At 66.3% G+C, this 54729-nt stretch carries 55 protein-coding genes and 1 pseudogene (2 of these 56 cut by a window edge); 24 read left to right on the forward strand and 32 right to left on the reverse strand.

Features of this window, described 5'->3' with window-relative positions; genetic code table 11:
- Positions 1–1018, forward strand: partial view of an ATP-dependent RNA helicase DbpA gene (gene dbpA, locus ACUVWL_RS08795; protein WP_032960452.1) — the 3' portion only. It extends 359 nt beyond the left edge of the window; the window shows 1018 of its 1377 coding nt (coding positions 360–1377); its start codon lies beyond the left edge, outside the window; its stop codon occupies positions 1016–1018.
- Between the two features lie 174 nt (positions 1019–1192).
- On the opposite strand, the gene ACUVWL_RS08800 is transcribed toward dbpA, so the two are convergent.
- The 4 genes from ACUVWL_RS08800 to ACUVWL_RS08815 form a co-directional block, all read right to left on the reverse strand.
- Positions 1193–1729 (reverse strand): adenine phosphoribosyltransferase, encoded by a 537-nt coding sequence (locus ACUVWL_RS08800; protein ID WP_049405272.1) that lies wholly within the window; start codon positions 1727–1729, stop codon positions 1193–1195.
- A 596-nt stretch (positions 1730–2325) separates the two neighbouring features.
- Complete coding sequence (locus ACUVWL_RS08805) at positions 2326–3891, reverse strand: protein adenylyltransferase SelO (RefSeq protein ID WP_126411966.1); 1566 nt, start codon at positions 3889–3891, stop codon at positions 2326–2328.
- Positions 3892–3923: 32 nt separating this feature from the next.
- Complete coding sequence (locus tag ACUVWL_RS08810; protein WP_111205980.1) at positions 3924–4613, reverse strand: glutathione S-transferase family protein; 690 nt, start codon at positions 4611–4613, stop codon at positions 3924–3926.
- Positions 4614–4801: 188 nt separating this feature from the next.
- Complete coding sequence (locus tag ACUVWL_RS08815) at positions 4802–5011, reverse strand: cold-shock protein (protein WP_005416210.1); 210 nt, start codon at positions 5009–5011, stop codon at positions 4802–4804.
- Positions 5012–5314: 303 nt separating this feature from the next.
- Between ACUVWL_RS08815 and ACUVWL_RS08820 the strand changes: the two genes are divergently transcribed.
- Positions 5315–5803: a YaiI/YqxD family protein gene (locus ACUVWL_RS08820; RefSeq protein ID WP_111205979.1), complete on the forward strand. Its 489-nt coding sequence runs from the start codon at positions 5315–5317 to the stop codon at positions 5801–5803.
- Between the two features lie 13 nt (positions 5804–5816).
- Here ACUVWL_RS08820 and ACUVWL_RS08825 read toward each other — a convergent pair whose 3' ends face one another.
- Positions 5817–6686, reverse strand: coding sequence for a pseudouridine synthase (locus tag ACUVWL_RS08825; protein WP_014646833.1), 870 nt, complete (start codon positions 6684–6686; stop codon positions 5817–5819).
- Between the two features lie 133 nt (positions 6687–6819).
- Between ACUVWL_RS08825 and ACUVWL_RS08830 the strand changes: the two genes are divergently transcribed.
- The 3 genes from ACUVWL_RS08830 to ACUVWL_RS08840 all read left to right on the forward strand — a co-directional run bounded on the left by ACUVWL_RS08830 (position 6820) and on the right by ACUVWL_RS08840 (position 10710).
- Entirely contained in the window at positions 6820–7368 is a 549-nt protein-coding gene (locus tag ACUVWL_RS08830; RefSeq protein WP_014646832.1) for a YaeQ family protein, read from the forward strand.
- A complete protein-coding gene (locus ACUVWL_RS08835) occupies positions 7365–8549 on the forward strand; it encodes an NAD(P)/FAD-dependent oxidoreductase (RefSeq protein ID WP_046430176.1) in 1185 nt (394 codons plus the stop codon). Before ACUVWL_RS08830 ends, ACUVWL_RS08835 begins: the two co-directional genes overlap by 4 nt.
- A gap of 91 nt (positions 8550–8640) precedes the next feature.
- The gene (locus tag ACUVWL_RS08840) at positions 8641–10710 is read left to right on the forward strand and encodes an EAL domain-containing response regulator (RefSeq protein WP_227864450.1); all 2070 of its coding nucleotides are present in this window, start codon (positions 8641–8643) and stop codon (positions 10708–10710) included.
- Between the two features lie 114 nt (positions 10711–10824).
- Here the strand turns inward: ACUVWL_RS08840 and fabV are convergent, their stop codons facing one another.
- From fabV to queA, 6 genes are all read right to left on the reverse strand, one after another.
- The gene (gene fabV / locus ACUVWL_RS08845) at positions 10825–12084 is read right to left on the reverse strand and encodes an enoyl-ACP reductase FabV (RefSeq protein WP_227864451.1); all 1260 of its coding nucleotides are present in this window, start codon (positions 12082–12084) and stop codon (positions 10825–10827) included.
- A 722-nt stretch (positions 12085–12806) separates the two neighbouring features.
- Positions 12807–13787, reverse strand: coding sequence for a protein translocase subunit SecF (secF, locus tag ACUVWL_RS08850; RefSeq protein ID WP_014646828.1), 981 nt, complete (start codon positions 13785–13787; stop codon positions 12807–12809).
- Between the two features lie 16 nt (positions 13788–13803).
- On the reverse strand, positions 13804–15660 hold the full coding sequence (secD, locus tag ACUVWL_RS08855; protein WP_046430175.1) for a protein translocase subunit SecD: 1857 nt from the start codon (positions 15658–15660) through the stop codon (positions 13804–13806).
- 61 nt (positions 15661–15721) lie between these two features.
- On the reverse strand, positions 15722–16066 hold the full coding sequence (yajC, locus tag ACUVWL_RS08860) for a preprotein translocase subunit YajC (RefSeq protein WP_014036867.1): 345 nt from the start codon (positions 16064–16066) through the stop codon (positions 15722–15724).
- Positions 16067–16199: 133 nt separating this feature from the next.
- A complete protein-coding gene (tgt, locus tag ACUVWL_RS08865; protein WP_014646826.1) occupies positions 16200–17330 on the reverse strand; it encodes a tRNA guanosine(34) transglycosylase Tgt in 1131 nt (376 codons plus the stop codon).
- Between the two features lie 98 nt (positions 17331–17428).
- Positions 17429–18496, reverse strand: a complete 1068-nt coding sequence (queA, locus tag ACUVWL_RS08870) for a tRNA preQ1(34) S-adenosylmethionine ribosyltransferase-isomerase QueA (RefSeq protein WP_069117160.1) — start codon at positions 18494–18496, stop codon at positions 17429–17431.
- Positions 18497–18705: 209 nt separating this feature from the next.
- Here queA and ACUVWL_RS08875 point away from each other — a divergent pair, with 209 nt between their 5' ends.
- Both ACUVWL_RS08875 and ACUVWL_RS08880 read left to right on the forward strand, forming a co-directional pair.
- Positions 18706–20202 (forward strand): aminotransferase class III-fold pyridoxal phosphate-dependent enzyme, encoded by a 1497-nt coding sequence (locus ACUVWL_RS08875; protein WP_445979096.1) that lies wholly within the window; start codon positions 18706–18708, stop codon positions 20200–20202.
- A gap of 193 nt (positions 20203–20395) precedes the next feature.
- Complete coding sequence (locus ACUVWL_RS08880) at positions 20396–20989, forward strand: LOG family protein (protein ID WP_014036864.1); 594 nt, start codon at positions 20396–20398, stop codon at positions 20987–20989.
- A gap of 19 nt (positions 20990–21008) precedes the next feature.
- On the opposite strand, the gene ACUVWL_RS08885 is transcribed toward ACUVWL_RS08880, so the two are convergent.
- On the reverse strand, positions 21009–23849 hold the full coding sequence (locus tag ACUVWL_RS08885) for a bifunctional diguanylate cyclase/phosphodiesterase (protein ID WP_445979097.1): 2841 nt from the start codon (positions 23847–23849) through the stop codon (positions 21009–21011).
- Between the two features lie 247 nt (positions 23850–24096).
- On the opposite strand from ACUVWL_RS08885, the gene ACUVWL_RS08890 reads away from it, so the two are divergent.
- The 5 genes from ACUVWL_RS08890 (at position 24097) to ACUVWL_RS08910 (ending at position 28277) form a co-directional block, all read left to right on the forward strand.
- Positions 24097–24615, forward strand: coding sequence for an RNA polymerase sigma factor (locus ACUVWL_RS08890; RefSeq protein ID WP_445392268.1), 519 nt, complete (start codon positions 24097–24099; stop codon positions 24613–24615).
- The gene (locus ACUVWL_RS08895) at positions 24612–25610 is read left to right on the forward strand and encodes a hypothetical protein (protein ID WP_445391564.1); all 999 of its coding nucleotides are present in this window, start codon (positions 24612–24614) and stop codon (positions 25608–25610) included. The genes ACUVWL_RS08890 and ACUVWL_RS08895 overlap by 4 nt, the downstream gene beginning before the upstream one ends.
- Positions 25611–25650: 40 nt before the next feature.
- Positions 25651–26247, forward strand: coding sequence for an IMPACT family protein (locus ACUVWL_RS08900; protein WP_142234596.1), 597 nt, complete (start codon positions 25651–25653; stop codon positions 26245–26247).
- The gene (locus ACUVWL_RS08905) at positions 26240–28012 is read left to right on the forward strand and encodes an ABC transporter transmembrane domain-containing protein (protein ID WP_032960563.1); all 1773 of its coding nucleotides are present in this window, start codon (positions 26240–26242) and stop codon (positions 28010–28012) included. Before ACUVWL_RS08900 ends, ACUVWL_RS08905 begins: the two co-directional genes overlap by 8 nt.
- Positions 28013–28082: 70 nt before the next feature.
- Entirely contained in the window at positions 28083–28277 is a 195-nt protein-coding gene (locus ACUVWL_RS08910; RefSeq protein WP_014646818.1) for a hypothetical protein, read from the forward strand.
- A 219-nt stretch (positions 28278–28496) separates the two neighbouring features.
- Here the strand turns inward: ACUVWL_RS08910 and ACUVWL_RS08915 are convergent, their stop codons facing one another.
- The 3 genes from ACUVWL_RS08915 to ACUVWL_RS08925 all read right to left on the reverse strand — a co-directional run bounded on the left by ACUVWL_RS08915 (position 28497) and on the right by ACUVWL_RS08925 (position 32339).
- Positions 28497–29621, reverse strand: coding sequence for a prephenate dehydrogenase (locus ACUVWL_RS08915; RefSeq protein ID WP_049441899.1), 1125 nt, complete (start codon positions 29619–29621; stop codon positions 28497–28499).
- Positions 29618–30526 carry a pyridoxal kinase gene (gene pdxY, locus ACUVWL_RS08920; RefSeq protein ID WP_049441901.1) on the reverse strand — a complete coding sequence of 303 codons (909 nt, stop codon included), beginning with the start codon at positions 30524–30526 and terminating at the stop codon, positions 29618–29620. Before pdxY ends, ACUVWL_RS08915 begins: the two co-directional genes overlap by 4 nt.
- 613 nt (positions 30527–31139) lie before the next feature.
- Positions 31140–32339, reverse strand: a complete 1200-nt coding sequence (locus ACUVWL_RS08925; RefSeq protein ID WP_041863321.1) for an MFS transporter — start codon at positions 32337–32339, stop codon at positions 31140–31142.
- Positions 32340–32411: 72 nt separating this feature from the next.
- Between ACUVWL_RS08925 and ACUVWL_RS08930 the strand changes: the two genes are divergently transcribed.
- Complete coding sequence (locus tag ACUVWL_RS08930) at positions 32412–33209, forward strand: AraC family transcriptional regulator (protein ID WP_014646814.1); 798 nt, start codon at positions 32412–32414, stop codon at positions 33207–33209.
- 60 nt (positions 33210–33269) lie between these two features.
- Here ACUVWL_RS08930 and dnaJ read toward each other — a convergent pair whose 3' ends face one another.
- From dnaJ to hrcA, 4 genes are all read right to left on the reverse strand, one after another.
- Complete coding sequence (gene dnaJ, locus ACUVWL_RS08935) at positions 33270–34394, reverse strand: molecular chaperone DnaJ (RefSeq protein ID WP_014036853.1); 1125 nt, start codon at positions 34392–34394, stop codon at positions 33270–33272.
- Between the two features lie 154 nt (positions 34395–34548).
- Complete coding sequence (gene dnaK / locus ACUVWL_RS08940; protein ID WP_014646813.1) at positions 34549–36471, reverse strand: molecular chaperone DnaK; 1923 nt, start codon at positions 36469–36471, stop codon at positions 34549–34551.
- A gap of 182 nt (positions 36472–36653) precedes the next feature.
- Positions 36654–37169: a nucleotide exchange factor GrpE gene (gene grpE / locus ACUVWL_RS08945; protein ID WP_014646812.1), complete on the reverse strand. Its 516-nt coding sequence runs from the start codon at positions 37167–37169 to the stop codon at positions 36654–36656.
- Positions 37170–37232: 63 nt separating this feature from the next.
- Complete coding sequence (gene hrcA, locus ACUVWL_RS08950; RefSeq protein WP_010484463.1) at positions 37233–38297, reverse strand: heat-inducible transcriptional repressor HrcA; 1065 nt, start codon at positions 38295–38297, stop codon at positions 37233–37235.
- Positions 38298–38412: 115 nt separating this feature from the next.
- Here hrcA and recN point away from each other — a divergent pair, with 115 nt between their 5' ends.
- Complete coding sequence (gene recN, locus ACUVWL_RS08955) at positions 38413–40074, forward strand: DNA repair protein RecN (RefSeq protein WP_049439215.1); 1662 nt, start codon at positions 38413–38415, stop codon at positions 40072–40074.
- Positions 40075–40184: 110 nt separating this feature from the next.
- Here the strand turns inward: recN and ACUVWL_RS08960 are convergent, their stop codons facing one another.
- On the reverse strand, positions 40185–41102 hold the full coding sequence (locus ACUVWL_RS08960) for a LysR family transcriptional regulator (protein ID WP_032959114.1): 918 nt from the start codon (positions 41100–41102) through the stop codon (positions 40185–40187).
- A gap of 97 nt (positions 41103–41199) precedes the next feature.
- On the opposite strand from ACUVWL_RS08960, the gene ACUVWL_RS08965 reads away from it, so the two are divergent.
- A complete protein-coding gene (locus ACUVWL_RS08965) occupies positions 41200–42507 on the forward strand; it encodes an SGNH/GDSL hydrolase family protein (RefSeq protein WP_445979098.1) in 1308 nt (435 codons plus the stop codon).
- Positions 42508–42570: 63 nt separating this feature from the next.
- Here ACUVWL_RS08965 and fur read toward each other — a convergent pair whose 3' ends face one another.
- On the reverse strand, positions 42571–42987 hold the full coding sequence (fur, locus tag ACUVWL_RS08970; protein WP_014646807.1) for a ferric iron uptake transcriptional regulator: 417 nt from the start codon (positions 42985–42987) through the stop codon (positions 42571–42573).
- A gap of 103 nt (positions 42988–43090) precedes the next feature.
- Here fur and ACUVWL_RS08975 point away from each other — a divergent pair, with 103 nt between their 5' ends.
- On the forward strand, positions 43091–43483 hold the full coding sequence (locus ACUVWL_RS08975) for an outer membrane protein assembly factor BamE (RefSeq protein ID WP_014036847.1): 393 nt from the start codon (positions 43091–43093) through the stop codon (positions 43481–43483).
- Between the two features lie 33 nt (positions 43484–43516).
- On the opposite strand, the gene ACUVWL_RS08980 is transcribed toward ACUVWL_RS08975, so the two are convergent.
- A complete protein-coding gene (locus ACUVWL_RS08980) occupies positions 43517–43774 on the reverse strand; it encodes an RnfH family protein (RefSeq protein ID WP_014646806.1) in 258 nt (85 codons plus the stop codon).
- A 3-nt stretch (positions 43775–43777) separates the two neighbouring features.
- On the reverse strand, positions 43778–44203 hold the full coding sequence (locus ACUVWL_RS08985; RefSeq protein WP_032959119.1) for a type II toxin-antitoxin system RatA family toxin: 426 nt from the start codon (positions 44201–44203) through the stop codon (positions 43778–43780).
- Positions 44204–44260: 57 nt separating this feature from the next.
- Here ACUVWL_RS08985 and smpB point away from each other — a divergent pair, with 57 nt between their 5' ends.
- Both smpB and ACUVWL_RS08995 read left to right on the forward strand, forming a co-directional pair.
- Entirely contained in the window at positions 44261–44764 is a 504-nt protein-coding gene (gene smpB, locus ACUVWL_RS08990; RefSeq protein ID WP_005409231.1) for an SsrA-binding protein SmpB, read from the forward strand.
- A complete protein-coding gene (locus tag ACUVWL_RS08995) occupies positions 44761–45192 on the forward strand; it encodes a GNAT family N-acetyltransferase (protein WP_014646804.1) in 432 nt (143 codons plus the stop codon). Before smpB ends, ACUVWL_RS08995 begins: the two co-directional genes overlap by 4 nt.
- 26 nt (positions 45193–45218) lie before the next feature.
- Here the strand turns inward: ACUVWL_RS08995 and ACUVWL_RS09000 are convergent, their stop codons facing one another.
- The 8 genes from ACUVWL_RS09000 to ACUVWL_RS09035 form a co-directional block, all read right to left on the reverse strand.
- Positions 45219–45791: a hypothetical protein gene (locus ACUVWL_RS09000; protein ID WP_014646803.1), complete on the reverse strand. Its 573-nt coding sequence runs from the start codon at positions 45789–45791 to the stop codon at positions 45219–45221.
- 405 nt (positions 45792–46196) lie between these two features.
- The gene (locus tag ACUVWL_RS09005) at positions 46197–46820 is read right to left on the reverse strand and encodes a hypothetical protein (RefSeq protein WP_445979099.1); all 624 of its coding nucleotides are present in this window, start codon (positions 46818–46820) and stop codon (positions 46197–46199) included.
- Positions 46821–46889: 69 nt separating this feature from the next.
- Positions 46890–47522: a hypothetical protein gene (locus ACUVWL_RS09010; RefSeq protein WP_445979100.1), complete on the reverse strand. Its 633-nt coding sequence runs from the start codon at positions 47520–47522 to the stop codon at positions 46890–46892.
- Positions 47523–47559: 37 nt separating this feature from the next.
- Complete coding sequence (locus ACUVWL_RS09015; RefSeq protein ID WP_445979101.1) at positions 47560–47901, reverse strand: hypothetical protein; 342 nt, start codon at positions 47899–47901, stop codon at positions 47560–47562.
- 77 nt (positions 47902–47978) lie between these two features.
- Positions 47979–48863 (reverse strand): SOS response-associated peptidase family protein, encoded by an 885-nt coding sequence (locus ACUVWL_RS09020; protein WP_445979102.1) that lies wholly within the window; start codon positions 48861–48863, stop codon positions 47979–47981.
- A gap of 308 nt (positions 48864–49171) precedes the next feature.
- Positions 49172–49912 carry a hypothetical protein gene (locus ACUVWL_RS09025; RefSeq protein ID WP_445979103.1) on the reverse strand — a complete coding sequence of 247 codons (741 nt, stop codon included), beginning with the start codon at positions 49910–49912 and terminating at the stop codon, positions 49172–49174.
- Positions 49913–50021: 109 nt separating this feature from the next.
- Positions 50022–50210: a hypothetical protein gene (locus ACUVWL_RS09030; RefSeq protein WP_445979104.1), complete on the reverse strand. Its 189-nt coding sequence runs from the start codon at positions 50208–50210 to the stop codon at positions 50022–50024.
- 263 nt (positions 50211–50473) lie between these two features.
- Complete coding sequence (locus ACUVWL_RS09035; protein WP_445979105.1) at positions 50474–51283, reverse strand: PLxRFG domain-containing protein; 810 nt, start codon at positions 51281–51283, stop codon at positions 50474–50476.
- A gap of 71 nt (positions 51284–51354) precedes the next feature.
- Here ACUVWL_RS09035 and ACUVWL_RS09040 point away from each other — a divergent pair, with 71 nt between their 5' ends.
- From ACUVWL_RS09040 to ACUVWL_RS09050, 3 genes are read left to right on the forward strand one after another with little or no spacing between them, the layout of a single operon-like run.
- Entirely contained in the window at positions 51355–52020 is a 666-nt protein-coding gene (locus ACUVWL_RS09040; RefSeq protein ID WP_445979106.1) for an HNH endonuclease, read from the forward strand.
- Complete coding sequence (locus tag ACUVWL_RS09045; RefSeq protein WP_445979107.1) at positions 52001–52258, forward strand: hypothetical protein; 258 nt, start codon at positions 52001–52003, stop codon at positions 52256–52258. The genes ACUVWL_RS09040 and ACUVWL_RS09045 overlap by 20 nt, the downstream gene beginning before the upstream one ends.
- Positions 52259–52260: 2 nt before the next feature.
- On the forward strand, positions 52261–52572 hold the full coding sequence (locus ACUVWL_RS09050) for a hypothetical protein (RefSeq protein WP_445979108.1): 312 nt from the start codon (positions 52261–52263) through the stop codon (positions 52570–52572).
- A gap of 123 nt (positions 52573–52695) precedes the next feature.
- On the opposite strand, the gene ACUVWL_RS09055 is transcribed toward ACUVWL_RS09050, so the two are convergent.
- Positions 52696–53493 carry a hypothetical protein gene (locus ACUVWL_RS09055; RefSeq protein ID WP_445979109.1) on the reverse strand — a complete coding sequence of 266 codons (798 nt, stop codon included), beginning with the start codon at positions 53491–53493 and terminating at the stop codon, positions 52696–52698.
- A 98-nt stretch (positions 53494–53591) separates the two neighbouring features.
- Here ACUVWL_RS09055 and ACUVWL_RS09060 point away from each other — a divergent pair, with 98 nt between their 5' ends.
- From ACUVWL_RS09060 to ACUVWL_RS09070, 3 genes and pseudogenes are all read left to right on the forward strand, one after another.
- Positions 53592–53870, forward strand: coding sequence for an excisionase (locus tag ACUVWL_RS09060; RefSeq protein WP_445979110.1), 279 nt, complete (start codon positions 53592–53594; stop codon positions 53868–53870).
- Positions 53813–53962, forward strand: a pseudogene (locus ACUVWL_RS09065) (Arm DNA-binding domain-containing protein); the annotation flags it as partial. The gene ACUVWL_RS09060 and the pseudogene ACUVWL_RS09065, both read left to right, overlap by 58 nt.
- A gap of 93 nt (positions 53963–54055) precedes the next feature.
- A protein-coding gene (locus ACUVWL_RS09070) for a site-specific integrase (RefSeq protein ID WP_445979165.1) crosses the window boundary here: on the forward strand, positions 54056–54729 show its 5' portion. The gene runs 112 nt beyond the window's last position; 674 of the gene's 786 nt are visible here — the first part of the coding sequence; the start codon lies at positions 54056–54058; the stop codon falls past the right edge of the window.

The raw sequence follows: 54729 nt of genomic DNA on the forward strand, positions 1-54729 counted from the left end.
CCACGATCCGCATGTGGTGGTCGGCACGCCCGGCCGCGTGCAGGAGCTGGCACGCAAGCGCGCGCTGAACCTGGGCGCGGTGCGCACGCTGGTGCTGGACGAGGCCGACCGCATGCTCGACATGGGCTTCGAGGAGCCGATCCGCGAGATCGCCGGCCGCACCCATAGGGACCGCCAGAGCCTGCTGTTCTCCGCCACCTTCCCCGACAGCATCCGCGCCATGGCGCGTGACCTGCTGCGCGACGCGGTGGAAGTGACCGTGGAAGGCGCCGACCAGGCACCGGCCATCCGCCACCTGTTCTGCGAGGTGGAACCGGCGCATCGCCAGAAGGCGCTGGCCGGCCTGCTGCTGAAGTACACGCCGGAATCGGCGGTCGTGTTCTGCAACACCCGCAAGGACGTGGACGAAGTGGCCAACTCGCTGCAGCAGTTCGGCTTCTCCGCACTGGCCCTGCACGGCGACATGGAGCAGCGCGACCGCGAGGAAGTGCTGTTGCTGCTGGCCAACCGCAGCTGCAACGTGCTGGTCGCCAGCGACGTCGCCGCGCGCGGCCTGGACGTGGAAGAGCTGGCGGCGGTGATCAACTACGAACTGCCGACCGACGTGGAGAGCTACCAGCACCGCGTGGGCCGTACCGGGCGCGCCGGTGCCAGCGGCCTGGCGATCAGCCTGGTGGCCGGCCGCGAGAAGACCCGCGCCGACGCCATCGAAGCGCAGATGGGGCAGCCGCTGGACTGGCAGAAGACGCCGCTGGCAACCTCGCGCCCGGCCGAACTGCCGCAGGCCGCGATGCGCACGCTGCGCATCGACGGTGGCAAGACCGACAAGCTGCGCCCGGGCGACATCCTCGGTGCGCTGACCGGTGATGCCGGCCTGTCGAGCAAGTTCATCGGCAAGATCGCGATCTTCCCGACCCGCTCCTATGTGGCGATCGCGCGTGAGCAGGCCAACAAGGCCGTGGCCAAGCTGGAAGCCGGCAAGATCAAGGGCCGTCGTTTCCGCGTGCGGATGATGTGATTGAAGCAGCGTTGCCAACTACGGTTGGTAACGATCTGGCCTGGTAGCGGCCAACCTTGGTTGGCCCGTCCATGGCACCCGTCGCGAAAAGTGCTGCCAACCAAGGTTGGCAACGACCGGCTCCCGGCCATTCGCGCTGGCAGGTGCCAACCCTGGTTGGCACCCACCCTTCGGTCAGAACACCAGTTCGGTGTGCAGCGGCAGGTCCGATTCCCAGCGGGCGCGACCTCCGAGGCCGTCCAGTTCGACCAGTACACCGGCGCCGACCACTTCAACGCCCAGGCGGCGCACCAGCGACAGCGCAGCGACCAGCGTGCCGCCGGTGGCCAGCACGTCGTCGATGATCACCACGCGGGCGCCGGCCGGCAGCGCATCGGCATGCACTTCGATGCAGTCGCTGCGGTATTCCAGCGTGTATTCCTCGCGCAGGACCTGGCCCGGCAGCTTGCCCGGCTTGCGCACCGGCACGAAGCCGACGCCCAGCTCCAGCGCCATCGCGGCACCGAGGATGAACCCACGCGATTCGATGCCGACCACTGCGTCCAGCTTCTGGTCGCGCCAACGGTCGGCCATCGCGGTGATCGCGCCGCGGAAATCCTCGCCATGGGCGAGCAGCGGCATGATGTCCTTGAACAGGATGCCGGGCTTGGGGAAGTCGGCGATGTCGCGCAGGCGGGAGGCCCACTGCGGAGCGACGATGGCGTCGGTCATGTCACATTGGCTATCTGATGGCGGCATAGGGTACCTGTTCCGGGCGCCGCCTGCCTGCTGGTGGTGTCCGGCCGGGCTGCGCCCGGCACCTGCGGTAGTGCCGGCCGCTGGCCGGCAACCTCAACAGCAACGGCAACAGCAACAGCCTGCATTCCGGGGGATGGCGGGGCGGGTCCGGTTGCGGGGGACGCCGTAAATACGTCCGTGTAGGCTCGGTCGCGCCATCCATGGCGCTCACGCCCCCGCAACCGGACCCACCCCGCCTTCGACAGTTTCCTGCGATCTGTCGGAATTGCTCATGGGGTCAGATCCGTTTTACGAAGGAAAACGGATCTGACCCCCGGAATTTCATTCGATATCTGACAGATGTGTCGACCAAGGTCGACACCTACCCACAGCCGCGGGAATCTGTCGGAGGTGGGGCGGTGTCGGAGTGCGGGGTGTCAGCCGCATGGATGCGGCTGCCAAGCTTACAGGGACGTACTTGCAGCGTCCCCGCACTCCGACACCGCCCCGCCAAACCACGGAATCCGCTTTTGCTCTGGCTGTTGATCTGGCCTCCGCAGGTGCAGGGCGCAGCCCTGCCGACCCCCCCCTCAGGAACTGCAGGACAGCATCGAGCAACCGGCGCGATTGTCGGCCCACGCCGGGCGCTTGCCAGCGAAGTGTTCCAGGCCGGCACGCTCGGTGTACGGGTCGCGCAGCACGTCCTGCAGTGCATGGACGCCGCCGAGATCCCCCTGCTCTGCGCGGTCGATCGCTTCCTGGGCCAGCCAGTTGCGCAGCACGTACAGCGGGTTGGCCGCTGCCATCTTCGCCTGGCGTTCGCTGGCCGCCAGCGGATCGCGGCGCAGGCGCGCTGCGTAGTCCTGCAGCCAGTGCCGCAGCGGTGCCTGCACTGCCTGTCGCCGCGCCTCGTCGTAGTACACCGCGTCCAGAACCGTCGCATCTGCTGCCGCCGGGTCGATGCGCATCAGTGCGCGCCAAGCCAGGGTCATGTCCATTGCGCCCTCCTGCATCAGCTGTTGCCAGCGCTGGTAGAGCTGCAGGTCATCATCGTCGGCAGCAGCCAGCCCCAGCTTCGCTGCAGCATCGCGACGCGTGCAGGCCACGAACGTGGACTGGTAAGCCGCCAGGCCTGCCTGCAGCGGTGCGACATCGGCGAACAGCGGCGACAGCGCCTGCGCCAATCGGCTCAGGTTCCAGTACGCCACCTGCGGCTGGGTGCCGAAGCGGTAGCGGCGCCCCTGGGCGTCGGTGGTGTTCGGCGTCCAGTCCGGATCGAAGTCCTCGACCCAGCCATAGGGGCCGTAATCCAGCGTCACACCGAGCACGGACAGGTTGTCGGTGTTCATCACGCCGTGCACGAAGCCGACACGCATCCAGTGCGCGATCATCTCGGCCGTGCGCACCGCGATCTGCGCGAACCAGTCGCCGTACAGCGCCTCGCCCTGCCCCTGCAGTTCGGGGAAGTCGCGGGCGATGCAGGCATCCACCAGCTGCTGCAGCAGGGCGGTTTCACCGCGCGAGGCCGGCAGTTCGAACGAACCGAAGCGCAGGAACGACGGCGAGACCCGGCATACGATGGCGCCTGGCTCGGCACGCGGATGGCCGTCATAGAACATGTCGCGCACCACGTCCTCACCGGTGCCGACCAGTGACAACGCGCGCGTAGTCGGCACGCCAAGGTGATGCATCGCCTCGCTGCACAGGAATTCGCGGATCGATGAGCGCAGCACTGCCCGTCCATCGGCCCCCCGCGAGTACGGCGTTGGGCCGGCCCCCTTCAACTGCAGCTCCCAGTGCTGGCCATCCGGCGCAACCAGCTCACCCAGCGAAATCGCACGCCCGTCGCCGAGCTGGCCGGCCCAGTGGCCAAACTGATGGCCACCGTAGTTGGCTGCCCACGGTTGCATGCCGGCGTACAGCGCATTGCCGCCGAATACCTGCGCGAAACCTTCGCTTTCGACTTCAGCGGTATCGAAGCCAAGCATTTCGGCGACGTCCGGCGCCCAGGCCAACAGCGTGGGCGCCGTCACCGGGGTCGGCATCACGGGCGACCAGGCGGCGCCCAGCACTTCGCGCCTGCGCGGGCCGGATTCGGGGTCGCCCGGCAGGGTGTGCAGCAGGCGGTTGTCGAAACGGGGAGTGTCGGTATCCATGGTGCTGGAGATGAGGGCGACGGCCGCCCTCCTCAATTGCCGCCGAGCGCCTGCAGGTGGCCGCCGTGGGCCTCGGCACGCTGGTAGGCCGGGCGTTCACCGATACGCTTGAGGAAGCCACGCAGTGCCGGTTTGTCGTCCAGGCCACCACCGCGCGCGGCAGCGGCCTGGATCGGGAAGCTCATCTGGATGTCGGCCGCACTGAAACGCTCGCCGGCAAACCACGGGCTTTCGGCCAGACGGCGCTCCATCCAGTCCAGGTGCAGGCGCCGCTGCGGGCCGATGAAGCCGCGCTCGGCCTTGTCGGCAATGCTGCGTGCGATCGGGCGCGCGAAGAACGGCATCGGCGCGTTGCGTATGCGGCCCATCACCAGGGTCAGCAGCAACGGTGGCATCGCCGAGCCTTCGGCGTAGTGCAGCCAGTAGCGGTAAGCGATGCGTTCGGCCCCGTCTGCCGGCATTGGTGACGGCGACAGCTGGCGTTGCGTGTCGTAACGGTCAGCGAGGTAGTCGAGGATCGCGCCGGACTCGGCCAGTACCAGCTCACCATCCTGCAGTACCGGAGACTTGCCGAGCGGATGCACGCTGCGCAGTTCCGGCGGCGCCAGCAGCGTCTTCGGATCGCGCGGATAGCGGCGCAGTTCGTAGTCCAACCCCAGCTCCTCCAGCATCCACAGCACGCGCAGAGAACGGGAGTTTTCCAGGTGGTGGACGATGCGCATGGGGGTGATCCCTTGGGGAGACGCGCATCGTACCGCGCCGGCTGCATGTCCTTTGTAGAGTCGAGCCATGCTCGACTGTCTTTGGGCGCAGTCCAGCATGGCTCGACTCTACAAAAAAACGGCGGGCAATAAAAAACGCCGGAAGCTTTCGCTTCCGGCGTTCTGGCTACCCAACGGTAGCAGACGGATTAGACCGCCTGCACCTGGTCAGCCTGCATGCCCTTCTGACCCTGGACGGCGATGAAGGTAACCTTCTGGCCTTCCTGCAGGGTCTTGAAGCCGGTGCCCTGGATCGCGCGGAAGTGCACGAACAGGTCCGGGCCGCTTTCCGGGGTGATGAAGCCGAAGCCCTTGGCGTCGTTGAACCACTTGACGGTACCGGTCTGACGTTCAGACATTTTTACTAACTCCTGAAACACATGTTGAAAAAAATCGCAGCCACCGGGTATCGGGGCCGAGACTGAGTTGCAGGCGTTGGTAAAGCGGATCGATGAGCGGATCGTGAGATCAACTGCACCAGGCCACGATTCACGGTGACCCTAGCAAACACAGTGGGTCGCACGATACGCGTGTTTTCTGCAAAAAGCGATAGCCCCGACGTTCATGGGAATACGTCACCCGCTAGGCGTGACAAGGGTTGGCAGCCTCTCGCGGCTAACTCCGAGTCCCCATTCAGGTTTTTCCTACCCTACACTGGGTAAATGACTGAAGCTGAAACCCCCGCTGAACACGCCTCTCCCCGCATCTGGGTGGATGCGGACGCCTGTCCCACCGTCATCCGCGACATCCTGTTCCGTGCGGCTGAACGGGTCGGGATCGAACTGACCCTGGTCGCCAACCAGTGGATCCGCACCCCGCCCTCGCGCTGGCTGCGCTCGATCCAGGTGCCGCAGGGGCTGGACGTGGCCGACAGCGCCATCGTCGAGCGGGTCGCCGCGGGGGACCTGGTGGTCACCCAGGACATCCCGCTGGCCGCGCTGGTGCTGGAGAAGCAGGCCGTCGCGCTGAACCCGCGCGGCCAGTTGTACACACCGAACAACATGGCCGAGCGACTGTCGATGCGCAATTTCATGGAGGAACTGCGCGGCGCCGGGGTCCAGACCGGCGGACCGCCGCCCCTGGCCCCCCGCGACCGGCAGCTGTTCGCCGCCGAGCTGGACCGCTGGCTGGCGCGACGCCCGGCCCGCTGAGCGCCTGGCCGCCCTAAGCCGGAAGGCTCAGGCTGCGGCCGCTGCTGAACATCCGTCGTGCACCACTCAACGGGTCATCGAAAGCCAGGGCCCGCGCCAGCAGCTGCAGCGGCGCCTCGGCTACGTCCGGTGCCCGTTGCCGAAGCTGCGGGTACAGGTCGTCACCCATGATCGGCGCCCCCAGCATGGCCATGTGCACGCGCAGCTGATGCTTGCGGCCGGTTTCCGGCAGCAGCCGGTAGCGCCAGATCGGCCCTTCGGCCTCGATCAGCTCGATCCGGCTGCGCGCATTGGCTTCGCCGGGCACTTCGGCCATGCGGAAGAACGGCTCGCCCGGCACCAGGCGGCTGTACCGCTGCAGCGGAAACTCCCGCCCCGGCAGCGCCGGTGCCAAGGCCTCATAGGTCTTTTCGATGCGCCGCTCACGGAACAGGCGCTGGTAAGCATCGCGCGACGCACGCTGGGTCGAGAACAGCACCAACCCGGCCGTCAACCGATCCAGCCGGTGCAGCGGCACCAGATCGGCATTGCCGGTGCGGGCGACCAGCCGCGCCAGCAGCGTCTCGCGTACATGCCCGCCCGCCGGTGTCACCGGCAGGAAATGCGGCTTGTCGGCCACCAGCAGGTGCGCATCCAGATGGACGATGGTTTCGGTGAAGGGGATCACCGGTTCGTCGGCCACCTCGCGGAAGTACTGGATGTCCAGCCCGACCTGCCAGGGCATGTCCGCAGTGAGCGCCCTGCCCTGTGCGTCCAGCACGCGGCCGCGCGCGAAGCGATCCTGCCATTGCGCGCGCGCGATGCGCGGAAAACGTGCACACAGGCCATCCAGCAGGGTGGCCCAGGGGCCGGGCGGCAGCTGCAACCGGCTGGGCAAGCTCATCAAGCTCATGGCGTCCACTCCGGCCACGGGAAAGAGCGCAAGAGTGCCACCGTTGACGGTGCGCAGACAGTCCGGCCACGGACACCCCCGGAGCAAACCTCTATCATTGTCCTCTTTAGTCCACGGATCCCCCATGGCTCTTACCGCCACCATCCGCAAGGCCGAACTGCAGATCAGCGACATGGATCGCGGCTACTACGCGACCCACAACCTGACCCTGGCCCAGCATCCGTCCGAGACCGACGAGCGCCTGATGGTGCGCCTGCTCGCCTTCGCGCTGAACGCCGGCGATCGCCTGGAGTTCGGCCGCGGCCTGAGTACCGATGACGAGCCCGATCTGTGGGAACACGACTACACCGGCGACATCCTGCAGTGGATCGACCTGGGCCATCCGGACGAATCGCGCATCCGCAAGGCCAGCAATCGCAGCCGCCAGGTGCAGGTGGTCAACTACGGCGGCAACGCCTCGGAGATCTGGTGGAGCAAGCAGGGCAAGGGCCTGGCGCGCTTCGACAATCTTTCGGTGGTCGCTCTGGACGGCGAATTCGTCGAGCGCTGGGGCCAGCAGATCCAGCGTGCCATGCGTTGGAGCGTGCTGATCCAGGACGGCGAAGTGCAGCTGCTCAACGACCAGATCCAGCTCGACGTGATCCCGGACTGGCGCAAGCGCGCCAAGGCATGAGCACCATCCGTTGCGATGTGGTGGTCATCGGTGCCGGCGCAGCCGGGCTGATGACCGCGATCACTGCCGGCCAGCGCGGCCGCCAGGTGCAGGTGATCGACCATGCCAACAAGGTCGGCAAGAAGATCCTGATGTCCGGCGGTGGCCGCTGCAACTTCACCAACACCGGCACCACCCCGGCCAACTTCCTGTCGGCCAACCCGCACTTCTGCAAGTCGGCGCTGGCCCGCTACACGCCCTGGCATTTCATCGAGCTGGTGCACAAGCACGGCATCGCCTATCACGAAAAGGAACTGGGGCAGCTGTTCTGCGATATCTCGTCCAAGCAGATCGTGAAGATGCTGGTGGACGAGTGCCAGGCGGCCGGCGTACAGATCCGTACCGACTGCAGCGTGCAGCGCATCGAGCACGGCAGCGATGGTTTCCGCGTGCACACCACCCAGGGCCTGTTCCATTGCGCCTCGCTGGTGGTTGCCACCGGTGGCCTGTCGATTCCCAGCATGGGGGCCAGCGGTTTTGGCTATGAGGTGGCCCGCCAGTTCGGCCACCAGGTACTGCCGACCCGCGCCGGGCTGGTGCCGTTGACCCTCAGCGGCAAGCACCAGGAGCGGCTGGCCGACCTCAGCGGCGTCGCACTGCCGATCGAGGCGCGCTGCAACGGAAAGAGTTTCCAGAACTTCATGCTGCTGACCCACCGTGGCGTAAGCGGCCCGGCCATCCTGCAGATTTCGTCGTTCTGGCAGCCCGGCGATGCGCTGGAGCTGGACCTGTTGCCGGGCCAGGATGCCGGCGAGTGGTTGCGCCAGATGAAGCGCGACCGCCCGGCCGCCGAGCTGCGCACGGTGCTGGGCGAGGTACTGCCGAAGCGGCTGGCGCAACGCCTGTGCGAGCACTGGCTGCCCGACCGGCCCGTGCGCCAGCTGGACGAGCCGGTGCTGCGCCAGGCCGCGCAGCTGCTGGGCGCATTCCCGCTGGTGGCCAGCGGCACCGAAGGCTACCGCACCGCCGAGGTCACCCTGGGCGGCGTGGACACCGCCGAAGTGTCATCCTCGACGATGGAATCCAAGCGCGTGCCCGGCCTGCACTTCGTTGGCGAGGTGCTGGACGTGACCGGCTGGCTGGGCGGCTACAACTTCCAATGGGCCTGGGCCAGCGGCCACGCAGCCGGCGGCGTGGTGTGAACCACTTCGCCGTTCGACGCGCGCCAGGGGTGCGCGCATGGACGGTTCGCCGCGCATCGTGTATCTAGATTCGCAGATTGGGGAGCAGTGCATGCAGAACGCGAACGACATCACCATCCGCCTGCTGATCGTCGATGACAGCGGCGAGAATGCCGAAGCCATCGTCAGCACCCTGCGCAACAGCGGCATCGCGGTACGCCCGTGGCGTCCGCAGGATGCGGCCGAGCTGGCCCAGGTGCTGGCCAGCCAGGCCATCGACCTGGTGCTGGCCTCGCCTTCGCAGGGCATCCCGCTGCAGCTGGCGGCCCAGCACATCGCCGCCAGCGGCAAGGACATCCCGCTGGTGCTGCTGGCCGAGCGCATCGACGAGGACGAACTGGTGCAGGCCAGCAGCCATGGCATCCGCGCCCTCGCCCTGCGCCAGCGCCCCGAGCATCTGCTCGCCGTGGTCCGCGACCAGTGGGTCGACCTGCAGGCGCGTCGCGGCCTGCGCCGGATCGAGGCGCAGATGCGCGAGACCGAGCGCCGCTGCGACGCGCTGATCGCCTCCTCGCGCGACCCCATCGCCTATGTGCATGAAGGCATGCACATCCGCGCCAACGACGCCTACCTGGAGATGTTCGGCTACGATCATTTCGAGGACATCGAAGGCATTTCGCTGCTGGACATGGTCGCCGCCCAGCACGTGGAGGGCTTCAAACAGCTGCTCAAAGGCCTCAGCCGTGGCGAGGCGCCGCCGCCGCAGTACCAGCTCGACGCGCGCCACGAGGACGGCAGTTCCTTCCCGGCGACGATGGAATTTGCCGCGGCCACCTACGAGGGCGAGTCCTGCCTGCAGGTGGTGCTCCGCCGCCGCATGGAGTTCGACCCCGAGCTGGCACGCGAGGTCGAGGACCTGCGCCAGCGCGACCAGGTCACCGGCCTGCTCAATCGCCCGACCTTCATGCTGCAGCTGGAAAGCGCGGTGGCCCAGGCCGGGCGCAGCGAGGGTCAGTTCGGCCTGCTGCTGATCGAGCCTGACCACTACGCGCGCCTGCTGCCGGATATCGGCCTGGCGTCGGCCGACATCCTGATCGGCGCTCTCGCCGCCCTGCTGGCCGAGGTGGTCGGCGAGGACGCGCAACTGGCCCGCTTCGGCGAACACAATTTCGCCGTGCTGCAGGCCGGGCCCTACGCGCAGACCGTGGCGCTGGCCGAGCGCATCCGCGAAGCCTATGCCGCACATGTCTTCAGCATCGGCGCACGCTCGGCCACGGTGACGGTCAGCATCGGTGGCGTGCAGGTGGGCGAGAAGATCGCCAGCATCGGCCAGGTGCTGGCGCGCGCCAGCGACTGCACCCAGGCCGCCGCCGAACTGGGCAACACCTGCCGCATCTTCGACCCGGCTGCCGCCGACCGTGTCGAGGAAGAACGCGTACAGCGCTGGGTTGCGCGCATCCGCGAGGCGCTGTCCGGCGACGGCTTCCAGCTGCACTACCAGCCGGTGCTGAACCTGCAGGGCGAGCCACTGGAGCTGTACGAGGCCTACCTGCGCCTGGAGAACAATGGCGAGCTGCTGAGCCCGACCGCGTTCCTGGGCATCGCCGAGGAACACGGCCTGCTGGCCGACATCAACCGCTGGGTGGTCTCGCAGGCCATCGCGGTGCTCGGCCAGCGGGCACGCGAAGGCAACGCCACCCAGGTGCTGGTGAAGGTGACGCCGGAATCGTTCGAGGACCCGCAGATGATCGCCACGCTGCGCCGCGAACTGCAGGCACAGGGCGTGCCCGGCGAACGGCTGTGGCTGCATGCGCCGGAAGCGAAGGTTTTCACCCACCTGCGCAGTGCGCAGCAGTTCCTAGCCGAAGTGGCGCCGCTGGGCTGCCGCATCGGCCTGGAGCAGTTCGGTTCGGGGCTGGATTCATTCCAGCTGCTGGCCCACTTCCAGCCGCAGTTCCTCAAGCTGGACCGGGGCTTCACCAGCGACCTGGCCGCCACGCGCGAGAACATCGACCGCATCAGCCAGATCACCGCGCGCGCACAGGAAGCGGGTATCCGCACCATTGCCGAGTTCGTCAGCGATGCCAACTCGATGACGCTGCTGTTCAGTGCCGGCGTGGATTACGTGCAGGGCGACTTCGTCGGCCCGGCGCTGCCGGAGATGGGCTTCGAGTTCGGGTGACGCCTCTCTGTAGAGCCGAGCCACGCTCGGCTGCGGGACTCAAGCGAAGAGCAGCCGAGCATGGCTCGGCTCTACACAAACGAGAAGGCCGGCGTTCGCCGGCCTTTTCGTTGATCAGGTCATGTCGACCAGATTTTCGATCTTCACGTCCGGATTGACGTCGGCCTCGTAGTCCACGCCCTCCACGCCGAAGCCGAACAGGCGCAGGAAGTCGGCCTTGTAGCCGGCGAGATCGCTGATCTCGTACAGGTTCTCGTTGGTCACCTGCGGCCACAGCGCGACCACCCTGCCCTGCACATCTGCGGCCATTTCCTTGTAATCGGCGCGCAGGCGGCCTTCCTCATCGATCAGCGCAACGGTGCGGCCATCGCCATCGACCAGGTCGTGGCGCAGGCGATCGATCGCCACGCCCTCGGCCTTGCCGCCGTAGAGGATGTCGTACAGCACGTCCAGCTGTTCGATGCAGCCTTCGTGGGTGCCCTTTTCCTTCATCACCTTGAACAGCAGCGACAGGTACAGCGGCATGGTCGGAATGGCCGAGCTGGCCTGGGTCACCACCGCCTTCAGCACCGATACGCGTGCATCGCCACCGATCTTGGCCAGCTTCTCGCGCAGGCCCAGCACCTTGGTGTCCAGGTCCTTCTTGGCCGCACCGATCGAGCCATTCCAGTAGATCGCCTGGGTGATCTCTTCGCCCACGTAGGTGAAGGCGGTGGTGGTGCAGCCGTTGGCCAGCACGCCGGCATCGGCGAGCGCGTCGATCCACATCTGCCAGTCTTCGCCGCCCATCACCGCGACGGTACCGGCGATCTCTTCCGGGGTAGCCGGCTGCAGGTGGGTCTCGGTCAGCACTTCCTTGTCGGTATCCAGGCCACGCAGGGTGATCGGCTCGCCGATCGGCTTCAGCGAGGAGCTGATGATCTCGCCGGTCTTCGGATGCTTGCGGCGCGGCGCCGCCAGGCTGTAGACAACCTGGTCGACCTGGCCGAGATCGGCCTTGATCATTTCGATGGTCTTCGCCTTCACTTCATCGGAGAAGGCATCGCCGTTGATGCTCTTGGCATACAGGCCGGCTTCGTCGGCGTACTTGTGGAACGCAGCCGAGTTGTACCAGCCCGCCGTGCCCGGCTTGGTCTCGCTGCCCGGCCGTTCGAAGAAGATGCCGAGGGTGGCGGCGCCACTGCCAAAGGCAGCGGTGATGCGCGCGGCCAGGCCGTAGCCGGTCGAGGCACCGATCACCAGCACCCGCTTGGGACCGTTCTGGATCGGTGGGCGCGCGCGGATGTAGTCGATCTGCTGCTTGACCGCGGCCTCGCAGCCGGTCGGGTGGGTGGTGACGCAGATGAAGCCGCGGACGCGCGGTTTGATGACCATGGATACCTCGGGTTGGCAGATGCGGCGCACGGGGCGCTCAGCAGGAATACGGACGCGCGCCTGCGCGCGCGAACCGCAGGATCGTAGTGCGCGGGGGACGATTGCACAACCGACGCTGGCGTAGGGTGGGGTTTCTCTTTGCAGGGTTGCACCCTGCACACGCGGTAGTGCCGGCCGCTGGCCGGCAACCTCAACAGCAGCGTCAAAAGCGGGGTTCCTGTGGGTTGGCGGGGTGGATCCGGTTGCGGGGGGGCGCTGCAAGTACGTCCATGTAAGCTCGGTCGCCGCATCCATGCGGCTCACGCCCCGCAACCGGACCCACCCCGCCTTCGACAGATTTCCGCGACCTGTCGGGACAGCATTCTTCTCTGGTGGGTGTCGACCTTGGTCGACACGGTAGATCTGATTCCAGTTTGATTATCGATATCTGACAGATGTGTCGACCAAGGTCGACACCTACCAACAGCCGCAGGAATCTGTCAGAGGCGGGGCGGTGTCGGAGTGCGGGGTGTCAGCCGCATGGATGCGGCTGCCAAGCCTACACGGACGTACTTGCGGCGTCCCCGCACTCCGACACCGTCCCGCCCAACCACGGAATGCACCCTGTTGCTGTTGCTGTTGCCGGCCAGCGGCTGGCACTACCGCGGGTGCAGGGCTGCAAGCCCTGCACACAAAAAACCCCGCTTGCGCGGGGTTCTCTGTGTGCCGCATGCAGCAGATGCTTACGGGCGACGGGCCAGGGCCTCGACGTCCTTCGCCTTCGGCAGCAGGTCCTGCTTGCTGACGCGCAGGAAGCCGATCGTCAGCATCGGCACCGCGACCAGGATCGAGGACAGCACCACGATCACCGCACCGATCATGTGCGTCTCGGCCAGGCCTTCCATCGACGCACCGCCGTACAGGTACAGGGCAAGCGCCGACAGGAAGAACATCACCGCGGTGATCACCGTACGCGACAGCGTCTGGTTGATCGAACGGTTCAGCACCTCCATCGAGTCCACGCGCAGGCTGCGGAAGTTCTCGCGGACGCGGTCGAACACCACGATGATGTCGTTGATCGCAAAGCCCATCACCGACAGCAGGCCGGCCAGCACGGTCAGGTCGAACTCACGGCCCAGCAGGGACACGTAGGCGACCGTCACGATCAGGTCGAACATCGCCACGATGCTGGCGGTGACCGCGAACTTCCATTCGAAGCGCACCGCGATGTAGATCAGGAAGCCGGCCAGCATGAAGATGGTGGCGTACAGGCCGTTCTTCGCCAGGTCCTTGCCGATCTGCGGGCCGACGAATGCGGTACTCATCACCGTGGCCTGGTTGTCGGCGCTGGAGAGCACCTTCACCACGGCCGCGGCGGTGGCCTTGTCCTCGGCAGCGGCATCACCGGTGCCCGGCGCATGCTCGCCGTGCGGCGCCAGGCGGATCAGCAGGTCGGTATTGCCACCGACGCTCTGCACCTGGGCACCGTCGAAGCCGTTCTGCTCCAGCTTGGCGCGGACCTGCTCGACGTCCACGGCCTTCTCGAAACGCGTTTCGATCAGGGTGCCGCCGGTGAAGTCCAGTGCGTAGTTGAAGCCCTTGATGCCGATGATGGCGACCGAGGCCAGGAACACCACGATGGTGACTGCCATGGCGACATGGCGCCAGCGCATGAAGTCGATCTTGGTGTCGTTCGGGAGGATGTGCAGCGGAAACAGTTTCATTGTGCGTGTCGTCCCGTCAGATGGCCACGTTCTGGAGCTTCTTGCGACGGCCGTAGATCAGCGTCGCCAGCGCACGCGACACGGTGATCGCAGTGAACATGGAGGCGAAAATACCGATGATCATGGTCAGCGCGAAGCCCTTCAGCGGACCGGTACCGAATGCGAACAGCGCCACGCCGACGATCAGGCCGGTCAGGTTGGCGTCGAGGATGGTGCCCGAGGCACGCTCGTAACCGGTCACGATCGCGGTCTTGCCCGGCACGCCGGCGCGCAGTTCTTCACGGATACGCTCGTTGATCAGCACGTTGGCGTCCACCGACAGGCCCACCGACAACGCCAGGCCGGCGAAGCCCGGCAGGGTCATGGTGGCGCCGAACAGCGACATCACCGCCACCACGATCAGCAGGTTGAACAGCATCGCCGCCGAGGTGATCACACCGAACATGCGGTAGTAGATGCTGAAGAACACCAGGGTGAACAGGAACGCGAACACCACCGCGCGCATGCCGTTCTTGACGTTCTCGGCGCCCAGGCTCGGGCCGACCACGCGCTCTTCGACGAAGTCCATCGGCGCGGCCAGCGAGCCGGACTTCAGCAGCTTGGCCAGGTCCTCGGCTTCCTTCTTCTGCAGGCCGGTGGTCTGGAAGTTCTTGCCGAACACGCCGTTGATGTTGGCCACCGAGATCACTTCCTCGTTGACCTTGAAGCCACGCACTTCCTGGCCGTCGACGACGGTCACGGTCGGCACGCGTTCGGTGTAGACCACCGCCATCGGCTTGTTCACGTTGGCACTGGTGAAGTCGAACATGCGCTGGCCGCCGACATTGTTCAGCGTCACGCTGACGGCCGGGGAGCCACTGTTCGAATCGGTCACCGCCTGCGCGCCGACCATCTGGTCACCGGTGACGATCACGCGCTTGTTCAGCAGGATCGGGCCGCGGCCATCACGCTGCTGGTAGACCTTCGCTTCCGGCGGGATGCGGCCGGAATTGATGGCGTCCTGCGCATTGCCCTCGACCACCGCGCGGTACTCCAGGGTGGCGGTGGCGCCGATCATGCGCTTGGCTTCGGCGGTGTCCTGCACGCCCGGCAGCTGCACGACCACACGGTCGGCACCCTGGCGCTGGATGATCGGCTCGGCCACGCCGAGCTGGTTCACGCGGTTGCGCAGGGTGTTGATGTTCTGCTCGATGGCGCCGTTGGCGATCTGCGTGATCTCGGTCTCCGGCACGGTGACCGTGATGCGGTTGCCGCTGACGTCATAGCCGAGCGTCGGCTGTGCCTTGACCAGGGCGGCACGGGCACGCTGCGCGGCGTCGTCACCGGCGGACGGGCTCAGGTTGGCCACGATGCTGTTGTCCGCACGGCGCTCCACCGACTGGTAGGCGATGCGGGCGTCACGCAGGGTGCCGCGCACGTCTTCGGTGTAGGCATCCAGGCGCTTGTCGAGGGCGGCCTTCTGGTCGACCTGCAGCACGAAGTGCACGCCACCCTGAAGGTCCAGGCCGAGCACCATCGGGCGACCGCCCAGCCGGGCCAGCCAGTCCGGCACGGTCGAGGCCAGGTTCAGGGCCACCGTGTACTTCTCGCCGACGGTGTCGCGCAGGGCATCGCTGGCCGCAGACTGCGACTTCAGGTCCGGCAGGCGGACGATCAGGCTTTCCCCTTCCTTTTCGGCACCGATGGCAGTGACCCCGGCCTTCTTCAGGTCGGCCAGCACACGGTCGCGCAGCGCATCGTCGATCTGCCCGCCACGGTTGGCGGTGATCTGGATGGCCGGGTCCTTCTGGTAGATGTTGGGCAGCGCGTACAGCGCACTGAGCGCCAGTACGATCAGGATGACGACGTACTTCCAGCGTGGAAATTCGAGCATTGCTTGGGTCCCGCGCGGCGCCATCCCCGGCGCCGCGGTTGTGCTTCGGAAAGGGAGTGGCTTACTTGGCCGAATCCAGGGTGCCGGTCGGCAGTACGCTGCCGACAGCGCCCTTCTGCACGCGGATGCGCACGTTCTCGGCCACTTCGATGGTGATGAAGTTGTCGCCGATGTCGGTGACCTTGCCGGCGATGCCACCGTTGGTCAGCACTTCGTCGCCACGCTTGATCTTCTCCAGCATGGACTTGTGTTCCTTCTGCCGCTTCATCTGCGGGCGGATCATCAGGAAGTACATGATGGCGATCAGGATGATCGGGAACAGCAGCGTGGTCAGGCCCATGCCCTGCGGTTGGCCGCCGGCGGCCTGGGCGTGGGCGGCGGGAATCAGGAAAGCAAGCAGGTTCATCGTTGGTCCTTTGGTTGGGCGGCGCTCCCGTCCCTTCAGGGACGGGGGTGTCGACCGCGGATCTGGGTCAGCCTTGAAGTATGCCACGGCCCCGGGCGTTCGTCCTTGGGCCGTTTGGCAGGGGGCGTTCGGGTTACAGCGGCGGGGCCACCGCCCCGCGTGCCGCGTAGAAGGACTCACGGAAGGCCAGGAAGGTTCCCGCCTCGATCGCCGCGCGGATGTCGGCCATCAGCTTTTCGTAGTAGAACAGGTTGTGCAGGGTGCCCAGCATCGGCGCCAGCATCTCGTTGCAGCGGTCCAGGTGGCGCAGGTAGGAACGGGTGTAGCCGCCGGTGCAGGCCACGCAGCCGCAACCCGGCTCGATCGGGTCCATGTCGCGCGCGTACTGGGAGTTGCGGATGCGGACGGTGCCGAACGAGGTGAAATAGTGGCCGTTGCGGGCGTTGCGGGTCGGCATCACGCAATCGAACATGTCCACGCCACGTGCGACACCCTCGACCAGGTCCTCCGGCCGGCCCACGCCCATCAGGTAGCGCGGGCGGTCGCCCGGCAGCTCCGGGTCCAGGTGGTCGAGCATGGCGTTGCGCTCGTGCTCCGGCTCGCCCACGGCCAGGCCGCCGATGGCGTAGCCGTCGAAGCCGATCGCCTGCAGGGCATCGGCCGAGCGGCTGCGCAGGTCGGTATGCACGCCACCCTGGACGATGCCGAACAGGGCCGCGTCGTTGCCCAGTTCGTCATGCGCGTTGCGGCTGCGCTGCGCCCAGCGCAGGCTCAACTCCATCGAACGGCGGGCAACGTCCTCGGTGGCCGGGTACGGGGTGCATTCGTCGAAGATCATCACGATGTCCGAATCGAGCACCTTCTGGATCTTCATGCTCTCCTCGGGACCGAGGAAGACCCGTGCGCCGTCGGTCGGCGAGGCGAAGGTCACGCCCTGCTCGGTGATCTTGCGGCGGTGCGCCAGCGAGAACACCTGGAAGCCGCCGGAGTCGGTCAGGATCGGGCCATCCCAGCGGCAGAAGCCGTGCAGGCCGCCGTGGTCGGCGATGATGTCCAGGCCCGGGCGCAGGTACAGGTGGAAGGTATTGCCGAGGATGATCTCGGCGCCCAGCGCGCGCACCTGGTCCGGCAGGATGCCCTTGACCGAGCCATAGGTCCCCACCGGCATGAAGGCCGGCGTTTCCACCGTGCCACGCGGGAAGGTCAGGCGGCCACGGCGGGCACGGCCGTCGCGGGTCTGGAGCTGGAACTGCAATCGGGACATGGAGCGGTCATTGGGGCAAATAGTTGCCTATTGTCTCCCAAGAAGGCGTGCGCACCAAGGTGCGCACCCACAGGGGGCCCCTGCCCTCCCGGGGCGCGCTACCCCGCCTGCGGGAACAGCAGCATCGCGTCGCCGTAGCTGAAGAAGCGGTAGCGCTGCTCGATCGCGTGCTGGTAGGCCTCGAACACGCGCTCCTTGCCGGCAAACGCGGAGATCATCATCAGCAGCGTGCTTTCCGGCAGGTGGAAGTTGGTCACCATCGCGTCCACGCTGCGGATGCGGTAGCCGGGGGTGATGAAGATCTGCGTCTCGCCGGCGAACGGCAGCAGCTCGCCATCGCGCATCGCGCTTTCCAGCGCGCGCACCACGGTGGTGCCGACGCCGATCACGCGGCCGCCGCCGGCGCGCGTGCGCCGCACCTGCTGCACCAGTTCGGCACCGACATTCAGCCACTCGCGGTGCATCACGTGGTCCTTCAGGTCTTCGGCACGCACCGGCTGGAAGGTGCCCGCGCCCACGTGCAGGGTGACGTGGCCGAACTCCACGCCCTTTTCCTTCAGTGCGGCCAGCAACGGTTCGTCGAAATGCAGGCCCGCGGTCGGTGCCGCCACCGCGCCCACTTCACGCGCGAACACGGTCTGGTAGCGCTCGCGGTCGTCCACGCCCGGCTCGCGCTGGATGTACGGCGGCAGCGGCAGGCGGCCGGCATGCAGCAGCCACTGCTCCAGCGACTCGGGCACGTGGAACTGCAGCACGTAGAACTCGCCATCGCGGCCCAGCACCTCGGCTTCGCCACCGGCATCCAGCGCGATGCGGCTGCCGGCCTTCGGCGACTTGCTGGCGCCCACCTGGGCACGGGCCTGCTGGCCGCCGAGCAAGCGCTCGATCAGGATCTCCACGCGGCCGCCGCTGGCCTTCTGCCCGAACAGGCGCGCCGGGATCACCCGGGTGTCGTTGAACACCAGCAGGTCGCCCGGCTGCAGCAGCGACGGAAGGTCACGCACCTGCAGGTCGGTGAACGCGGCGGGGGCTTGCGGCACCAGCAGCAGGCGGCTGGCGGAGCGCTCGGCCAGGGGCGCCTGCGCGATCAGTTCGGCCGGCAGGTCGTAGTTGAAATCGGACTTCTTCAAGGCAGTGGGCGGCAACAGGTCGACAATGGCGCGCATTGTACGTCCAGCGTCTGCGAGCCGGCGTGCTTCGCGGCGAACGTCGCGCAAAATGCTGCTATGCAGCAGGTTTTTGCGGGGTTATCGCGCAAAAAAACAAGTGCTAGCATCGAGTCGGAAGTCCGCTGCACGAGCCTGCCCCCAAGCGCGCGTTGACGCGCGTTTTGCTTTTGAAGGCCCGTGCGACCCATCGTTTCAGGAGATCTGCAATGAGCTTCATCGAACGCCTCGCCCCCCTGCGCACCCAGCCCGGCATCCGCCTCACCACCGGCCTGGACGACGCCACCCTGACCGCCCTGTCCGTCCGCCACCCGCAGCTGATCGCCGCAGTGGATGCCGCCGCCGAGGAGTTCGCGCGCGTGCAGGCCGACCTGGGGCCGCTGCTGGCGCAGGACGAACAGGCGCAGATCGACGCGATGCAGGACGGCTTCGTCAATTTCTACGCCGATGATGCAGTGACCCCGTACGTGGCGCTGGCCGCGCGTGGCCCCTGGGTGGTCACCCTGAAGGGCGCGGTGCTGTACGACGCCGGCGGCTACGGCATGCTCGGCTTCGGGCACACCCCGGATGCCGTGCTGGAGGCGATGGCACGCCCACAGGTGATGGCCAACATCATGACCCCCAGCCTGTCGCAGCAGCGCTTCATCACGGCCCTGCGCGCCGAGATCGGCCACCGCCGTGGCGGCTGCCCGTTCGCGCGCTTCATGTGCCTGAATTCCGGCTCCGAGGCGGTTGGCCTGGCCGCGCGCATCGCCGACGTCAACGCCAAGCTGCAGACCGACCCGGGCGCGCGCCACGCCGGCGCCACGATCAAGCGCGTGGTGGTCAAGGGCAGCTTCCATGGCCGTACCGACCGCCCTGCCCTGTATTCCGATTCCAGCCGCAAGAGCTACATGCAGCACCTGGCCAGCTACCGCGGCGAGGATTCGGTGATCACCGTGGCGCCGTACGACGAGGCCGGCCTGCGCAATGTGTTCGAGGACGCCGCACGCAACCAGTGGTTCATCGAGGCGGTGTTCCTGGAACCGGTAATGGGCGAAGGCGACCCGGGCCGTTCGGTGCCGCCGGCGTTCTATGCCGTGGCCCGTGAGCTGACCCGTGCGCACGGCAGCCTGCTGCTGCTGGACTCGATCCAGGCTGGCCTGCGCGCGCATGGCGTGCTGTCGGTGGTCGATTACCCGGGCTTCGAAGGCCTGGATCCGCCGGACATGGAGACCTACTCCAAGGCGCTCAACGCCGCGCAGTACCCGCTGTCGGTGCTGGCGGTGACCGAGCACGCCGCGCAGCTGTACCGCAAGGGCATCTACGGCAACACCATGACCAGCAACCCACGCGCGCTGGACGTGGCCTGTGCCACCCTGGCGCAGCTGACCCCGCAGGTGCGTGCCAACATCGCCGAGCGCGGTGCCGAGGCCGTGCGCAAGCTGGAACAGCTCAAGAGCGAACTGGGTGGCCTGATCACCAAGGTGCAGGGCACCGGCCTGCTGTTCTCCTGCGAGCTGGCCCCGCAGTTCAAGTGCTACGGCGCCAATTCCACCGAGGAATGGCTGCGCCAGCACGGCATCAACGTGATCCACGGCGGCGAGAATTCGCTGCGCTTCACCCCGCACTTCGGCATGGACAGCGATGAGCTGGACCTGCTGGTCGGCATGGTGGGCCGCGCCCTGCGTGAAGGCCCGCGTCGCGAACAGGCGGCTGCCGCGTAAGCCTGCTTGGCGTTTGTAGAGTCGAGCCATGCTCGACTCAGCCTTTGCCGCGATCTGAACGAAGCGCAGCCGAGCGTGGCTCGGTTCTACAGAAGGCCTGTCAAGGCCTCATAATCCACCGACACCCCGTCCCTGACCGCCCTGCGGTTGGCGACGGGGCGTTTTCGTTTCCGGCCAAGAGACAGGAAGATCCATGAAATCGATCTGTGTGTACTGTGGTTCCAACGCTGGCAGCAAGCCGGCCTACACCGAACGCGCCATTGCCCTGGGTGATCGCATCGCCCGTGACGGCCTGCGCCTGGTGTATGGCGGCGGCAACGTCGGCCTGATGGGAACCGTGGCCAATGCCGTGCTCGCCGCCGGCGGGGAGGTGACCGGCGTGATCCCGCGCCAGCTGGCCGACTGGGAAGTGGCCCACCGCGGCCTGACCGAACTGGAGATCGTCGGTTCGATGCATGAGCGCAAGTCGCGCATGTTCGACCTCGCCGATGGCTTCGTCGCCCTGCCCGGCGGCTTCGGCACCATGGAAGAGATCTTCGAGATGCTGACCTGGCGCCAGCTGGGCATCGGCAACAAGCCATGCGCCTTCCTCGACGTGGAAGGCTTCTACGCCCCGCTGATCGGCATGATCGATCGCATGGTGGAAGAGCGCTTCCTGCATCCGGACCAGCGCCAGGACCTGTGGTACGGCTCGGACATCGAGGAAATGCTGGAGTGGATGCAGAACTATCAGCCGGCCCAGGCTTCCAAGTGGATCGACGAGAAGCGTCGCTCCGCCCTGCGCTGAGGCGACCCGGCGCGGTGGCTCAGGCCACCGCGCCGTCCCACGGCGCCGGGCGGCCCAGCAGGTAGCCCTGGCCGTAGTCGCAACCAAGTTCGCGCAGCGTCTGCCGCTGCGCTTCGGTCTCGATGCCTTCGCCGATGGTTTCGATGCCCAAGGTGCGGGCCAGTGACAGCACGCCCTCGACCAGCGCGCGCGTGCTCTGCACTTCCGGCCCATGCAGGCCGGCGATGAAGCTCTGGTCGATCTTCAACGTGCTGATCGGGAAGCGGTGCAGGTAGGACAGCGCCGAGAAGCCGGTACCGAAATCGTCCAGCTGCACCTGGATGCCACGCTCGCGCAGGCCCTGCAGGATGCGCAGCGTGTGCGGGCCATCATCCAGCAGCGCCACCTCGGTAATCTCCAGGCGCAGCCGGCGTGGGTCGGCGCCGCATGCATCGAGCAGGCCGAACAGGCGGCCACTGAACTCGGCCGAGCGGAAATGGCGTGGCGATACGTTCACCGAGACATAGCCGTGGCCGCCTTCGGCCAGTCCCGCGATGACCTGTTCGTAGATCAGCCAGTCGACCTGCTCGATCAGGCCGCTTTCCTCGCCCAGCTCCAGGAACGCCCCGGGCAGCAACAGGCCACGACGCTCGTGGCGCCAGCGCAGCAAGGCCTCGTGCCCCACCACTTCGCCGTCGGACAGGCGCACGATCGGCTGGTAGAACGGCACGAAGTCGCGGTTGTTGATCGCACGCCGCAGATCCGCTTCCAGGTCCAGGCTGCGCATCGCTTCTTCGCGCATGTCCTCGTCGAAGATCGCGCAGCGGTCATGACCCTGCGCCTTGGCCCGGTACATCGCCGCGTCTGCGTCGCGCAGCAGTTCTTCACCGGTCCGGTAGCGCGGGTTCCACAAGGCGATGCCCAGGCTGCCGGACGGGAACAGTTCGCGCCCGGCGATCCACATCGATTCCTGCAGTGCCAGCAACAGCCGCTGGCCGAACTCCAGCGCCTGTGCCAGCCCCTGCGGACACTGCAGCAGCACCGCGAACTCATCGCCGCCCAGCCGCGCCACCACGTCATCGGTGCCGGCCATCGATACGATGCGCTTGGCCACCTCCACCAGCATGCGATCGCCGGCAGCGTGGCCGATGCTGTCGTTGACCAGCTTGAAGCGGTCCAGGTCGAGGAACAGCACGGCGAACACCGGCCCACCCTCGCGCTTGGCCAGCGCCAGCGCATCCTGCAGGCGATCGAGCAGGTGCAGGCGGTTGGGCAGGCCGGTCAGCGCATCGTGCATGGCCTGATGGGTCAGGCGCTGCTCGGCACGCAGGCGCTCGCCGATCTGCCCGAGCAGCTTCTCGTTGACCTCGGCCAGCTCGCGGGTACGTTCCTCCACGCGCTTTTCCAGCTCGGCATGCGCCGAACGCAGCTGCTGCTGGTCGCGCTGGCGCGCCAGCCCGGTTCCGATGTTCTGTGCAACGAAGGTCAACAAGCGCTGATCGTGCACGCTGAACGTGCTGTTCTCGCTGTAGCTCTGCACCACGATCGCGCCGACCACCTCGTCATCGCGCAGCAGCGGCACACCCAGCCAGCAATGCGAACGTGCGCCCGATTCGCGCACTTCGCCGCTGACCAGCAGTGCGTCGATCTGCTGCCGCGAAGCCAGCAACGGACGCCGGTTGCGCACCACGTACTCGGTCAGGCCGCGGCTGAACGGGCGTGGCGCACGGCTGGCGTTGTGCTCGTCCACCGAGTAGACGAAGTCCAGGCCGCTGCCGGCCCCGTTCACCAGCGCGATGTAGAAATTGCGCGCGTCAAGCAGGCGCCCGACCACGCCATGCACCTGCCCGTAGAACTGGGCCAGGCTGTCGGCCGACATCGCCATCTCGGCGATGTTGTACAGCGCGGTCTGCAGCTGCTCTGCGCGGCGGCGCTCGGCCACTTCATCCTGCAGGCTGTGGTTGGCACGCTGCAGCTCCAGCGTGCGCCGCTCCACCTGCTGTTCCAGCCGGACCTGCGCCTGGCGCCGGTCCATCGCGGTCTGCACGTGCTGCGCGACAAAACCCAGCAGCGCCCGCTCGGCCTCGCCATAACGGGCCGCCAGCTCATAGCTCTGCACCACGATGGCGCCGCATACCCGGCCATCGCGCAGCATCGGCACGCCCAGCCAGTCCAGGCTCTCCGGTCCACGCTGCGGGTCGTGCTCCTGCTCGACCACGCGCGCCAGCAACTCGCGCGAGGGGCCGCTGAGCGGCTTGCCGTGGCGCAGCAACGCCACGGTCAGGCTGCGCGGCATCTCATCGGCGTCATGGCTCTGCGACGGATCGGCGACGAAGTCATCGACCTGGTCGGCGAAGTACAGGAAGCGGATCTGGTCGCGGACATCGTCGTACTCGACGATGTAGCAGTTTTCCGCGTACATCAGCGTGCCAAGCACGCCGTGCACGTGACGCAGCATCTCCGACATCTCGAGGTCGGCGCCAGCCAGATCGGCGATCTGGAACAGCGCCTGCTGCAGCCGTTCAGCTTCTTCCAGCGCCTTGATCTGCCCGGCCTGGCGACCGCGCTGCAGCGCCAGCTCCATGGCCTGCCGGGCCAGCCCCCACCACGCCGCTGAAGGCACGGCACCTTCGACCGACAACTGCAGGCGGGCACCGTCATATTCCCAGCCATGGCAACCGTTGCCCACGCCGGGCACCGTCAACGCGTCGGCCGCCGCGACAGCCGGCCAGCCGCCCTGTCCGCGGCCCAGCTGCGGGTCATCCCAGCCAACGCGGACCACGGCCGAGTCCGGCAGCAGCGCATGCAATGCGCGCACCAGCGCCGTGCTCAGCACGGCCTCGTGTGGTGGCTCTTCCGCCGGTTCAACGTGCGTGGACAAATGACAATCTCTCGGCGCCGTCTGTGCGTCGCCTCCCCTGAGCCGCCGAGCATAGCGCGCCACCCGGGGGGCAATGGAAGCCCGTAAACCCCGAATCGTGCGCCCGTACGTTTTTCCTCCTGCCCGTAGCCGCTTCCACGCCATGAACCTCGCCCTGCCCGCCCCCGTCACCGGCTATGCGCCACCGCCTGCAGGCCTTACCCTGTACGCCGTGGAAGCCAGCGCACTGCCAACCGATGAAGCCTTGATGCTGGCCTGGGCCGGTGGCGACCTGCGCGCGTTCGAAAGCCTGTATGCACGCCATCGCAAGCGCCTGTTCGGCTTCCTGCTGCGGCAACTGCGCGACAACGCGTTGGCCGAGGAGATCTTCCAGGATGTCTGGCAGCGGGTGATCAGCGCGCGCGCGGGCTGGCAGCCTGACGCTGCATTCAGCACCTGGCTGTTCCGCATCGCCCACAACCGCCTGAACGACCACTGGCGGGCCGCTCGCCATCGCCCTGCCGCACCGGCCGACGCCGACCTGCGCCTGGCCGCGATCGAGGACGGGCAGACCCCGGAAGCCGAGCTTTCCGAATTCGAACAACGTCGCCGCATCCAGCTGGCGATGGGGCAACTGCCGCCCGAGCAGCGCGAAGTGCTGCAGCTGCGGCTGGATCAGGAACTGAGCCTGGAGGAGATCGGCCAGATCACCGGCGTAGGCCGGGAAACCGTGAAATCGCGGCTGCGCTATGCGATGGACAAGCTGCGTGCGGGATTGAACGCATGAACCGAGACGAACCGCTGACGCCGGAAGAACGCGAGCTGGCGCGCCTGCTCGGCCGTCGCGTCGAACAGGCCCCGCCGGCCGCGCTGGACGCCACCATCCTGGCCGCGGCGCGCGCTGCCGTGCACGCACCGGCGGCCGATGCTGCTGTCTCCGCCGAGGCGCCGCGCAGGCAGCGCACACGTCCGCGTTGGCCGGCGGTGTTCGGCATCGCCGCCTCGATGGTGTTCGCCATCGGCATCGCCTGGCAGCTGCGCCCGGAACCGCCGCCGGTTCCGGCAGGCGAGGCCGCTGTTGCCGCGGCGCCCGCTGCGGCAGACGTCGCGGCCGCCGATCGGGCCGCTGGGAGCAGTCCAGCCGACAGCGCGGTTGCCGCATCGGAAACGGCCACCGAACCTGCAGCACCCGAGGCGGCCCCTGTTGCCGCTCCCCCGGCGCCGTCCGTCGCGCGGGTAGCCAAGCCTGCGCCGACCGAGACTGCTGAAGCTCCGGCCCAGGCTGCACGATCGATGGCGGCGGATGCGGCCGCCGATACGTCCTTTGCCGCGCTCCCGCCTGGTCCGGCCACCGCACCGGCAGCGGCACCGCCCGCGCCTCCCGCACCGGCTGCCTATTCGGCACCTGCACCGGCATTGGCGCCGGCCCCGGCAGGGGCGCTGAAAGCACGCAGCGCCGAGGCGCCAGTGGCCAACGCTGCCGATGCGGAACGGGCGCAGGCACTGGATCGGGTAGAGATCACCTCGATGAAGCGGCAGGCCCCGAGCCGCTCCGCGCCCGGCGTCATGCGCCGCGGCGCCGACGCGCGGCTCAGTGCGGATGCCGTGCAGGCCGAGGTGGACGCCGATGCACAGCTGCCGCGACGGCAGTGGCTGCAGAAGATCCGCGCGCGCCGCGATGACGGCCAGCGCGACCTGGCCCGCGCCAGCCTGGAGCGCTATGTGCAGCAGTATCCGGAAGCACGCCTGCCGCGCGACCTGCGCCCGCTGCTGGACGACTGAAGCGGGCAGTGACCTCTGGCGACCCCGTAGAATGGCGGGAATGCCCGATACCCTCGCCCAGCCGGTAAGCCACACGCTGGAAGTCAAACACAGCCGCTTCATTGCCCATGCCGCGCCGATCGATGGCGCCGCGGCAGCATTGGCGTTCCTGCAACAGGTGGCCGTAGCCGACGCAACCCACAACTGCTGGGCCTACCGGCACGGCCAGGACTACCGCTCCAGTGACGATGGCGAGCCCGCCGGCACCGCTGGGCGGCCGATCCTGGCTGCGATCGACGGCCAGGGCTTCGACCGGGTGGTGGTGGTCGTGACGCGCTGGTTCGGCGGCATCAAGCTGGGCGCCGGTGGACTGGTGCGCGCCTACGGTGGCGCCGCCGCCGAATGCCTGCGTACCGCCCCGCGCTTGCCGCTGGTGGCGATGGCCCGGCTGCAGCTGTTGGCCGGCTTCGAGGATCTGGGCACCCTGCATGCCACCCTTCCCAGCTTCGGCGCCGTGAAGCGCGATGAACAGTTCGATGCCAACGGCGTGTGCCTGCGGGTCGAATTGCCGGCCGATCAGGTCGATGCATTGAAAATCCGCCTGCGCGACGCCACCCGTGACCGTATCCGCATACAAGACGACGACCAGGATGACTGACAAGGACGACGCCCCCGCCTCGGCCCCACCGCTGCGCCGCCTCGGCAGCCTGAGGACGCTGTGGCCGTTCGTGCGCCGCCACAGCGGGCTGTTCACCGCCTGGCTGCTGGCGCTGGCGGTCTCTTCGGCCGCCACGCTGAGCCTGCCCCCCGCCGTGAAGCAGATGATCGACCACGGCTTCACCAGCGGTGGCCAGATCAACCGTGCCTTCGCCCTGCTGATGCTGGTGGCGGTGGTGCTGGCACTGGCAACGGCCGCACGGTTCTTCTTCGTGTCGCTGCTTGGCGAAAAAGTCGTGGCCGACCTGCGCAGCCGCCTGTACGCACACCTGATCCAGCTCGGTGCCGGTTTCCATGACCGCAGCCGTAGCGGCGAACTGGTCTCGCGCCTGACCGCTGACAGCGAACTGCTGCGCAGCGTGGTCGGCTCGACCATGTCGGTCGCCCTGCGCAGCAGCGTCACCGTGGTCGGCAGCCTGGCCATGCTGTTCGTCACCAGCCCCAGGCTGGCGGCATGGTCGCTGCTCGGCATCCCACTGGCGGTACTGCCGATCATCATCGGCGCGCGCAAGCTGCGCACGGTTGCACGCAGCAGCCAGGACCGCATCGCCGATGCCAACAGCCTGGCCAGCGAGACGCTGGGCGCCGTGCGCACGGTGCAGGCACATGCACGCGAGCCTTACGAGCGCGGACGCTTCGACAAGGCACTGGGCGATGCCATCGGCGCCGCGCGCCGACGCATCGGTGCGCAGTCGCTGGTCACCGCCAGCGCCATCCTGCTGGTGTTCGGCGCCATCGTTGGCGTGCTGTGGCTGGGCGCGCACGATGTCATCGACGGGCGCCTCAGTGCCGGCACGCTGGGGCAGTTCGTGCTGTACGCGCTGATCGGCGGCGGCTCGGTGGGCGCGCTGGCCGAAGTGTGGAACGAACTGCAGCGTGCAGCCGGTGGCATGGGCCGCATTGGCGAGCTGCTGCAGGAAGACATCGAGATCCGTGCGCCGGCGCAGCCGCACGTTCTGCCGCAACCATTGCGCGGCGAAATCCAGTTCGACGACGTGGTGTTCCACTATCCGCAACGTCCGGACCAGGCCGCGCTGGACCACTTCAACCTGCATGTCCGCCCGGGCGAGACGGTGGCCCTGGTCGGCCCGTCGGGCGCGGGCAAGAGCACGGTGCTGTCGATGCTGCTGCGCTTCCACGATCCGGCCAGCGGCCGCATCTGCGTGGATGGCATCGACGTTCGCCAGGTCGATCCGGCCGAGCTGCGCGCGCAGCTGGCGCTGGTGCCGCAGCAGCCGACGCTGTTCGCGGCCAGTGCGCGCGACAACATCCGCTATGGCCGCCTGCAGGCCAGTGACGCCGAGGTCGAAGCTGCCGCGCGTGCGGCCGAGGCCGATGGCTTCCTGCGCGCGTTGCCGCAGGGCTACGACAGTGAGCTGGGCGAACGTGGTGCGCGCCTGTCCGGTGGCCAGCAGCAGCGCGTGGCGATTGCCCGCGCACTGCTGAAGGACGCGCCGATCCTGCTGCTCGATGAAGCCACCAGCGCGCTGGACGCACAGAGCGAGCACAGCGTGCAGCAGGCGCTGGAGCGGCTGATGGCCGGTCGCACCACGCTGGTCATCGCCCACCGCCTGGCCACCGTGCTCAAGGCCGACCGCATCGTGGTGATGGACCAGGGCCGCATCGTGGCCGAAGGTACCCATGCCCAGCTTCTGGCCGAAGGCGGACTGTACGCTGAACTGGCACGACTGCAGTTCATCGATTGATGACGGCCGGCTAACATCGGCCGGACCAAGCTGGCCTCGCATCAGCAGCATCCGCTGAAGGAGGTACGCGATGTCGTTCCGTCAGTTCCCTGCAGTCGACAGCAATGGCGAAAGCCACATCATCATCGAGTTCAAGCCCGAGGCGAATGGCAGCGGGCATCACTCTGAATCCACGCCGCGTTACGAGCTGGATGACGGGCGTCATCTGGTTCGCAATGGCCGCGAATTCACCACCAGCGGTGGCGAACTGCGGTTGATGATCTAGCGCTGCCCACCTTGGTGGGCACTGGCCGTGTCACCCTGCTCTGGTAGGTGTCGACCTCGGTCGACACGCGCTTTGCCAAGGGCAGTCGAGCAAGGCTCGACTCCACAAGAAGGCGTGATCAATTTTTCACCAAGCATCTTGACAGCCTTGCCTGACAAGGGCTGCGCAGGGTTATCCACACGTTTGCTCAGAAACCATCCACACCGCCTGTGGATGAATTCAGCCCAGCACCCGTCCGATGCCGCTGGCGTCCACGTCGGCCGCGGCCCGGGTGATCGCCGCCGGATCGCTGCCGGCCACGAATCCGATGCGGAAGTGCACTTCACCGCCGGGCGTGCGCGAGGAATGGATCGAAGCCAGGCTGATGCCATGCTGCTCGAACACGTTCAACAGCTCGCGCAGCGAGCCAGGCCGGTCCTCCGGCAGGTGCACCGACAGCGCGTTGCGCTCGGTCAGATCGGCCAGCAGATACCCCACGCGTTCGAACGTGTAGTTGCCATCCGCCAGGGCCTGCTCGCCGAAGGCACTGCGATTGGCTGACAGCAGCTGCTCACGGAATGCAGCCCGTGCGCCGTCGTCGCCCTGTCCGACCTGCACCTGCAGGGCCTGCAGCTGCCCCACCAGCCGCTCCAGCATCGGCGCCACGTACGGGTTGCCGAACTGGATGTCTTCGTAGATCGCCGGATTCAGCGACAGGATGCGCGAGATGATCGCCGTGCCCAGCTCGAACGACGCCGAACGGTACGGCATCATCGCGGCCAGATCGCCCAGCTGCGGCTGGTACTGGCGCAGCACGCCTGCCTGCGCCAGGTGGGTGGCATGCACCATCGCCTGCACCAGCGCCATCATCTGGTCGTGGTGCTGCGGCGTCGCGCGCACGCACTCGGCCTGCAGCGCGGTGCACAGCGTATCGACCCATGCCCGCCAGTGCTGCAGCCGCGCTTCGCAGACCACCATCACCCGCCCCTTCAGGGTCGGCGCCTTGGGTGGCGCGGTCATCGGGTGCAGTCCGACCACTTCGGCCTGCGAGGCCAGCATCGCCTGCACCGGTGCCTCCTTTACCGAGGTCACATCCAGCCACAGCCTGCCCTGCTCGCGGCCCGCCGATTGCCGCACGTACTCGGCGATCAACGCCGGCGTGTGCCGGATCGGTGCCGAGAACACCAGTACATCGGCCTGCGCCAGCAGGTGTTCCGGCGTGTGCGAGTCCGGGTCGGCCGGGTCATGGCCGATCACCTGCAGCTGCAGGTGCTGCTGGAAGAAGCGGCACAGCCAGCGCCCATAGGCACCAGCACTGCCGACGATGCCGACCGTGCGCGGCGTGCGTGGATCCAGGCCGCTCATGCCACGCGTTCAGCGCGGAAGCGCGTTCCTTCGGCCAGCGCCGCCGGCGCGGCAGCGATCACGTCAAACTCCTCGAAGCCGTTGTCCAGGGTCGCCTCCAGCGCCGCATGGGTGCCGGCAATCGCGCGCGAAATCGCCTGCTGCATCGACTCACCGCGCAGCAGGAACGACACCACCAGCGACATCAGCACGTCACCGGTACCGGCCACGTCCACCGGCAGCAGCGGTGAGGTCCAGCGCCAGGTTTCCTCGTGCCCGACCGCCAGGGTGACCAGCTCACCCGGGTTGCCGCCTACGCTGTGCGCGATCACCCAGTGCGGGCCACGATCCAGCAGCGTGCGCGCGGCGGCGATGGCATCGGCCTCGGCCAGTGCCGGCATGCCGGTCAGGCGATTCAGTTCGAAGGCATTGGGCGTCACCAGCCAGGCGTGGGGCAGCAGGCGCTCGGCGAAGATCGCTTCCAGGCCCGGTTCCACGTAGGGTCCGGTATGGGTATCACCGATCACCGGGTCCAGGCAGTAACGCAGCTGTGGGCAGGCCGGCAGGATGTTGTCCAGCCAGTCGGCGAAGGCCGCACCGTTGGCGGTGCTGCCGAAGTAGCCGGACACCAGCATCTTCGCCCGCTGCGGCAGGCCACGCTCGTGGGTACCCAGCAGCAGGTCGGCAAACCAGTCGGCGGGCAGCACGCGGCCCCGCGTAGTGTCGTAGAACGGCGCATTGCTCAGCAGCACGGTCGGGATTTCGGCGACGCGCACGCCCAGTGCGCACATCGGCGGGACGGCGGCACTGTTGCCGGCGTGGCCGTACACAAGTTGCGACTGGACCGAGATGACATCGATCGGCGACGGCCCATCCGGCCGCTGGCGGCGGCCGTGGACCAGGTGGTTATCAAGGGATTCGCTCATGGCCGCATTCTACGCCCAAGGGAGTTTTCGGCAGGGCTTGCAGCCCTGCACCTGCCGAAGGCGAAGCCGAAGCAAGATCAAGAGCCGCATTCCGTGGGATGGCGGGGCGGTGTGGGTGGTCAGGACACGCCGTAAACCCCCCTCCGGGGTCCGGCCCAGCCGCTGGCGGCTGTGCGTTCGGGCGCTTGCGAAGCAGTGCTTCGCAAGCGAAGCGCCCTCACCCATGGGGGCTCGATGGCGCCATCCATGGCGCCAACGGTCCTGCCCACCCACACCGCCCCGCCTCTGACAGATTCCCGCGACTTTTGGTGGGTGCCGACCGTTGGTCGGCACATCTGTGGGATACCGAAATAAATCGGGGTCAGATCCGTTTTCCTTCGGAAAACGGATCTGACCCCACGAGCTGTTCCGACAGATCGCGGAAAACAGTCGAAAGCGGGGTGGGTCCGGTTGCAGGGGTGTCCGCGGCATGGATGCCGCGGCCAAGCCCCCAGGGATGGGTTTACGGCGTCCCCTGCAACCGAACCCACCCCGCCAACCCACGGATGGCCCGCTTCTGCTGTTGACGTTGCTTCGGCAGGTGCAGGGCTGCAAGCCCTGCAACCCAACCCCCTCAGTGAGCAGCAGGCCGCGACGGTGGCAGCCACGCTGCGACGATACCGAGCAGCGGCAGGAACGCGGTCAGCTGATAGACGAATTCAATGCTGGTCCTGTCTGCCAGCATGCCCAGCACGGCCGCGCCAAGCCCGCCCATGCCGAATGCAAAGCCGAAGAACAGGCCGGACACCATGCCGATGCGGTGCGGCATCATCTCCTGCGCGTACACCACGATGGCCGAGAACGCCGAGGAGAGCACGAAGCCGATCAGCACTGCCAGCACTGTGGTCCATAGCAGATCGGCGTGCGGCAGCATCAGCGCGAACGGGGCCACGCCGAGGATCGAGGTCCAGATGATCGGCTTGCGGCCGATGCGGTCACCCAGCGGGCCGCCGAGGAAACCACCGGCGGCAGACGCCACCAGGAACGCGAACAGATGCAGTTGCGCCTGTGCCACCGGAATGCCGAAGTGGTGGATCAGGTAGAAGGTGAAGTAGCTGCCGATGCTGGCCATGTAGAAGTACTTGCTGAAGATCAGCACCAGCAGGATCGCCAGCACCTTGGCCACGGTGCGCGACGAATGCCGCGGGGCCATAGACGCGGTGCTGGCCGGACGCGGTGTGCCCAGGTGCAGTGCATACCAGCGGCCAACATAGGTCAGCAGCGCGATGCCGATCAGCGCGGCGCCGGCAAACCATGATGCGGCACGCTGGCCATACGGCACGATCACGGCCGCAGCGATCAACGGCCCCAGCGCGGTACCGAAGTTGCCACCCACCTGGAACACCGACTGCGCGAAGCCATGGCGACCGCCCGAGGCCAGCCGGGCGATGCGCGAGGCCTCCGGGTGGAAGATGGCCGAACCAATGCCGACCATCGCCGCAGCCATCAGCACCACCGCGTAGTTCGGCGCAAAGCCGAGCAGCAGCATGCCGCACAGGGTCGAGGCCATACCGATCGGCAGCGAGTACGGTGCCGGGCGGCGGTCGGTGGCCATGCCGATCAACGGCTGGAAGATCGACGCGGTGAGCTGGTAGGTCAGCGTGATCAGGCCGATCTGGGTGAAGCTGAGGTTGAAGCCGCCCTTGATCACCGGATAGATGGCCAGGATCAGCGACTGCATCATGTCGTTGACGACATGCGAGGTGGAGATGGCGGCCAGCACGCCGGGAGCCACCGGGCGTGAGGTCGTTGCGGGAGAAGCCAGGGTCGACATGGACACAGTCAGGTTGGGGGCGAGCCACGCATGCTACGGTGGGCCCCCACTCCCTTCTGCCGCGTTCGGGTCATGGCCTATCGCAAAAAGGACACTCCCTGCCCGATCCGCGAGACCGCGCCGTGGAACGAAGTGCCGGTACACCGCCCGGTGACCAGCCGCGCCCGGCACTACCCGCCCGGTACCCACATCGCGCCACACCGGCATCGCCGTCACCAACTGGTCTTCGCCATGTCCGGCCTGATGGTGGTGCGCGCGGACGGTGGCCGCTGGGTCGTGCCCTCCACCCGCGCGATCTGGGTTCCGGCCGGTATGGTGCATGCGGTGGACTGCATCGCCGAGGTGCACATGCGCAGCCTGTACGTGGAACCGGACTTCGCGCCGCAACTGCCGGATGGGGCGTTCGCAGTACAGGTGGCGCCGCTGCTGCGCGAACTACTGCTGGCGGCCAGCCTGATCGAGTCCGCGCACGTGGACGACAGCCGCGACGGTCGCGTGGTGCGCCTGCTGCTGGACGAGCTGCACCGCATGGACGTGCTGCCGCTGCACCTGCCCTCGCCCACCGACCCGCGCCTGCAGAGGATCTGCCAGCACATCCAGAAGCATCCCGCCGACGACGCCACGCTGCAGGACTGGGCCCAGGCGCTGCAGGTGGACGTGAAGACCATCCAGCGCCATTTCGCCGGCGAACTGGGCATGACCTTCGGGCAGTGGCGGCAGCAGGCGCGCCTGCTGGCCGCCCTGGAGCGGCTGGCAGTCGGCGACAAGGTCATCGATGTGGCGCTGGCGATGGGCTACGACAGCCCCAGCGCGTTCACCAGCATGTTCAAGCGCCAACTGGGGCAGACGCCCGCGGCGTTTTTCCGCTGATCGCAAACGAAAACGCCGGGCATGGCCCGGCGCTACCGCTCAACGCTTCGGTTGAAAAACTCAGGACGTCATCCGGTCCCAGAAGCCCTTCACGCCATCCATGAACGTCGCCGACTTCGGCGAATGCTTGCGTGCTTCCTCGCCGACAAAGGTGGCTTCGAACTGCTCCAGCAGCTTGCGCTGTTCGTTGGTGAGGTTGACCGGGGTCTCCACCACCACGCGGCAGTACAGGTCGCCCTCGCTGCGGCTGCGCACCGAACGCACGCCCTTGCCACGCAGGCGGAACAGCTTGCCGGTCTGGGTCTCGGCCGGGATGCGGATTTCCGCTTCGCCGCCGAGGGTCGCCACGCGTACGGTGTCGCCCAGCGCTGCCTGCGAGATGCGGATCGGCACTTCGCAGTGCAGGTCGTCGCCATCGCGCTGGAAGATCGCATGCTCGCGCACGCGCACTTCCACGTACAGGTCACCCGGCGGCGTACCGGCCGGACCGGCCTCACCTTCACCCTGCAGGCGGATGCGGTCGCCGGTATCGACGCCCGCCGGCACCTTCACCGACAGCACCTTGTCTTCCTCGACACGGCCGTTGCCGTGGCAGGTCTTGCAGGGCTTGGCGATGATCTGGCCACGGCCGCCGCAGTTGTGGCAGGCCTGCTGCATGGCGAAGATGCCGCGCTGGATGCGCACCTGGCCGCGGCCATGGCACACATTGCAGGTTTCGACCTTGCCGTCTTCGGAGCCACTGCCATCGCAGTCGCCGCACTCGGCCAGGGTCGGGATCTCGATGCGGCGCTCGACGCCGCGTACCGCTTCTTCCAGGTCCAGCTCCATCACGTAGCCGATGTCGGCGCCGCGACGGGCCTGGCGCGGCCCACCGCCGCCCCCGCCAAAAATGTTGCCGAAGATATCGCCGAAGATATCGTTCATGTCCGGGCCGCCCGGACCACCACCGCCCATGCCGTGCTCGAACGCGGCGTGGCCGTGGCTGTCGTACATGCGGCGCTTGTTGCCATCGGACAGCACTTCGTAGGCTTCCTTGCACTCCTTGAAGGAGGCTTCGGCCGCCGCATCACCCGGGTTGCGGTCCGGGTGGAACTTCATCGCACAGCGACGGTAGGCCTTCTTCAGCTCGTCGTCGGTGGCGGTGCGGGCAACGCCCAGCACTTCGTAGTAATCGCGCTTGCTCATATGGTGAATCTGGTTCCGGAAAGTCGGGATTCGTCAAAGCGGAAGAGCGGAACCAGGTCCGCTCTTGCGTCGGGCGCCCCGACACGCCGGTGGGCGGTCAGGACCCTGATGCGACAACGGGACGCTGATGGCCAGCGTCCCGTGTCGGTCCGGATCAGGACTTCTTGTCGTCCTTGACTTCGGTGAACTCGGCGTCGACCACGTCGTCCTGCGCCTTGCCGGCGTTGCCGGCGTCGGCACCCGGGGCACCGCCCTGGTCGGCCGAAGCAGCGGCGAACAGCGACTGGCCGGCTTCCTCCAGCACCTTCGACTTGGCTTCGATCTGTGCCTTGTCGTCACCCTTCATCGCGGTTTCCAGGTCGGCCAGGGCCGCCTCGACCTTGCCGATGACATCGCCGCCGACCTTGCTGCCGTGCTCGGTGATGGCACTGCGGGTGCCGTGGATCAGGGCATCGGCCTGATTGCGGGCCTGCACCAGCTCCTGGAACTTCTTGTCTTCTTCGCGGTTGGCTTCCGCGTCGGCGACCATGCGTGCGATCTCTTCCTCGGACAGACCCGAACCGGCCTTGATCTCGACCTTCTGTTCCTTGTTGGTCTTCTTGTCCTTGGCCGACACGTGCAGGATGCCGTTGGCGTCGATGTCGAAGGACACTTCCACCTGCGGCAGGCCACGCGGAGCCGGCTCGATGCCGGACAGGTCGAACTTGGCCAGCGACTTGTTGAAGCGGGCCTGCTCGCGCTCACCCTGCAGCACGTGCACGGTCACGGCCGACTGGTTGTCCTCGGCGGTGGAGAACACCTGCGAGGCCTTGGTCGGGATGGTGGTGTTCTTCTCGATGATCTTGGTGAACACGCCGCCCATGGTTTCGATACCCAGCGACAGCGGGGTCACGTCCAGCAGCAGCACGTCCTTGACGTCGCCGCCCAGCACGCCGCCCTGGATCGCAGCGCCCAGTGCCACGGCTTCGTCCGGGTTGACGTCCTTGCGCGGTTCCTTGCCGAAGAATTCGGTCACCGCCTGCTGCACCTTCGGCATGCGGGTCTGGCCACCGACCAGGATCACTTCGCTGATGTCGCTCGAACGCAGGCCGGCATCGTTCAGGGCGACGCGGCACGGCTCGATCGACTTCTTGATCAGGTCTTCCACCAGTGCTTCCAGCTTGGCGCGGGTCAGCTTGATGTTCAGGTGCTTCGGACCCGAGGCGTCAGCGGTGACGTACGGCAGGTTCACTTCGGTCTGCTGGGCGCTGGACAGCTCGATCTTGGCGCGCTCGGCAGCGTCCTTCAGGCGCTGCAGGGCCAGCGGATCCTTGCGCAGGTCGATGCCCTGGTCCTTGTTGAATTCTTCAACCAGGTACTCGATGACGCGGTTGTCGAAGTCTTCGCCGCCCAGGAAGGTGTCGCCGTTGGTGGCCAGCACTTCGAACTGCTTCTCGCCGTCGACGTTGGCGATCTCGATCACCGAGACGTCGAAGGTGCCGCCGCCCAGGTCGTACACCACGATCTTGCGATCCTTGTTGTCGCCCTTGTCCAGGCCATAGGCCAGCGCGGCCGCGGTCGGCTCGTTGATGATGCGCTTGACGTCCAGGCCGGCGATGCGGCCGGCATCCTTGGTCGCCTGGCGCTGGCTGTCGTTGAAGTAGGCCGGCACGGTGATGACCGCTTCGGTGACCTTCTCACCGAGGAAGTCCTCGGCGGTCTTCTTCATCTTCTCCAGCACCTTGGCCGAGATTTCCTGCGGGGCCATCTTCTTGCCATCGCTGGTCGACACCCAGGCATCGCCGTTGTCATGGGCCAGGATGCTGTACGGGACGTGGGCGATGTCCTTCTGCACTTCGGCGTCGGTGAACTTGCGGCCGATCAGGCGCTTCACCGCGTAGAAGGTGTTCTTCGGGTTGGTGACGGCCTGGCGCTTGGCCGAGGCGCCCACCAGGACTTCGCCGTCCTTGGTGTAGGCGACGATCGACGGGGTGGTGCGATCGCCTTCCGAATTCTCGATGACGCGGGCCTTGCCGCCGTCCATGATCGCCACGCACGAGTTGGTGGTGCCGAGGTCGATACCAATGATCTTGCCCATGGGGGAGACTCCTGAGGATGCTTGTTGGGGTCAGTCCGGCCGTTCGGCCGGTGGATGAATACGATGTGGGGGAGGCTCGTGGAACATTCAAGCCATCTCCCGAACGCTGTGTTTCCGGTCGCCCGGCGCGTTCAGCGTCGGGCCGGGTGACGGGACATTCCCGCCTTCCGGCCCTGGAGGGGTCAGTCGGCGGCCACCACCACCAGCGCCGGCCGCAGCAGGCGCTCGTTGAGCAGGTAACCCTTCTGGAACACGGTCACCACGCTGCCCGGGGCGGCGTCTGGGGCCGGCACCTGGCTGATGGCCTGGTGGTGTTCCGGGTTGAACGGCTGGCCGATCGGGTCCAGCAGGACCAGCCCGTTGTCGGCGGCAACCTTCAGCAGCTGCTTGTAGGTCAGCTCCAGGCCCTCGCGCAGCGGATGCGGGTCATCGCCGGCCGCCTTCAAGCCGGCATCCAGGCTGTCGAACACCGGCAGCAGCTCGCCCAGCAGCTTCTCGTTGGCGAACTTGCGGGCCTGCTCGATGTCACGGGCAACGCGCTTGCGCTGGTTCTCGAGGTCGGCGCGCTCACGCAGCGCATCGGCCTTGATCTGCTCGACCTCGGCGCGCAGGCGCTCCACTTCGTCGTTGACGCCGGCGGCGGCGGCCGCATCGGCGGCAGTCTGCTGGGATTCGATATCTGGATGTTCGTGGTTCATGTCTGGGTCCCTGGCGGTCAGTCTCCGCCTCCACCCACCCTAGTGTGGGCGGGATGCTGCGTTTCAAGCGTCGGATGTTCCAGGAGTGCGCCCGGCTGGCGAAAACGCCGCGCCGAGTACATCGGCAGTAGCCTGGACCAGCGGGATCATCCGGTCGTAGGCCATCCGCTTGGGGCCGATCACGCCCAGCACGCCCAGCACCTGGCCATTGGCCGTGTAAGGGGCAGTGACTAGCGAGACGCCCTGCAGCGGCATCATCCCGGTCTCCTCGCCGATGAAGATGCGCACGCCGGGCGCCTGGATGGTCCGCTCCAGCAGCTGCAGGATCTCGCGCTTGCTGGAGAACAGCTCGAACAGCTCGCGCAGCCGCTCCAGGTCGGACAGGTCCTGCACCCCCATCAGACGGGTCTGCCCGGCCACCAGCATGTCGTCGGCCGCCGGCTGCAGGGCCTGCTCGGCCAGCTCGATGCTGTGCGCCAGCAGCTGCTCCAGCTCCGAACGGGCATCACGCAGTTCCAGCAGCAGGCGGGTGCGGATCTCGGCCATCGGCAGGCCGGCGAAATGCGCGTTGAGGTAGTTGGCGACCTGTTCCAGCTGGCCCGGCGCGAACTCCTGGCGGGTCTCGATGACCCGGTTCTGCACCTCGTTGTCGGCGAACACCAGGATCGCCAGCACCCGGCGCCCGTCCAGCGCCACGAAATCGATCTGGCGGAACGCGAACTGCTCGCGCCGCGGGGCGCTGACCACGCCGACGAAGTGGCTCATCGCCGACAGCAGCTCCGAGGCGCTGCCAAGCAGGGCCTGGGTGCTGCCGCCGCCGGCCAGTTCCTGGCGCAGCCGGGCCAGCTCGCCTTCGCCCGGCGGCTGCATCTGCAGCAGGCTGTCGACGAACACCCGGTAGCCATGTGCGGTCGGGACGCGCCCGGCCGAGGTGTGCGGCGAAGCCAGCAGCCCCAGGTCTTCCAGGTCACCCAGGATGTTGCGGATGGTGGCCGGACTGACCTCCAGCCCGGCCACGCGCGCCAGCGTCTGCGAGCCGACCGGCTCACCGTCCTGGATGTAACGCGCGATCAGCGTGCGCAGCAGATGGCGCGCACGCGGGGCAAGCTGGTCGGGAGAACCGTGCATGGAATCAACCTGTGAGACACGGACACTAGATAATGGCGGCGGATCACCTTGGCAAGTCATTGGACCTCCCGCGCCCGCGTGCTAGCGTTGCGCGGCTGCTGACACCCCCTTACCCATGCTCAGACATCTTTCGATCAAGGATTTCGCCGTCGTCCGCGCCACCGAACTGGAGTTCGGGCCAGGCATGACCGTGGTTTCAGGCGAGACCGGCGCCGGCAAGTCACTGATGGTCGACGCGCTGGGCTTCCTGTCCGGCCTGCGCGCCGACAGCGGCGTGGTCCGCCACGGCGCCGCGCGCGCCGAGCTGTCGGCCGAGTTCGCGCTGGACCAGCTGCAGGCCGCGCGCCAGTGGCTGGCCGACAACGAGCTGGACGACGAGGAGCAGTGCCAGCTGCGCCGCGTGATCCGTGCCGATGGCGGCTCGCGGGCCTGGATCAACGGCCGCCCGGTGACCCTGGCCCAGCTGGCCGACCTGGCCTCGCTGCTGGTGGAGATCCACGGCCAGCACGAACAGCAGGCCCTGCTGACGCGCCCGTCGCAGCTGGCCCTGCTGGACGCCTATGCCGGCAACGAGGACGAGCGCCGCCAGGTGCGCCGCGCCGCTGCGGCCTGGCAGGCGCTGGTCGATGAATCGCTGGCGCTGTCGCAGCAGGGCGACGTCAGTGACCGGATCGGCTTCCTGGAGCACCAGCTGCGCGAACTGGACCGCGAAGACCTGGAACCGGAGTCGATTGCCGCGCTGGGCGCCAGCCACCGCCGCCAGGCCCATGCCAGTGCCCTGCTGAGTGCCTGCCAGGCGGCCAGCAACCAGCTCAATGGCGACGACGGCAGTTCCGCGCTGGACCTGCTGCAGCAGGTGCGCCACGAGCTGTCGCGCCTGATCGAACACGACCCGCGCCTGGGCGAGGTCGACGGCCTGATCGAGAATGCCTCGATCCAGCTGCACGAAGCCCTGTCGCTGCTGGACCGCGTGCATGACGACCTCGACGCCGACCCGGAACAGTTCGAGGAGAACGAGCGTCGCCTCGGCCGCCTGCACGACCTGGCCCGCAAGCACCGTGTGCCGATGGACGAGCTGGGCGCGCAGCGCGAGCGCATGCACGCCGAAGTGGAACAGCTGCGTGGTGCTGACGAACGCCTGCAGCGCCTCGCCGGCGAGATCGACAAGGCCGCTGCGGCGTGGCGCGTGCAGGCCGGGCTGCTGACCGCCAGCCGCCGCGCCGCCGCTGCCGAGCTGTCGGCCACCACCACCGGCATCATCGCCGAGCTGGGCATGGGCGGCGGCCAGTTCCTGATCGAGCTGGAACCGCAGGACGCCGGCAAGCCCGACCCGCAGGGTGCCGAGCGCGTGGAATTCCTGGTGGCGGCCAATGCCGGGCAGCCACCGCGTGCCCTGCGCAAGGTGGCCTCGGGTGGCGAACTTTCGCGCATCTCGCTGGCCATCGAAGTGGCCGCGCTGGACCTGGATGCAGTGCCGACCATGGTGTTCGACGAAGTCGACTCCGGCATCGGTGGCGCGGTGGCGGACATCGTCGGCCAGAAGCTGCGCGCCCTTGGCGAGAAGCGCCAGGTGCTGTGCGTGACCCACCTGCCGCAGGTCGCCTCGAAGGGCCATGCCCATTACCGGGTCAGCAAGGCCCCGGTGGAAGGCATGACCCAGAGCGCAGTGGAAAAGCTGGACAGCAAGGCGCGCGAGGAAGAACTGGCGCGCATGCTCGGCGGCGTGGAAGTGAGCAAGGAAGCGCGCGCCGCCGCACGCAAGCTGCTGCAGGTGTAACGCCGGCCGAGCCGAGCATTGGCTCGGCTTCCGCACGGTAGTGCCGGCCGCTGGCCGGCACCCTGATGCGGGTGGATGAAGATCATGAGGTTGCCGGCCAGCGGCCGGCACTACCCCTGTGGCTGCGTCAGATCGACGTTCTCCACCAGGAAATCAAGAAACGCGCGCACCCGCAGCGGCAGGTAGCCGCCCTGCCCCAGGAACACCGCGTGCACCTCTTCCAGGTCACCGGGATTGGCGTCCTCCAGCACCGGCAGCAAGCGCCCGGCGGCAATGTCCTGCTGCACCTGGAATGCTGCCAGCCGCGCCATGCCCAGCCCACCCAGCACCAGCTGGCGCAGCGCATCGCCGTTGCTGGCGCGCGCGTTGCCACTGGGCAGCAGCATGCGTTCGCGCCCGTCCTGCAACAATGGCCAGCCCTGCATCGCGCGCGCATGGCCGATATCCAACCGGTTGTGCGACTGCAGCTCCTCGGCAGTGCGTGGCAGCCCGTGCCGCTGCGCGTAGGCCGGTGCAGCCACGATCATCATCCGCGTCGCACCCAGCCGCCGCGCCACCAGGCTGGAGCTCTTCAGTGGACCGGCCCGCACCGCCACGTCGGTGCGCTGCTCAAGCAGGTCGATCACCTCGTCATTGAGGGTCAGGTCCACGCCTACCTGCGGGTTGCGTTCGAGGAATGCCGGCAGCAGCGGCAGCAGGAAATGCTGGCCGAACGGCACGTTGGAGTTTACCCGCAGCCGTCCGCGCGGCTCGGCATGGGCACTGGCACAGCGCTCGGCCTCCTCCAGGTCGGCCAGCACGCGCAGGCCGCGCTCGTAGAACGCGCAGCCTTCCGGGGTCAGCTGCAGCTGGCGGGTGGAGCGTTGCAGCAGGCGCGTACCCAGCCGCTGCTCCAGCCGGGCCACCAGCTTGCTCACTGCTGACGGCGTCATGTCCAGGGTGCGTGCGGCGGCGGAGAAGCCACCGGTCTCGATCACCCGCACGAACACTTCCAGTTCGCCGGATCGGTTGATGTCGGGTCGCGCCATGGCGATGAATCCAGTTCACAGATGATTGTCCATACGCAGTCTAGTTCACAGATGACCCCGGAATCACCATGGCGTTCCCTCCCACCTGGATTGCCCGATGAACCGCTTGAGCCAGCTCACCGCCACCGCCCTGCTCGCCCTGTCCGGCGTCGCCAGTGCCGCATCCGCCCCGCACTGGGTCGCCAGCTGGCAGGCCAGCCCGCAACCGGTCTGGGACGCGGATTTCCTGTTCCCGACCCTGGTTCCGGCCACGCTGCAGGACCAGACCTTCCGCCAGACCGCGCGCATCAGCCTGGGCGGGTCCCGGCTGCGGGTGCGGCTGAGCAATGCCTACGGCACCCAGCCGCTGCGGATCGGGGCGGCCAGCGTGGCCGCGGGCGCGGGCGCCACCCCGCAACCGCTCAGCTTCGACGGCCAGCCTGGGGTGTTGATCGGTGCCGGTCAGGAACGGCTGAGCGATCCGCTGGCGGTGGCCACGGAAGACCACCAGGCGCTGCAGGTCAGCGTCTTCGTGCCGGGGCCGACGCCGGTGCAGGCGTTCCATTGGGACGGCCGCCAGACCAGCTGGATCGCCGGCGGCAATCAGGCCCGGGCGCGCGACCTGCAGGGTGCCAGTTCCACTACCGCACGCCTGTTCCTCACCGGGATCGAGGTCGAGGCCGCCGCCAGTGCGCGTAGCGTGGTGGTGATTGGCGACTCGATCACCGACGGCGCCACCGCCAGCCTCGACCAGGACCAGCGCTGGACCGACCATCTGGCCGCGCGTCTGGCACCGCGCGGCGTCGCGGTGGTCAACGCGGGCATTTCCGGCAATCGGCTGCTGAGCGACGGCATGGGCGAGTCGGTTCTGGCCCGCCTGCGGCGTGACGCACTGGATCAGCCCGGCGTCGCCAGCGTCATCGTGCTGATCGGCATCAACGACATCAGCTGGCCCGGTACTGCCTTCGCCCGCGCGCAGCCCCGGCCCAGCCTGCCCGAGCTGCAGGCCGGCTATCGTGCCCTGGCCGAACAGGCCCACCGGCGGGGTCTACGCATATTCGGCGCCACCCTGATGCCGTTCGCGGGCGCCCTGCCCGGCACGCCGCTGGACGACTACTACCACCCGGACAAGGAGGCCCTGCGCCAACAGCTCAATGCATGGCTGCGCAGCAACAGCCCGTTCGACGCGGTGATCGACCTGGACGCGGCGCTGCGCGACCCGGCCGATCCGTCACGGATGGCCGCCGCCTACGACTCCGGCGACCACCTCCACCCGGGGGATGCCGGCAACCGGGCGATGGCCGAGGCGGTGGACCTGGAGATCCTGCTCGATTGCAAGGGGTCAGAGCCCTTTGCTGGCGCAAAGGGATCCGACCCCGCAGAGCGCCCGGGGCCGGCCCCCTTTCCTGGAGGGAAAGGGCCCTGACCCCGGCAACGAAAAACCCCGGGCAAGCCCGGGGTTTCGTCGCTAGCGGCTGGCCGGAACGGCCTACTTGCGCTTCTTGCGCACGTAGAGCACCAGCGAGTGTTCTTCCAGCTCATAGCCGTGATCGGCCGCGATCTTGCGCTGCAGCTCCTCGATCTCATGGCTTTCGAATTCGATGATCTTGCCGCTGTCCACGTCGACCATATGGTCGTGGTGGCCACCACGGTCCAGCTCGTAAACGGCCTGGCCACCCTCGAAATTGTGCTTGAGCACGAGGCCGGCGGCCTCGAACTGGGTCAGCACCCGGTAGACCGTCGCCAGGCCGATCTCGTCGCCATGCTCGAGCAGCTGGCGGTAGATGTCCTCGGCGGTCATGTGGTGCTGGTGGTGCTGGGCATTGCGCTGTTCGAGCAGCGCCAGGATCCGCATCCGCGGATGGGTCACCTTCAGGCCGACTTTACGCAGGTCGTGGGTTTCCATAGGTCTCCGTTCATTGGCGATTTAGCGCCAGCTGCCTCGGATTGGGTCGCGGTGGCACGCCGGGAGTGTATCATCGGTTTGATTTCCCCAACCGCCAGTCCCGATGCGCAATCTCCTGTTGGTCGCCGCCGTCGCCCTGTCCACCACCGGGTGCGGCATCATCTACAAGCAACCCATCTATCAGGGCAACCTGATCCGGGAAGATGCCGTGGCCAAGCTGCAGGTCGGGCAGAGCAAGCAGCAGGTCACCGCGCTGCTGGGCACCCCGTCCATCCCCGACCCGTTCCACGCCCAGCGCTGGGACTACACCTCCAGCCAGCGCGTGAACCGCCTCGGCCGCACCGAAGTGAAGAACTTCGTGGTGTTCTTCGAGAATGACGCCGTTACCCGCTGGGAAGGCGACTACTTCCCGGGCAACGACAAGGCCCTGGCCCAGCAGACGGTGCGCCAGTTCGGCCGCAACCTGCCGAAGGACAAGAAGAAGAAGGGCCGCTGAGGCCTGCCCGTCCGCAGGGACGGGTTGCCGGGATCAACCGCCGAGCGCGCGACGCCGGCGGTTGTCCTTGGGGTCGGCCAGCAGCGGGCGCAGCAGCTCGATGCGGTCCCCGTCCAGCAGCGCCTGCTGTGGACGGGCCAGCACGCCATGCACCGCGGCGGCCGGACAGTCGGCACTACCTTCCAGCGCAGCGGCGGCGATGGCGTCGGCCACGGTCGCTCCCTCTTCCAGCTGCAGGTGGCGCGACAGCACGCGCTCCGGCCAGGCCAGCACCACCTCGACCTCGATCATCGCTCAGCCCTCGTCGGCGACGCGGACGAAATCATTGACCATGCGATCGGCCAGTCCCTGGAAGCCGATCGCCAGGGCCGGACCGAGCAGGCGCGAGCTGGGTTCGAACTCCAGGGTCAGGGTGACCTTGCACGCATCCTCGGCCAGCGCATGGAATTCCCAGCGGCCGTGCAGCTGCTTGAACGGGCCATCGCGCAGCTGCATGTCGATGCTGTGCGGGCGCTGCAGGGTGTTTTCAGTCTGGAACCAGGTACTGAACGAGCCCAGGCCCAGGTCCAGGCGCGCCACCAGCCGGTCCTCGCCCTGCTCCAGGATCTGGGCAGCCGAGCACCAGCGGAAACGGCGCGGATAGGCCTGGACGTCGTTGACCAGGTCGAACATGCGCGCGGCCGAATGTTCGACCAGGGCGCTGCGGCGGATAGTAGGCATGAATACAGGACGTTTCGGCAATCGACCGGGCGGGCCCGAATCGGAGACAATACGGAAATGAGCAAGAACAGCGGCAAGGATAAAGCAAAGAGCGCGACGGCCAACAAAACCATCGCGTTGAACAAGCGTGCCCGCCACGAGTACCACATCGAAGAGCGCTTCGAGGCCGGCCTGGCCCTGCAGGGCTGGGAGGTGAAGTCGATCCGCGCTGGCCGCGGCAACATCATCGACGCCTACGCCTATGTGAAGCACGGCGAGATCTTCCTGATCGGCGCGCAGATCACCCCGTTGATCCAGGCCTCCACCCACGTGGTGGCCAATGACCGGCGCGAGCGCAAGCTGCTGCTGCACCGGAGCGAGATCGACAAGCTGGTCGGCAAGGTCGAGCGCGATGGCTACACGATCGTGCCCACTGCGATGTACTGGAGCAAGAACAAGATCAAGCTCGAAGTCGCGCTGGCCAAGGGCAAGCAGACCCACGACAAGCGCGATGCAGCCAAGGACCGCGACTGGGCGATCGAGAAGCAGCGTGTGATGCGTCGCGGCAACCGCGACGCATGACCGCCCCCATCGGCGCCATGGTGACTGCCAGCGCCGATGAAACGCGCACGTTGTGCGCGCGCCTGCTGGCCTTCAACCAGGCCCACGGCGGCGATTCACTCGATGAGACTCCAGTCCGCCTGGCCTGGCATGACGAGCACGGCGCGCTGCGCGGTGGTGTGCTGGCCGACGTCTGTGCCGGCTGGCTGCAGGTACATGTGCTGTGGGTGGATCCGGAACTGCGCGGGCAAGGCATCGGCCAGCGCCTGCTGGCGGAAGCAGAAGCCGCCGCGCGCCAGCTTGGCGCCCGCAACGTGATGCTGGATACCTTCGACTGGCAGGCCGAAGCTTTCTACCTGCGGCAGGGCTACACCGTCTATGGGCGGCTGCCCGATTGCCCGCCCGGGCACGAGCGGATCTACCTGCGCAAGCCATTGTCAGGTTCCTGACCGCGGCCGCGGAAACCGCCGACCGGTCACCCTGCCAGCACGCCCTGCCCGCGCATGCGCGGTGCCAGCGCTGCGTGCATCACGGCTAGGTGCATCACCACTGCCAGTTCCGGCGCATGCCGGTCATCGCCGGCGCGCCACCGCTGCGCCAGCTGGGCCGCGTCGGCCGGCAGCAGGGCCAGCAGCTGGGCGTCATCCAGCGAATCGGCCGCGCCCTGGAGCTGCCGCGCCATCTGTCGCGCCTGCCATACATGCACGCCGATGCTGAGGCTGGCCAGCGACATCAGGACCACGGCCAGCCCGTGCTCGAACCATTGCGACAGCACTTCCGGCCCCCACAGCAGGGCCGCCAACACGGCCAGGCCCGGCAGGCGCCAGCCCAGCCAATGGATGCGACCGCGCTGCGACCAGTGCACAACCACCGCACTGGCCACCAATGCCGCGGCCGCAGTCGCCGGCAGCTCGGTCAGCGCGGTGGCCGCAAGCAACACCGCCAGCACCGCCCAGACCCAGCCGGGCGGCAGGGCGCGCCGCTGGTAGTCGGCACCGACCGGCCCGATCAGCTGCCGCAGGCTGCGTTGTTGGCTTGCATCGGTCACCCACAGTCTCCGTGTCTGTCCTGGCCCGGATGGTCGCCGCCAGTGTGTCGCAAATTCGTGCCAATGACGTTACCAATCCGCTATGCCGCTGGCTCTACAACATGTTGTGGATTGCCACGGTGACTGTTCAGCTGTTTTGGCGTAGCATTGGCAGCGTTGGGCAGGCACTGGCCGTGGCGACACGAAACAGGCCTTGTACCTTGCAGAACTTGAAGAAACCGGGGGTGCATTGTCCCCGTGACGCCATCGGCGCCGGTTTCCAAAACCCAGAAATAATGAAGCCCATCAGTGCCTTAGCTTGATGGGCTTTTTTGCTCATAACTGCCGCATGGTCAGGAATGGGCATGGATTGGCAGCAACATGCCAGCTTTTCCGCCAGCTTTTGAAGCTGGCACCCAGCTGCGATCACCGCGCCGGCGGATCTCCGAGTTGCTGGTTCTCGTCTTCCAACGCTCTGATGTGATTGCCGATCAGCTTCTGCAGTTCCTCGTACTTGTCCGACAGGCCGAACCAGATTTCCTCAGCTTGCTCTTGCCCAGTTCGTACCGACTGGGTTTCGACCACGTCTGAAATGAGGGCATCAAGAAGGGTCGACACATCCGACGAGTGAAGTCGTGCTCTAAGCGGAACAAGGTCAGCCAACGCTTTTCGAAAATCTTCGTTGAGATCTTTCGAAATGCGACTCTTTTCCCACCCTGATGAATCGGGTGAGGATGCCGCCAGAACGCGCTCCATGTGACACAGTGAACACTGCCGCACAAGATGGGTGACCATGGGCTGCAGCGTCAGCAGATTTGCACGCTCAGCCTCCAAGCGCCTCATCCGCAGCACGTCATATCGCTGCTCACGTCGCAGTTCCTTGTCGTGTCTTCTTCGCCCCTTCTCCGTCAGGTAGTCCTGAAACCACTTCAGAACGAAGCCCAGGATCAGGGTGATCACCGGCACCAGCCATTTCCAGTCGTAGGCATCATTGGCACCTGTGGCCGCGCACGAGACTCTGACCGTCGCCACGAAGAGAGCTTCCAGCATCCTCAATTCTCCTAGGACCTTCTGCCATCCCACCTGAAGCTCCGGCCGTTCACCGCGGCCCTCTGGACGCTACTCTCGGATCGTCATCTGCTGGCCAACCACCTCGTGAAACCGGAATGGATGTTTGCCCAGTCTAACGTTCAGCTCGTCCACCCGTTTCGACCATTCAGCCTCTTGGCCGGGTTCAACCGATCGTTTCATTTCCAGCGACCATGCATCTAAATCCGCGAAGAAGCTGTTGCGCAGATATTCTCCGGCAGCGTCACTGAAGAGATACTGCGCCTGCCAGGAAGCGTGAAGGGCACTCATCCGCAGCGGCCTGGTGAATTCGCGCCCCTCTATTGATTCGGAGTAGATTCGCTCCACTTCGCGCCAGAGACTCCAACGTCGATCGAACAAATCAACCTTGATCTTGTGTCGGGCGGTCAGCCAGTTCCTCCACGTCAAGTAGAGGACGAACAGTGGCGTGAAGAGGGCTGCTGCCTTCAGCAAGCCAGCGACGTGGCGATCTGCTTGCAACAGGGCGTCGCTCGGTAGATGCCCGGCAAAGCCCATCCAATATCCCGCCCATGCTGTGCCGCAAGCAATCACCACTGCGGCGACTGCAAATGCCATCCCTTGCCATCGTCCGGACATGAGTGCTCCCTGCATTTCGTTCAGGAACTCTAGCAGAGGCGTGCTTGCCAAGAAACCGAGCTGCATTCAACGCTGATCGAGAGTGAAGGGTCTCCACGCCTCGCTATCCCATCCACCCGAACGGTGGATCGGTGCCCACCTTGGCCAGCCTGTTTGCCCGCACGGCTGCTCGCCAGGTCGTGATCTTGGCGACGTCTTCCCGCAATCGAGCCTCGTGCCTTGCCACCCAGAGCTCGGCGCCAGCGCGGCCCTGATCGTAGCTGCTGCAGCGGCGCCACGGTCCGCCAGTACCATTTCTGTGTCGATCAAGGGTTACCACCCAGGAACCATCGTCCACGCGCTGCGACAGGGCGACGATCCAGACTTCGCAGGCGATCACGGTCAGCGGATCGCCCGGACTGCTGGCAGAGCGTGTGGTCCAGTAGAAGGAGTCGGGAAGCGGCATGGCCGGCAGGATACGAATGGCGGTCGCAGCAGCTGCGATTGTGAGCACTCTATTGCCACGCCACTGTCGCTCCCCTCCTATGCAGCGAGCTGGTGCTCGTAGAAGGGGTGCCGTTTGTCGTCGAAGATCCGATACAACGCGGCCAGGTCAGCCGGGTCCGGATTGAGCCAGGCGTCGACGTACTCGGGCTTGATGTTGATGATCGTCCGATCATGGCCGGCCGCAGTGACTTCGGGCTCGGGATCATCGGTCATCGCCGCGAACGACAGCAGATCGGGCTCTTTCCCCGCGGGGTCCGACCAGTGTGACCACAGGCAGGCCACCAGCATCGGCTCACCGGTGCGCGGGGTGAACTGCACCACCTGGTTCTTGCCGTCCGGCCCTTCCACGTTCTCGTAGAACGTCTCCACCACCATCAGCCCGTGGGTGTAGCCGAATGCCGGCGCCCAGAATCTCTCCAGGCTATCCCGGCGCGCGTTGTAGGTGCCCGGGAAGCGCTGGTCATAGTTGGCCGGCCTCCCCGCCAGGCGGCACTGGTAGCGCATGGGCTTGATGACCAGCTTGCTGCCCTCGGAAATGATCACCAGGGCGTAGACCCCGGGGAAAATCCGGCTGTCGCGGCCCTTCGGTTCGGAGCGTTTGAGGTCGGCCAGCTTCGCCAGGGCCCGGTCGATCTTGTTGCCAGCAATCCTCACGTCTTCCCAGGCCTTCTTGGTCTCCTTCACCTGCAGCGCGCGCTCGGCATCCGCCAGGCGCTTCCGGTTCGCGAAGAGCTCCTGCTCCAGGATGGCGGCCTCGGCACGGTTCCACTGTTCGATCTCGGCCCAGACCGCGAGCTCGGCCGGGCTGGCGCCGGCGCGGAACGCATCATCCATCGCCTTCGGCGTCTTCGGCCGCTTCTTCCACGGATCATGGGCATGCAGCGCGGCGAACTCCTGCAGGGAGATCGTGGCGCCGGTCATGCGGACCAGCTTCTGATAGGCGGCGGTGATCTGGGCGGAGTAACACTGGCCGGATTACACCATGCCGGGATTATGACGATGTGAGTTGTGAGCGGGCCAACCGCACCGCACCACACCTCTGGGAGCGAGACACATGAGAATACTGGCCCTGTCAACCTGGCGCATTGCAGGGCGCGGCGTTTGGTCGCTCAGGGCTAATCCGAGCAAAAAAGCTAGCAAGCCCCATTTCGATGACTGCCCAACCATGGCTATTCAGGCAGGCACATCGCGCGCCTGCCGTACATACTGGCCTTCCCGACACCCCTTTACTATGTCTTTGATAGATCCCGGGAAAAGACATACTTCTTTGCGCTTGCACGCATCCACAAATTCAGATCTCTTACACGATTCGCATCCATGACAAAGCTGCGAGATCCCTGTAACAAAATCTCACGGGGACCAATTGGAATAAAGCCAAGCTCACCTATGCTATCTGGAACCACGAAGTTGAGATGAGTGGAACGAACCACTCCCCACTGAACGTCGTCCAAGTTGCGGGTAGCCCAGACCACACTACCCATTAGCCGGACACTCGAAACCATACGGGATTCAAAAACACCATTACTTTGGAACAATATTCCCATCTTATCCAACCGCTGCTGCTCATCCTCTTCAATTTCCAGAGCTTCGCCGCTCGCGAACCGAATATTTGCGGGAGGCTCGTCCCTTAGCCGCTCTCGCTCTCTTATTAGGGCATAAAATTGTGTAGCAAGCAGGCTATCGGAACCAGATAGGTTTTCAACAGACCGCGACTCCACCCGATCAACGAGCAACTTGAAATCACCCTCCACCTTCTTCGTGGTGGCCCCTGACTCACCAAGTTGTGACCACACTCGATTCACGCAGAAAATTGGATTATCGGGACGAAGCCTGCACTGCTTCGCCTGCTTAACGATGAAGCAATCTACGAATCCATCTCGATCAACATGCCGTGCAATCAACGATCGTGGCAGAACATGCTGATTTTTCGTGAGCCCGTGAGGATTGCGCCGACCGCTTTCACCAACCAATTTTCAGCCCTTTTCTATAGCCAAGTTGAATAATCGTACCAAACTAAACCATCGAGAGTAGAGCTGCGCCACAGGCAACATGGGGCCGCCGTGGCAGCCCCGTGGATCCTTACAGGTCCGGCAGGCCCAGTCGTCGTCGCAGCGCGGCCAGGAGGACGATCGAAGTCCGAACCAGCGCGTGCTGGTCACGGGTCAGCTGGTCATACATGTCCAGCATCTCCGGGGAGATCTGCCCTACCCGGCCTGCCCTGAAGGCCTCCATCGAGACCACCTGAGCTTTGTGGCGCTCATCTTCCATGCCCTTCTCCAGCGTGTGGCGGCGTGAGTGCCGCCCCCTGGATGCCTTGGGCACCACCTCCAGGCCTGTTGCAGGGGAAAGAAAACCAGCACCAGTCTCCGTGGGCTGGCCCTTCCCCTGCTCTCCTTTCCAATGGCCACTACCTGCGAGTCCTTCTTGTCCATCGGTTACTGACCCCTGTATCGGTAACGCCGGCACCAGCGCCGGCGCCTTCACATTGCTTTCATCTCGACTGATCCGATGGGGCCACTACGTTCCACCAATCACTCCGTCACGGCTTTATTCAGCCGTGCGGCCAGCTTGGGGTTGAGCACGATGCCGGCCTCGGCCCTGGCGCTGTAGCGGGCCCGGTTCTTGATGGACTGCTCCAGGCCGCTCGAGGTGATGGCCAGCTCCGGATTTGCCTTGTTGAAGTCACCGATCTTGCGGAGCACCGAAGCACGGTCGCTGGCGTCACCGTTGCGCAGGGCCATGGCGAAGGCGTTCACCAGCGACTTGCGGCGGTCGAGGATGTGCTGCTCGTAGTTCTTCAGCGCGCGGGTGGTCTCGTATTGGCGGGACACCTTCTCAGGGGCGAAGCCGTTGGCCTGCAGCAGGATCTCCCAGGGCGACAGATCCTCAACTACGGGATCGCCGCGCAGGGTATTCACGCCTTGGGTGGCGTAGCGGCCAGCCTTGATCATGTCCTTGAGCACCTTGGGCAGCATGGTTTCGACGCCGCGCACGATGTGGCCCTCGTCGACCTGCTGCTTGCCGACCAGCACGTTCTTCAGTACACCGCCCATCGGCCCCGCGGCCTGCTCGAGCAGGTTGTTGAACATGCCGCGGCCGTCGAGCTCCCGATCGGCGTCGCGGATCCACAGGCTGTCCAGTCCGACACGGCCGGAAATGTTCGCGCCGGTCAGCTTGTCGGCAGGGCCGTGCAGCAGCAGATCCGCCCCGCTCTGCCCCAGCATGCCGGTGAGGAAAGCCCGTAGCTCGGTCTCGGCATCCCAAGGTTCGTCGTCATCCCCGAAGGTGGCCTGGATCCCGTTCAGCGCTCCCATGATCATGCCCATCATCGGCAGCCCCATGGAATCCATGAGCCATGACGCGGAAGTCACACCCCAACGCGCGCCGGCCATGGACGGCCGACGAGGACGAAATGCTGCGGATCAACTGGCCGCGGTTCCCTGCTTTTCTGATCGCCCACGTCCTCGAGCGACCCAGGGCCGCGGTGTACCGGCGGGCAGCGGTGCTGGGCCTGCAGAAGGCCAAGGACTTCCACACCCAGCCGCTGGCTGCGCTGTGGAACGGGACGCAGGAGCCGGGATCAATCGCGTCACGAATCAAGCCCGGGGCCACACCGGCGAACAAGGGGCTGCGCCGACCTGGCTGGTATGCAGGCCGGATGCGGGAAACCCAGTTCAAGAAGGGTCGGCCGGCCAGCGAGGCGCGCAACTACGTGCCGATCGGGACCGAGAAGGTCGATCCGAAACGGAAGGTGCTGATGCGCAAGGTCACAGACGACCCTGCCCTGTTCCCGGTCAATCGCTGGCGCCCTGTGCACGTCCTGGTCTGGGAGGTGGCAAACGGCCCGGTACCGGAGGGACACATCGTGGTGTTCCGGCCCGGGCTGAAAACGCTGGTCGCCGCCGAAATCACTGCTGATCGCCTCGAGGCCGTAACCCTCGCCGAGAACATGCGGCGCAACAGCTACCACAACCGATTCCCGCCGGAACTGAAAGAGCTTGTCCACCTGAAGGCGCGGATCACCCGCCGGGTCAGGAGGCGAACCAAGGAGCAACAACATGAAGAACAAGGTCAGTGACGTCCGCGATCACCTGGTCGCCATGCTCGAACTGCTGGGCGACGACAACCTGAATACCGAGAAGATGAGCCAGGTCATCGAGCGCGCCAAGGCCTCGACGATTGTGGCCACCACCTATATCGGCGCGGTGAAGGTCGAGCTCGACGCAATCCGGTTGGCGCACGAGACCGGGAACCTGATGGCGGCGGTTGCCGAGCTCCAACAGATTCCCTCGCTGCCGGCGGGCCAGAGGCGTTGACGATGACCGCCAAACAACCCACAACGACCTTCGGCCGTGACATGGCCACGGGCCCGGACCACACATCCGTCGCGGGAATCGTGGACGGCAAGGTCATCAACGTCCGCCATCTGCCTCGCCAAGACCCGCTCACAAAAAAGTCGGAGGTGCTCCAGGTGCTGCAGGCCGGCGGCCGCATCGCCGCGGGCCACCGGCCGGGGCTGTTTCAGCTGCTCGCCGCCGACCACAGCCCGATAGCCGCTTGGCAAACCGCCCTCCGGGCCGCCCAACTCCCCTCCGAGACCCCACCCACTCAGGCGGGAGAGACGCCATGATCGGCTTCGATGTTGCCCTGCATTCTCGATCTAAACATCAGTCACGGCAGGCGCCCTTCGTCTTCTCAGCTGAAGAATCAAAGCACCACAATCAGCAGGGAATCTGACACCACTGCAGAGAAATCACTCGTCTTGGCCGCTGAGCTTCCTCATCTCAGCGAGAAGCCTTTCAGTCTCGACCCGTTTCATAGTTTTTTCAGCGCGATCGTCTGCTCTCGTCTCCAAGTCCTCATTCTCTTTGGAACCGATCCAATCACGCAAAGACTCAATCAGTGCCTTCAACGAAACGGCTACATCAATGAAAATGGGCTGAAGCTGACTCGAATCCGTTGCGTTCTTTTCAACACCAGCTTCGATCAGCTCCTGTCTCAGCCTTATGCCACCGATTTGCGAGTAACACTTGGCGAGATCTTCACATGTCCGAGCAGAGAGCACACGACTGTATGGGACCAGCTCGGGGAGACTTCCATGGTCCAACGACTTCAGAAGGCCAATGGCATTCCGCCTCAAGCCCACCTCATCCGAGGGAAATTTCGGCTTGGTTTCGAGCAAGATGCGTCCCGCCGTGACATTGACGTATCGAGCCCTCAGATCTTCAAGCACGATCTGGGCGATCACCTTGGCTTTGGCTTCCGCTTCAGTCTTCCGACGAACCTCGGAGAAACCAGCAACGAGAAGTGCAACCGCAGCTGCGGCGAGCGAGCCAATGGCCCCCCAAGCCGTCCAGTCCGTTTCAAGTACAAAACAAGAAGTAATCGGATCCACGACTTTTTCTGCTCCAGCAGCTCGCTTAAGAAGGCCAGCATTCTGCCACGTCACCATGTTGTTGGTGCCAATAGCCCATTGAAGAGACCATTGGTCACCACGGAAAGCAGGACTGGCATCGTCTCTCGTGCAACTGAGCAAAGCCAAACTACTCATCGCGCATGTAGAGCACGCCATTTCCGATTGACAGTACGCGCCTTCGCTCGGCCGTCAAGCACGCTCGCGAACTCCGTCGGCCCTACTGGCGGAGCCGCGTGAGCATCCAGGCTCCCTCAGCGCGAGGATTGTCGAGGGTCGCATCCCCCGCGATCCTGCGACCAGTCAGATTCGTCACGCTCAAGCAGTTCGAAGCGTTGACCGGTTACACGGTCGACGCCATCAATTCGAAGATCAAGCGTGGCGACTGGTTGGAAGGCGCGGTGTTCATCAAAGCGCCCGATGGAAGAAACCTGATCGATCTGGAGGGGTACGAAGAGTGGGTAGTCCAAGGCAGAGTGGCGTCCGGCCAGTTACACAAGGCAGCATCGAGATAACGTTTCACTACCGCGGCAAGCGCTGCCGCGAACGACTGAAGCTGCCCCCGACCGCACGGAACCTGCGGTACTGCGAAAACCTACTAGGCCAAATCAAGATCGAGATCGAAAAATGCACGTTCGACTACGCCACCCACTTTCCCAGCAGCAAGCGTGCCCGCCAGGTGGCTACCCGTCCTGCAGCCTTGGACAACCTGGAGCAGGTGCTCACCCGGTGGTTGGCGCAGAAGGAGCCCGAGCTCGAGCACAGCAGCCTCATCGGCTACCGGCACATCGTCGAGAACATCCTGGTGCCGCACTGCGGAGCAATCGCGCTGCGTGACTTCGACCGTATCGCCCTGAAGGAGCTGGTGGCCACGTTCGACGAAGCGACGTCGGCCAAGCGCATCAACAACGTCTTGGGCCCGCTCCGCGGCGCCCTCGATGAGGCCGTGGCAGATGACTTGATCCCCAGCAACCCCTTAGACGGCTTCAGGGTGAAGCGCCGCGCCAAGGCCAACGCACGTGAAGAGGTCGATCCCTTCACGCCGGAGGAAGTCCAGGCAATCCTGGCCGCCTGCCGCGAGGACCAGGTCCGCAACTACTGCCAGTTCAACTTCGCCACGGGCCTGCGCACCTCGGAAATGATCGGCCTGTGCTGGTCGGACATCGACTGGCGCAAGGGCACGGTCAAGATCCGGCGCGCCTGGGTCATGGGCAAGATGAAGGCACCCAAGACAGAGTCCGGCGTGCGCGAGGTGCAGCTGCTGCAGCCGGCGATCGACGCCCTGAAGGCTCAGCGGGCCCACACCGCCACCGCGGCGAGTTCGTCTTCCACGATCCCAGAACCAACGCCCGCTGGGGATCGGATCAGAGCATC

Source organism: Stenotrophomonas muris (assembly GCF_052751275.1).

What these genes read in the sequence shown, in the direction of transcription:
- ACUVWL_RS08800 (WP_049405272.1), bottom strand. Translation starts at nt 1,729, where the DNA reads ATGACCGACGCCATCGTCGCTCCGCAGTGGGCCTCCCGCCTGCGCGAC.
- ACUVWL_RS08805 (WP_126411966.1), bottom strand. Translation starts at nt 3,891, where the DNA reads ATGGATACCGACACTCCCCGTTTCGACAACCGCCTGCTGCACACCCTG.
- ACUVWL_RS08810 (WP_111205980.1), bottom strand. Translation starts at nt 4,613, where the DNA reads ATGCGCATCGTCCACCACCTGGAAAACTCCCGTTCTCTGCGCGTGCTG.
- ACUVWL_RS08815 (WP_005416210.1), bottom strand. Translation starts at nt 5,011, where the DNA reads ATGTCTGAACGTCAGACCGGTACCGTCAAGTGGTTCAACGACGCCAAG.
- ACUVWL_RS08820 (WP_111205979.1), top strand. Translation starts at nt 5,315, where the DNA reads ATGACTGAAGCTGAAACCCCCGCTGAACACGCCTCTCCCCGCATCTGG.
- ACUVWL_RS08825 (WP_014646833.1), bottom strand. Translation starts at nt 6,686, where the DNA reads ATGAGCTTGCCCAGCCGGTTGCAGCTGCCGCCCGGCCCCTGGGCCACC.
- ACUVWL_RS08830 (WP_014646832.1), top strand. Translation starts at nt 6,820, where the DNA reads ATGGCTCTTACCGCCACCATCCGCAAGGCCGAACTGCAGATCAGCGAC.
- ACUVWL_RS08835 (WP_046430176.1), top strand. Translation starts at nt 7,365, where the DNA reads ATGAGCACCATCCGTTGCGATGTGGTGGTCATCGGTGCCGGCGCAGCC.
- ACUVWL_RS08840 (WP_227864450.1), top strand. Translation starts at nt 8,641, where the DNA reads ATGCAGAACGCGAACGACATCACCATCCGCCTGCTGATCGTCGATGAC.
- fabV (WP_227864451.1), bottom strand. Translation starts at nt 12,084, where the DNA reads ATGGTCATCAAACCGCGCGTCCGCGGCTTCATCTGCGTCACCACCCAC.
- secF (WP_014646828.1), bottom strand. Translation starts at nt 13,787, where the DNA reads ATGAAACTGTTTCCGCTGCACATCCTCCCGAACGACACCAAGATCGAC.
- secD (WP_046430175.1), bottom strand. Translation starts at nt 15,660, where the DNA reads ATGCTCGAATTTCCACGCTGGAAGTACGTCGTCATCCTGATCGTACTG.
- yajC (WP_014036867.1), bottom strand. Translation starts at nt 16,066, where the DNA reads ATGAACCTGCTTGCTTTCCTGATTCCCGCCGCCCACGCCCAGGCCGCC.
- tgt (WP_014646826.1), bottom strand. Translation starts at nt 17,330, where the DNA reads ATGTCCCGATTGCAGTTCCAGCTCCAGACCCGCGACGGCCGTGCCCGC.
- queA (WP_069117160.1), bottom strand. Translation starts at nt 18,496, where the DNA reads ATGCGCGCCATTGTCGACCTGTTGCCGCCCACTGCCTTGAAGAAGTCC.
- ACUVWL_RS08875 (WP_445979096.1), top strand. Translation starts at nt 18,706, where the DNA reads ATGAGCTTCATCGAACGCCTCGCCCCCCTGCGCACCCAGCCCGGCATC.
- ACUVWL_RS08880 (WP_014036864.1), top strand. Translation starts at nt 20,396, where the DNA reads ATGAAATCGATCTGTGTGTACTGTGGTTCCAACGCTGGCAGCAAGCCG.
- ACUVWL_RS08890 (WP_445392268.1), top strand. Translation starts at nt 24,097, where the DNA reads ATGCTGGCCTGGGCCGGTGGCGACCTGCGCGCGTTCGAAAGCCTGTAT.
- ACUVWL_RS08895 (WP_445391564.1), top strand. Translation starts at nt 24,612, where the DNA reads ATGAACCGAGACGAACCGCTGACGCCGGAAGAACGCGAGCTGGCGCGC.
- ACUVWL_RS08900 (WP_142234596.1), top strand. Translation starts at nt 25,651, where the DNA reads ATGCCCGATACCCTCGCCCAGCCGGTAAGCCACACGCTGGAAGTCAAA.
- ACUVWL_RS08905 (WP_032960563.1), top strand. Translation starts at nt 26,240, where the DNA reads ATGACTGACAAGGACGACGCCCCCGCCTCGGCCCCACCGCTGCGCCGC.
- ACUVWL_RS08910 (WP_014646818.1), top strand. Translation starts at nt 28,083, where the DNA reads ATGTCGTTCCGTCAGTTCCCTGCAGTCGACAGCAATGGCGAAAGCCAC.
- ACUVWL_RS08915 (WP_049441899.1), bottom strand. Translation starts at nt 29,621, where the DNA reads ATGAGCGGCCTGGATCCACGCACGCCGCGCACGGTCGGCATCGTCGGC.
- pdxY (WP_049441901.1), bottom strand. Translation starts at nt 30,526, where the DNA reads ATGAGCGAATCCCTTGATAACCACCTGGTCCACGGCCGCCGCCAGCGG.
- ACUVWL_RS08925 (WP_041863321.1), bottom strand. Translation starts at nt 32,339, where the DNA reads ATGTCGACCCTGGCTTCTCCCGCAACGACCTCACGCCCGGTGGCTCCC.
- ACUVWL_RS08930 (WP_014646814.1), top strand. Translation starts at nt 32,412, where the DNA reads ATGGCCTATCGCAAAAAGGACACTCCCTGCCCGATCCGCGAGACCGCG.
- dnaJ (WP_014036853.1), bottom strand. Translation starts at nt 34,394, where the DNA reads ATGAGCAAGCGCGATTACTACGAAGTGCTGGGCGTTGCCCGCACCGCC.
- dnaK (WP_014646813.1), bottom strand. Translation starts at nt 36,471, where the DNA reads ATGGGCAAGATCATTGGTATCGACCTCGGCACCACCAACTCGTGCGTG.
- grpE (WP_014646812.1), bottom strand. Translation starts at nt 37,169, where the DNA reads ATGAACCACGAACATCCAGATATCGAATCCCAGCAGACTGCCGCCGAT.
- hrcA (WP_010484463.1), bottom strand. Translation starts at nt 38,297, where the DNA reads ATGCACGGTTCTCCCGACCAGCTTGCCCCGCGTGCGCGCCATCTGCTG.
- recN (WP_049439215.1), top strand. Translation starts at nt 38,413, where the DNA reads ATGCTCAGACATCTTTCGATCAAGGATTTCGCCGTCGTCCGCGCCACC.
- ACUVWL_RS08960 (WP_032959114.1), bottom strand. Translation starts at nt 41,102, where the DNA reads ATGGCGCGACCCGACATCAACCGATCCGGCGAACTGGAAGTGTTCGTG.
- ACUVWL_RS08965 (WP_445979098.1), top strand. Translation starts at nt 41,200, where the DNA reads ATGAACCGCTTGAGCCAGCTCACCGCCACCGCCCTGCTCGCCCTGTCC.
- fur (WP_014646807.1), bottom strand. Translation starts at nt 42,987, where the DNA reads ATGGAAACCCACGACCTGCGTAAAGTCGGCCTGAAGGTGACCCATCCG.
- ACUVWL_RS08975 (WP_014036847.1), top strand. Translation starts at nt 43,091, where the DNA reads ATGCGCAATCTCCTGTTGGTCGCCGCCGTCGCCCTGTCCACCACCGGG.
- ACUVWL_RS08980 (WP_014646806.1), bottom strand. Translation starts at nt 43,774, where the DNA reads ATGATCGAGGTCGAGGTGGTGCTGGCCTGGCCGGAGCGCGTGCTGTCG.
- ACUVWL_RS08985 (WP_032959119.1), bottom strand. Translation starts at nt 44,203, where the DNA reads ATGCCTACTATCCGCCGCAGCGCCCTGGTCGAACATTCGGCCGCGCGC.
- smpB (WP_005409231.1), top strand. Translation starts at nt 44,261, where the DNA reads ATGAGCAAGAACAGCGGCAAGGATAAAGCAAAGAGCGCGACGGCCAAC.
- ACUVWL_RS08995 (WP_014646804.1), top strand. Translation starts at nt 44,761, where the DNA reads ATGACCGCCCCCATCGGCGCCATGGTGACTGCCAGCGCCGATGAAACG.
- ACUVWL_RS09005 (WP_445979099.1), bottom strand. Translation starts at nt 46,820, where the DNA reads ATGCTGGAAGCTCTCTTCGTGGCGACGGTCAGAGTCTCGTGCGCGGCC.
- ACUVWL_RS09010 (WP_445979100.1), bottom strand. Translation starts at nt 47,522, where the DNA reads ATGCAGCTCGGTTTCTTGGCAAGCACGCCTCTGCTAGAGTTCCTGAAC.
- ACUVWL_RS09015 (WP_445979101.1), bottom strand. Translation starts at nt 47,901, where the DNA reads ATGCCGCTTCCCGACTCCTTCTACTGGACCACACGCTCTGCCAGCAGT.
- ACUVWL_RS09020 (WP_445979102.1), bottom strand. Translation starts at nt 48,863, where the DNA reads ATGACCGGCGCCACGATCTCCCTGCAGGAGTTCGCCGCGCTGCATGCC.
- ACUVWL_RS09030 (WP_445979104.1), bottom strand. Translation starts at nt 50,210, where the DNA reads ATGGAAGATGAGCGCCACAAAGCTCAGGTGGTCTCGATGGAGGCCTTC.
- ACUVWL_RS09035 (WP_445979105.1), bottom strand. Translation starts at nt 51,283, where the DNA reads ATGGGGCTGCCGATGATGGGCATGATCATGGGAGCGCTGAACGGGATC.
- ACUVWL_RS09040 (WP_445979106.1), top strand. Translation starts at nt 51,355, where the DNA reads ATGCTGCGGATCAACTGGCCGCGGTTCCCTGCTTTTCTGATCGCCCAC.
- ACUVWL_RS09045 (WP_445979107.1), top strand. Translation starts at nt 52,001, where the DNA reads ATGAAGAACAAGGTCAGTGACGTCCGCGATCACCTGGTCGCCATGCTC.
- ACUVWL_RS09050 (WP_445979108.1), top strand. Translation starts at nt 52,261, where the DNA reads ATGACCGCCAAACAACCCACAACGACCTTCGGCCGTGACATGGCCACG.
- ACUVWL_RS09055 (WP_445979109.1), bottom strand. Translation starts at nt 53,493, where the DNA reads ATGAGTAGTTTGGCTTTGCTCAGTTGCACGAGAGACGATGCCAGTCCT.